The 57,671-nt window shown below is 69.9% G+C and carries 49 protein-coding genes (1 of these 49 running past the window's edge); 28 read left to right on the top strand and 21 right to left on the bottom strand.

All coding sequences use genetic code 11. The features are described from left to right. Positions 1-663: the 3' portion of a quinolinate synthase NadA gene (nadA, locus tag ABH925_RS24200; protein ID WP_370150955.1), read on the top strand. 531 nt of this gene lie to the left of the window's left edge; 663 of the gene's 1,194 nt are visible here — the last part of the coding sequence; its start codon lies off the left edge, out of view; its stop codon occupies positions 661-663. A gap of 89 nt (positions 664-752) precedes the next feature. Here nadA and ABH925_RS24195 read toward each other — a convergent pair whose 3' ends face one another. Beyond that, complete coding sequence (locus tag ABH925_RS24195) at positions 753-1,031, bottom strand: hypothetical protein (RefSeq protein WP_370150954.1); 279 nt, start codon at positions 1,029-1,031, stop codon at positions 753-755. A gap of 11 nt (positions 1,032-1,042) precedes the next feature. After that, on the bottom strand, positions 1,043-1,831 hold the full coding sequence (locus tag ABH925_RS24190) for a PspA/IM30 family protein (RefSeq protein WP_370150953.1): 789 nt from the start codon (positions 1,829-1,831) through the stop codon (positions 1,043-1,045). Positions 1,832-2,060: 229 nt separating this feature from the next. Here ABH925_RS24190 and ABH925_RS24185 point away from each other — a divergent pair, with 229 nt between their 5' ends. From ABH925_RS24185 to ABH925_RS24175, 3 genes are all read left to right on the top strand, one after another. Next, on the top strand, positions 2,061-2,657 hold the full coding sequence (locus ABH925_RS24185; RefSeq protein WP_370150952.1) for a DUF3043 domain-containing protein: 597 nt from the start codon (positions 2,061-2,063) through the stop codon (positions 2,655-2,657). Between the two features lie 101 nt (positions 2,658-2,758). Beyond that, positions 2,759-3,487 carry a class I SAM-dependent methyltransferase gene (locus ABH925_RS24180; RefSeq protein WP_370151040.1) on the top strand — a complete coding sequence of 243 codons (729 nt, stop codon included), beginning with the start codon at positions 2,759-2,761 and terminating at the stop codon, positions 3,485-3,487. A 77-nt stretch (positions 3,488-3,564) separates the two neighbouring features. Further along, on the top strand, positions 3,565-4,569 hold the full coding sequence (locus ABH925_RS24175; RefSeq protein ID WP_370150951.1) for an aldo/keto reductase family protein: 1,005 nt from the start codon (positions 3,565-3,567) through the stop codon (positions 4,567-4,569). A gap of 97 nt (positions 4,570-4,666) precedes the next feature. Here the strand turns inward: ABH925_RS24175 and ABH925_RS24170 are convergent, their stop codons facing one another. Together ABH925_RS24170 and ABH925_RS24165 are read right to left on the bottom strand one after the other, a co-directional pair. Next, positions 4,667-4,876, bottom strand: coding sequence for a hypothetical protein (locus ABH925_RS24170; RefSeq protein WP_370150950.1), 210 nt, complete (start codon positions 4,874-4,876; stop codon positions 4,667-4,669). A gap of 85 nt (positions 4,877-4,961) precedes the next feature. Next, positions 4,962-5,432: an Ig-like domain-containing protein gene (locus tag ABH925_RS24165; protein WP_370150949.1), complete on the bottom strand. Its 471-nt coding sequence runs from the start codon at positions 5,430-5,432 to the stop codon at positions 4,962-4,964. A gap of 123 nt (positions 5,433-5,555) precedes the next feature. Between ABH925_RS24165 and ABH925_RS24160 the strand changes: the two genes are divergently transcribed. The 7 genes from ABH925_RS24160 (at position 5,556) to ABH925_RS24130 (ending at position 14,195) form a co-directional block, all read left to right on the top strand. After that, positions 5,556-6,179, top strand: a complete 624-nt coding sequence (locus ABH925_RS24160) for a bifunctional adenosylcobinamide kinase/adenosylcobinamide-phosphate guanylyltransferase (RefSeq protein WP_370150948.1) — start codon at positions 5,556-5,558, stop codon at positions 6,177-6,179. A 10-nt stretch (positions 6,180-6,189) separates the two neighbouring features. Then, positions 6,190-7,389, top strand: a complete 1,200-nt coding sequence (cobT, locus tag ABH925_RS24155; RefSeq protein WP_370150947.1) for a nicotinate-nucleotide--dimethylbenzimidazole phosphoribosyltransferase — start codon at positions 6,190-6,192, stop codon at positions 7,387-7,389. A 2-nt stretch (positions 7,390-7,391) separates the two neighbouring features. Next, positions 7,392-8,228, top strand: a complete 837-nt coding sequence (locus tag ABH925_RS24150) for an adenosylcobinamide-GDP ribazoletransferase (protein WP_370150946.1) — start codon at positions 7,392-7,394, stop codon at positions 8,226-8,228. A 332-nt stretch (positions 8,229-8,560) separates the two neighbouring features. Next, complete coding sequence (locus ABH925_RS24145) at positions 8,561-10,075, top strand: leucyl aminopeptidase (RefSeq protein WP_370150945.1); 1,515 nt, start codon at positions 8,561-8,563, stop codon at positions 10,073-10,075. 285 nt (positions 10,076-10,360) lie between these two features. Continuing rightward, the gene (lpdA, locus tag ABH925_RS24140) at positions 10,361-11,749 is read left to right on the top strand and encodes a dihydrolipoyl dehydrogenase (RefSeq protein WP_370150944.1); all 1,389 of its coding nucleotides are present in this window, start codon (positions 10,361-10,363) and stop codon (positions 11,747-11,749) included. Between the two features lie 57 nt (positions 11,750-11,806). Then, entirely contained in the window at positions 11,807-13,564 is a 1,758-nt protein-coding gene (sucB, locus tag ABH925_RS24135) for a 2-oxoglutarate dehydrogenase, E2 component, dihydrolipoamide succinyltransferase (RefSeq protein WP_370150943.1), read from the top strand. Between the two features lie 112 nt (positions 13,565-13,676). Further along, positions 13,677-14,195 (top strand): DUF4240 domain-containing protein, encoded by a 519-nt coding sequence (locus ABH925_RS24130; protein ID WP_370150942.1) that lies wholly within the window; start codon positions 13,677-13,679, stop codon positions 14,193-14,195. Positions 14,196-14,345: 150 nt separating this feature from the next. Here the strand turns inward: ABH925_RS24130 and ABH925_RS24125 are convergent, their stop codons facing one another. Next, positions 14,346-14,975: an N-acetyltransferase family protein gene (locus ABH925_RS24125; RefSeq protein ID WP_370150941.1), complete on the bottom strand. Its 630-nt coding sequence runs from the start codon at positions 14,973-14,975 to the stop codon at positions 14,346-14,348. Positions 14,976-15,024: 49 nt separating this feature from the next. Here ABH925_RS24125 and ABH925_RS24120 point away from each other — a divergent pair, with 49 nt between their 5' ends. Together ABH925_RS24120 and ABH925_RS24115 are read left to right on the top strand one after the other, a co-directional pair. Continuing rightward, entirely contained in the window at positions 15,025-15,942 is a 918-nt protein-coding gene (locus ABH925_RS24120) for a TIGR01777 family oxidoreductase (protein WP_370150940.1), read from the top strand. Positions 15,943-16,223: 281 nt separating this feature from the next. Then, positions 16,224-17,579: an NAD(P)/FAD-dependent oxidoreductase gene (locus ABH925_RS24115; protein ID WP_370150938.1), complete on the top strand. Its 1,356-nt coding sequence runs from the start codon at positions 16,224-16,226 to the stop codon at positions 17,577-17,579. A 124-nt stretch (positions 17,580-17,703) separates the two neighbouring features. Here ABH925_RS24115 and ABH925_RS24110 read toward each other — a convergent pair whose 3' ends face one another. Continuing rightward, the gene (locus ABH925_RS24110) at positions 17,704-19,326 is read right to left on the bottom strand and encodes a regulator (RefSeq protein ID WP_370150937.1); all 1,623 of its coding nucleotides are present in this window, start codon (positions 19,324-19,326) and stop codon (positions 17,704-17,706) included. Positions 19,327-19,772: 446 nt separating this feature from the next. Between ABH925_RS24110 and ABH925_RS24105 the strand changes: the two genes are divergently transcribed. After that, a complete protein-coding gene (locus ABH925_RS24105; protein WP_370150936.1) occupies positions 19,773-21,953 on the top strand; it encodes a glycogen debranching N-terminal domain-containing protein in 2,181 nt (726 codons plus the stop codon). Here ABH925_RS24105 and ABH925_RS24100 read toward each other — a convergent pair. Beyond that, complete coding sequence (locus ABH925_RS24100) at positions 21,915-23,228, bottom strand: glycosyltransferase family 4 protein (protein WP_370150935.1); 1,314 nt, start codon at positions 23,226-23,228, stop codon at positions 21,915-21,917. The two genes, ABH925_RS24105 and ABH925_RS24100, sit on opposite strands and share 39 nt — an antisense overlap. Before the next feature lie 255 nt (positions 23,229-23,483). Here ABH925_RS24100 and ABH925_RS24095 point away from each other — a divergent pair, with 255 nt between their 5' ends. Next, the gene (locus ABH925_RS24095) at positions 23,484-26,279 is read left to right on the top strand and encodes a tetratricopeptide repeat protein (RefSeq protein ID WP_370150934.1); all 2,796 of its coding nucleotides are present in this window, start codon (positions 23,484-23,486) and stop codon (positions 26,277-26,279) included. Between the two features lie 156 nt (positions 26,280-26,435). Here ABH925_RS24095 and ABH925_RS24090 read toward each other — a convergent pair whose 3' ends face one another. Together ABH925_RS24090 and ABH925_RS24085 are read right to left on the bottom strand one after the other, a co-directional pair. Next, positions 26,436-27,026, bottom strand: a complete 591-nt coding sequence (locus ABH925_RS24090) for a TetR family transcriptional regulator (RefSeq protein WP_370150933.1) — start codon at positions 27,024-27,026, stop codon at positions 26,436-26,438. A gap of 17 nt (positions 27,027-27,043) precedes the next feature. Beyond that, a complete protein-coding gene (locus ABH925_RS24085) occupies positions 27,044-28,045 on the bottom strand; it encodes an aldo/keto reductase (RefSeq protein WP_370150932.1) in 1,002 nt (333 codons plus the stop codon). A gap of 215 nt (positions 28,046-28,260) precedes the next feature. Between ABH925_RS24085 and lipB the strand changes: the two genes are divergently transcribed. The 4 genes from lipB (at position 28,261) to ABH925_RS24065 (ending at position 31,446) form a co-directional block, all read left to right on the top strand. Continuing rightward, complete coding sequence (gene lipB / locus ABH925_RS24080) at positions 28,261-29,082, top strand: lipoyl(octanoyl) transferase LipB (RefSeq protein ID WP_370150931.1); 822 nt, start codon at positions 28,261-28,263, stop codon at positions 29,080-29,082. Positions 29,083-29,220: 138 nt separating this feature from the next. Continuing rightward, positions 29,221-30,171, top strand: a complete 951-nt coding sequence (gene lipA, locus ABH925_RS24075; RefSeq protein WP_370150930.1) for a lipoyl synthase — start codon at positions 29,221-29,223, stop codon at positions 30,169-30,171. Positions 30,172-30,360: 189 nt separating this feature from the next. Next, positions 30,361-30,642: a hypothetical protein gene (locus ABH925_RS24070; protein ID WP_370150929.1), complete on the top strand. Its 282-nt coding sequence runs from the start codon at positions 30,361-30,363 to the stop codon at positions 30,640-30,642. A gap of 108 nt (positions 30,643-30,750) precedes the next feature. Then, positions 30,751-31,446, top strand: coding sequence for a DUF4191 domain-containing protein (locus tag ABH925_RS24065; RefSeq protein ID WP_370150928.1), 696 nt, complete (start codon positions 30,751-30,753; stop codon positions 31,444-31,446). Between the two features lie 137 nt (positions 31,447-31,583). Here ABH925_RS24065 and ABH925_RS24060 read toward each other — a convergent pair whose 3' ends face one another. Further along, positions 31,584-31,991 (bottom strand): RDD family protein, encoded by a 408-nt coding sequence (locus ABH925_RS24060; RefSeq protein ID WP_370151039.1) that lies wholly within the window; start codon positions 31,989-31,991, stop codon positions 31,584-31,586. Between the two features lie 352 nt (positions 31,992-32,343). Here ABH925_RS24060 and glnA point away from each other — a divergent pair, with 352 nt between their 5' ends. After that, the gene (gene glnA / locus ABH925_RS24055; RefSeq protein WP_370150926.1) at positions 32,344-33,759 is read left to right on the top strand and encodes a type I glutamate--ammonia ligase; all 1,416 of its coding nucleotides are present in this window, start codon (positions 32,344-32,346) and stop codon (positions 33,757-33,759) included. A 259-nt stretch (positions 33,760-34,018) separates the two neighbouring features. Then, positions 34,019-35,008 (top strand): hypothetical protein, encoded by a 990-nt coding sequence (locus ABH925_RS24050; protein WP_370150925.1) that lies wholly within the window; start codon positions 34,019-34,021, stop codon positions 35,006-35,008. 105 nt (positions 35,009-35,113) lie between these two features. On the opposite strand, the gene ABH925_RS24045 is transcribed toward ABH925_RS24050, so the two are convergent. Together ABH925_RS24045 and ABH925_RS24040 are read right to left on the bottom strand one after the other, a co-directional pair. Then, the gene (locus ABH925_RS24045; protein WP_370150924.1) at positions 35,114-36,115 is read right to left on the bottom strand and encodes a DUF4238 domain-containing protein; all 1,002 of its coding nucleotides are present in this window, start codon (positions 36,113-36,115) and stop codon (positions 35,114-35,116) included. A gap of 230 nt (positions 36,116-36,345) precedes the next feature. Continuing rightward, complete coding sequence (locus ABH925_RS24040) at positions 36,346-36,600, bottom strand: hypothetical protein (protein ID WP_370150923.1); 255 nt, start codon at positions 36,598-36,600, stop codon at positions 36,346-36,348. Positions 36,601-37,146: 546 nt separating this feature from the next. On the opposite strand from ABH925_RS24040, the gene ABH925_RS24035 reads away from it, so the two are divergent. Then, positions 37,147-38,112, top strand: coding sequence for a hypothetical protein (locus tag ABH925_RS24035; RefSeq protein ID WP_370150922.1), 966 nt, complete (start codon positions 37,147-37,149; stop codon positions 38,110-38,112). A gap of 643 nt (positions 38,113-38,755) precedes the next feature. Here the strand turns inward: ABH925_RS24035 and ABH925_RS24030 are convergent. Beyond that, complete coding sequence (locus ABH925_RS24030; RefSeq protein ID WP_370150921.1) at positions 38,756-40,264, bottom strand: DHA2 family efflux MFS transporter permease subunit; 1,509 nt, start codon at positions 40,262-40,264, stop codon at positions 38,756-38,758. 88 nt (positions 40,265-40,352) lie between these two features. Between ABH925_RS24030 and ABH925_RS24025 the strand changes: the two genes are divergently transcribed. Then, complete coding sequence (locus ABH925_RS24025) at positions 40,353-40,883, top strand: MarR family winged helix-turn-helix transcriptional regulator (protein WP_370150920.1); 531 nt, start codon at positions 40,353-40,355, stop codon at positions 40,881-40,883. Positions 40,884-41,102: 219 nt separating this feature from the next. On the opposite strand, the gene ABH925_RS24020 is transcribed toward ABH925_RS24025, so the two are convergent. From ABH925_RS24020 to ABH925_RS24010, 3 genes are read right to left on the bottom strand one after another with little or no spacing between them, the layout of a single operon-like run. Next, a complete protein-coding gene (locus tag ABH925_RS24020; protein WP_370150919.1) occupies positions 41,103-42,098 on the bottom strand; it encodes a zinc-binding dehydrogenase in 996 nt (331 codons plus the stop codon). Next, the gene (locus tag ABH925_RS24015; protein ID WP_370150918.1) at positions 42,095-42,703 is read right to left on the bottom strand and encodes an NADPH-dependent F420 reductase; all 609 of its coding nucleotides are present in this window, start codon (positions 42,701-42,703) and stop codon (positions 42,095-42,097) included. Before ABH925_RS24015 ends, ABH925_RS24020 begins: the two co-directional genes overlap by 4 nt. 31 nt (positions 42,704-42,734) lie before the next feature. Beyond that, entirely contained in the window at positions 42,735-43,622 is an 888-nt protein-coding gene (locus ABH925_RS24010; RefSeq protein WP_370150917.1) for an SDR family oxidoreductase, read from the bottom strand. Between the two features lie 402 nt (positions 43,623-44,024). On the opposite strand from ABH925_RS24010, the gene ABH925_RS24005 reads away from it, so the two are divergent. Together ABH925_RS24005 and ABH925_RS24000 are read left to right on the top strand one after the other, a co-directional pair. Beyond that, the gene (locus ABH925_RS24005) at positions 44,025-44,786 is read left to right on the top strand and encodes an oxidoreductase (protein WP_370150916.1); all 762 of its coding nucleotides are present in this window, start codon (positions 44,025-44,027) and stop codon (positions 44,784-44,786) included. A gap of 70 nt (positions 44,787-44,856) precedes the next feature. Then, positions 44,857-45,324 (top strand): MarR family winged helix-turn-helix transcriptional regulator, encoded by a 468-nt coding sequence (locus ABH925_RS24000; protein WP_370150915.1) that lies wholly within the window; start codon positions 44,857-44,859, stop codon positions 45,322-45,324. Positions 45,325-45,831: 507 nt separating this feature from the next. Here the strand turns inward: ABH925_RS24000 and ABH925_RS23995 are convergent. After that, complete coding sequence (locus tag ABH925_RS23995; protein WP_370150914.1) at positions 45,832-46,881, bottom strand: restriction endonuclease; 1,050 nt, start codon at positions 46,879-46,881, stop codon at positions 45,832-45,834. Between the two features lie 852 nt (positions 46,882-47,733). Here ABH925_RS23995 and ABH925_RS23990 point away from each other — a divergent pair. Further along, positions 47,734-48,669 (top strand): hypothetical protein, encoded by a 936-nt coding sequence (locus ABH925_RS23990; protein WP_370150913.1) that lies wholly within the window; start codon positions 47,734-47,736, stop codon positions 48,667-48,669. An 11-nt stretch (positions 48,670-48,680) separates the two neighbouring features. On the opposite strand, the gene ABH925_RS23985 is transcribed toward ABH925_RS23990, so the two are convergent. Then, positions 48,681-49,622: a hypothetical protein gene (locus ABH925_RS23985; protein ID WP_370150911.1), complete on the bottom strand. Its 942-nt coding sequence runs from the start codon at positions 49,620-49,622 to the stop codon at positions 48,681-48,683. A gap of 142 nt (positions 49,623-49,764) precedes the next feature. On the opposite strand from ABH925_RS23985, the gene ABH925_RS23980 reads away from it, so the two are divergent. Together ABH925_RS23980 and ABH925_RS23975 are read left to right on the top strand one after the other, a co-directional pair. Then, positions 49,765-50,607, top strand: coding sequence for a hypothetical protein (locus ABH925_RS23980; RefSeq protein WP_370150910.1), 843 nt, complete (start codon positions 49,765-49,767; stop codon positions 50,605-50,607). A 234-nt stretch (positions 50,608-50,841) separates the two neighbouring features. Next, positions 50,842-52,281 (top strand): hypothetical protein, encoded by a 1,440-nt coding sequence (locus ABH925_RS23975; protein WP_370150909.1) that lies wholly within the window; start codon positions 50,842-50,844, stop codon positions 52,279-52,281. A gap of 298 nt (positions 52,282-52,579) precedes the next feature. On the opposite strand, the gene ABH925_RS23970 is transcribed toward ABH925_RS23975, so the two are convergent. The 3 genes from ABH925_RS23970 to ABH925_RS23960 form a co-directional block, all read right to left on the bottom strand. Further along, positions 52,580-53,473 (bottom strand): hypothetical protein, encoded by an 894-nt coding sequence (locus ABH925_RS23970; RefSeq protein WP_370150908.1) that lies wholly within the window; start codon positions 53,471-53,473, stop codon positions 52,580-52,582. 386 nt (positions 53,474-53,859) lie between these two features. After that, complete coding sequence (locus tag ABH925_RS23965; RefSeq protein WP_370150907.1) at positions 53,860-57,303, bottom strand: hypothetical protein; 3,444 nt, start codon at positions 57,301-57,303, stop codon at positions 53,860-53,862. 13 nt (positions 57,304-57,316) lie between these two features. Further along, positions 57,317-57,565: a hypothetical protein gene (locus tag ABH925_RS23960; protein ID WP_370150906.1), complete on the bottom strand. Its 249-nt coding sequence runs from the start codon at positions 57,563-57,565 to the stop codon at positions 57,317-57,319. Positions 57,566-57,671: the final 106 nt, after the last annotated feature.

Raw genomic sequence — 57,671 nt, 5'->3', positions numbered from 1 at the left:
TTCACCGGCAGGCACGGCGGCACCATCTGCACCTCGTCCAACGCCAAGCGGGCCCTGGAATGGGCGTTCGAGCAGGGCCAGCAGGTGCTGTTCCTGCCGGACCAGCACCTCGGCCGCAACACCGCCGTCCGCGAGCTGGGCCTGAGCCTGGACGACTGCGCCCTCTACAACCCGCACAAGCCCAACGGCGGCCTGACCGCCGAGCAGCTGCGCGACGCGAAGATGATCCTGTGGCGCGGCCACTGCTCGGTGCACGGCCGGTTCTCGCTGGACTCGGTGAACGAGGTCCGCGAGCGGGTCCCCGGCGTGTCCGTCCTGGTCCACCCGGAGTGCAGGAACGAGGTGGTCGAGGCCGCCGACCTGGTCGGCTCGACCGAGTACATCATCAAGGCCCTGGACGCCGCCGAGCCCGGCAGCAAGTGGGCCATCGGGACCGAGCTCAACCTGGTCCGCCGGCTGGCCAAGGCGCACCCGGACAAGGAGGTCGTCTTCCTGGACCGCACGGTGTGCTTCTGCTCCACCATGAACCGGATCGACCTGCCCCACCTGGTCTGGGCGCTGGAGTCGCTGGTCGAGGGCCGGGTGCCGAACGTGATCACCGTGGACCCGGAGACCGAGAAGTACGCCAGGGCGGCGCTGGACCAGATGCTGGCCCTGCCGTAGCGCGTCCGCGACAGTCCGACGCTACGACGAAGGGGCACCCCGCGGGGTGCCCCTTCGTCGTAGCGTGCTCGGCTCAACCGGAGTTCGGCTCAGCCGGGGATGAGGCCGTCCGGCTTCAGCAGCGCCCTCACCTCGTCGACGGTGGCCTCCTCGTACGGCAGGGTCGCCTCCGAGGGAACCAGCACGTCGTGCGCGACCGGCGTCCCGGCGGCGCGGACCGCCGCGAGGAGAGCGGCCAGGCTGACCCGGAAGTCGGCGTGGTCGCCCGCCTCCAGGTCCGCCAGCACCGCGTTGTCCAGCTCGTTCAGCCGGTCGACCAGGGTGTCCGGCACCTCGAACTGACCCTCCCCCATGATCCTGACGATCATGCGCGTCTCCCTTACTTGTCGAGACGGGGCTGGTCTTGAGGGTTCGCAGCCTGGGGGTGCTGCCCCGGCTCGATCGCCGGGGTCGGTGCCGCGCCGCCGGAGAGCTCGGCCTTCATCCTGGCCAGCTCCAGCTCCACGTCCGAGCCGCTGGACATGCGCTCCAGCTCGGCCGTGATGTCGTCCTTGCGCATCCCGGTCGGGTCGTCCAGCGCACCCGACGCGAGCAGCTCGTCGATGGCACCGGCACGCGCCTGCATCTGCGCGGTCTTGTCCTCGGCGCGCTGGATCGCCAGACCGACGTCGCCCATCTCCTCCGAGATACCGGAGAAGGACTCGGCGATCCTGGTCTGCGCCTGTGCGGCCGTGTAGGTGGCCTTGATGGTCTCCTTCTTGGTCCGGAAAGCGTCCACCTTGGCCTGCAGCCGCTGGGAGGCAAGCGTGAGCTTCTCCTCCTCGCCCTGCAGGGCCTGGTACTGCGTCTCCAGATCGGCGACCTGCTGCTGGATCCCGGAGCGGCGGGTGAGCGCCTCACGGGCCAGGTCCTCGCGGCCGAGGGAGAGCGCCTTGCGGCCCTGCTCCTCCAGCGTGGAGGACTGCTTCTGCAGCTGCTGGAGCTGGAGCTCCAGGCGCTTGCGCGATGTCGCCACATCCGCCACTCCACGACGCACCTTCTGCAGCAGTTCAAGCTGCTTCTGGTACGAGTAGTCGAGTGTCTCGCGCGGATCCTCCGCACGATCCAAGGCCTTGTTGGCCTTGGCGCGGAAGATCATCGACATCCGCTTCATGATTCCGTCGCTCATGGGCCTCGCGCGCCCCCTTCTCCGGCCTGCCGGTTCTCGTACCCAAGACTACGGGGCGCGGGGCGTTCACCGCAGCGCACCGGCCTGCAACAAGACTGCTACAGCGGACCGGCCCCGGCGTCATCCGTGCGACCGATTCGGTGACGCGCCGTCTCGACCACAGGACGGAGCCGGACCCCGGGGCCGACAGGGCTAGGGAATACACCTGCTGACCACGTAGTCTTTACCTGTGTTCCGACGAAGCCCCCAGGATGCCCCCGCCGACGCCGTCACGCTTGAGAAGGCTGACGCGCCCGAGCGCCCCGACGCAGAAGCGCCCAAGGGCCGCCCCACGCCCAAGCGCAGCGAGGCCGAGGCCAACCGCCGCGGCCGTGCCTACGTGCCCAAGGACCGCAAGGAGGCTGCCAAGGAGGCCCGTTCCCGGTCCCGTACCGACCGCGAGCGGCAGCGGAACGCGCTGCTGAACGGCGACGAGTCGGCGCTGCCCCCGCGCGACAAGGGCCCGGTGCGCCGCTTCGCCCGCGACTACGTGGACGCGCGGATGACCGCCGCCGAGTGGTTCCTGCCGTTCGCGGTGGTGATCCTGCTGCTGAGCGTGCTGCGCAACTCGCAGCTCCAGCTGATCTCGCTGCTGCTCTGGGTGATCATCATCGTGGCGATCGTGGGCCACTCCTTCGTGATCGCCTTCGGCCTGCGCAAGCAGCTGGCCCAGCGGTTCCCGGACAAGAACACCAAGGGCGCGGTGGCATACGCGCTGATGCGCACCCTGCAGATGCGTCGGCTGCGGCTGCCCAAGCCCCAGGTCAAGCGAGGGCAGAAGCCCTGATCGAGACGTTCGCGCATCGGGGTTGGCTGCCGGACCAACGGCAGGCCGACGGCGGCTCCGCCGCCGACAGCTGGCTGGCCAAGCTCGGCGGCCTGCGCAACCTGGTCCGCCAGGAGCTGGTCGCCCGGCAGCTGGCCGAGCAGATCACCGAACACTTCGACGGCGAGATGCTGCGGGTGCTGGACGTCGGCTGCGGCCAGGGCACCCAGGCGCTGCGGCTGGCCCGCGCCGGGCACCTGGTCACCGGGCTCGACCCGAACCCGGCCACCCTGGGCGCGGCCCAGGCCGCGCTGTCGGCCGAGGCCCCCGAGGTGCGGCAGCGGGTCGCCCTGCTCACCGGCGAGGGCGGCGACTGCGGGCGCTGGTTCGGTCCCGGCAGCTTCGACGTGGTGCTCTGCCACGGGGTGCTGATGTACATGCCGCAGGCCGAGCCGCTGCTGGCCTCGCTGGCGCGGGTGCTGGCCCCCGGCGGGATGCTGTCGGTGGTGGTCCGCAACGGTGACGCGCTGGCCATGCGCCCGGGCTGCGGCGGGGACTGGGGCGGCGCGCTGGAGGCCTTCGACGGCGACCGGTACACCAACCGCCTCGGCCTGCCCACCCGCGCGGACCGGCTGGAGCCGCTGACCCGGACCCTCGCCGAGCTCGACGTGCCGCTGCGCCGCTGGTACGGCGTGCGGGTCTTCACCGACCAGGCCCCGGACCACGCCGCGCCGCCGGTCGACGGGCGGCAGCTGGCCCAGCTGCTGGACGCCGAGGAGCGGGCCGGCCGGACCGACCCCTACCGCGCCGTCGCCGCCCTGCTCCACCTCGTCGGCACCCGCCGCGGCTGACCGCGCGGGCCGACCGTGGCCCGCGCTCCTCGTGGCTGGTGCCGGTGAGCAGCCGGAGCACCGTTAGGGTCGGTGCCATGGAGTTTCGTCATCTGGGCCGCAGCGGCCTGATCATCAGTGAGATCGCGTACGGCAACTGGCTCACCCACGGTTCCCAGGTGGAGGAGGACGCCGCGACCGCGTGCGTCCGGGCCGCCCTGGACGCCGGTATCACCACCTTCGACACCGCGGACGTCTACGCCGAGACCCGCGCCGAGGCGGTCCTCGGCCGCGCGCTGAAGGGCGAGCGCCGCGAGGGCCTGGAGATCTTCACCAAGGTCTACTGGCCCACCGGGCCCGGCCGCAACGACCGCGGCCTGTCCCGCAAGCACATCATGGAGTCCATCGACAACTCCCTGCGCCGGCTCCAGACCGACTATGTGGACCTCTACCAGGCCCACCGCTACGACGTCTCCACCCCGCTGGAGGAGACCATGACGGCCTTCGCCGACGTGGTGCGCTCCGGCAAGGCCCACTACATCGGCGTGTCCGAGTGGACCGCCGAGCAGATCCGCAACGCGCACGCGCTGGCGCACGAGCTGAAGGTGCCGCTGGTCTCCAGCCAGCCGCAGTACTCCGCGCTGTGGCGGGTCATCGAGGCCGAGGTCATCCCGGCCTGCGAGGAGCTGGGGCTGGGCCAGATCGTCTGGTCCCCCATCGCCCAGGGCGTGCTGACGGGCAAGTACCTGCCGGGCGCACCGGCGCCGGTCGGTTCCCGTGCCACCGACGAGAAGGGCGGCGCGAACTTCGTCACCCGCTTCCTGCGTGACGACGTGCTGGAGCGGGTGCAGCAGCTGCGGCCGCTCGCGGACGCGGCCGGGCTGACCCTGGCCCAGCTGGCGGTGGCCTGGGTGCTGCAGAACGGCAATGTCTCGGCGGCCATCATCGGGGCCTCCCGGCCCGAGCAGGTCACCGAGAACGTCAAGGCGGCGGGGGTCAGGCTCGACGCGGAACTGCTCAAGCAGATGGACGCGATCCTGGCGCCGGTGGCCGAGTTCGACCCGGAGCGGACCGCCCAGAACTCGCCCAAGGCGCGTCCCTGACGGGTGCCCGGTTGCCCGGTCTGGCGCGGTCGAACGCGGCCGGGCGGCGGTTGCGGGCGTCGGGGCGCGGGGATCGCTCCCCGCGCCCCCGGGTGCGCTACTCGCCGTCCGGGTGCAGGCTCATCGGGCCGTACACCTTCTCGCCGTCCTCCAGCAGCACGGCCTGGTCGATGCCGCCGGCGACGAGATCCTTCCAGGTCTCGCCGATCCATGACTCCGCGTCACCCTGGGTCGGGAACTCCTCCGTCCCGTCGGGCGCTGCCACCGTGGATCCGTCGGTCTTCTCGAATCGCCACGTCCACACCATGCCGGACCCCTTCCGCCGTACCTCGCTGTCGGATCGCAGGCTACCCAGTTCTTCGGGGTGTCCAGTCTCCGGGCCGTCCAGTCCTTCAGGCCGCGTACGCCGCCAGGCCGTGGCCGGACCCGGGCTCGGTGTCCGCGGAGACGGTGACCGCGACGGTGACCCGGGATCCGTGGCCCTGCTCGTCGCTGATCCGGTAGCCGAAGGAGTCGGTGCCGGTGAAGCCCGGCAGCGAGCGGTAGGTGGCGGTGCCGTCGTCGCCCAGCACCACATGGCCGTGCACCGCCTGCGCCGTCAGCGCCACGGTGGCCCGGGCGCCCGGCGCGGACACCGGCTCGTCGGCCAGCAGGTCGATGCCGACGGCGCGACCGGACACCGCGTCGGCGCGGTCGAAGGCGGCGGCCCCGGCCGAGTCGCCGGGGCGGGCCCGCAGTTCGGTCACCGTGCTCGCGTGCGCGGCCCCGCCGGACAGCACGACGACCGCCGCGGCCGCGGCGGTGCCTGCGGCGATCCTGCCCGAAGCGGCGATCCTGCGGGCGTTGGCACTGCGCTGGCGCATGACGGCATTCATCTGGTTCCCCTTCCCCAGCCCTCTGCAGGCTGGACCCAACATCTCAGAACGATAACAAAGCACCAAATCCCACTTTTACATTCCGCCAACACCGCCGGGAACAATGTCTCCATGCGGATCTTCTCGGAGCACTCCCCCAGCGGCACCCGGCGGTTCGGCCTGGAGTTCGGCCGACGGCCCGCTCCGCCCCGGCGGACCCTGGTCCTGGGCGGCGCGCGCTCCGGCAAGTCGGTCACCGCGGAGGCCATGATGACGGGCCGCCAGGACGTGCTGTACGTCGCCACCGGCGGCAGCAGGGACGGCGACGAGGACTGGGCGCAGCGCGTCGGCCTGCACCGGGACCGGCGCCCCGCCGCCTGGGGCACCGCCGAGACCTGCGCGCTGGAGCCGCTGCTCGCCGAGCCCGGCGGACCGCTGCTGATCGACTGCCTGGCACTGTGGCTCACCTCGGTCATGGACGACTGCGACGCCTGGGACGACGCGGCCTGGGCCGGGCACGGCCGGGACCGGCTGCGGACCCGCACCGCGGCGCTGGTCGAGGCCTGGCGTACCACCCCGCGCCGGGTGGTCGCGGTCAGCAACGAGGTCGGTAGCGGGGTGGTCCCGGCCACCGTGTCCGGGCGGCGGTTCCGGGACGAACTGGGGCGGCTGAACGCCGCGGTCGCCTCCGCCAGCGACGACGTGCTGCTGGTGGTGGCCGGTCAGGCGCTGCCTCTGAAAGGGCCGGGACGGTAACGTTCCGCCGGTGAGTACCTTCGACCTCGACGAGTTCTCCGCGCTGGTGGCGCGCCCCGACGACGAGTACCGGCAGGCCGCCGAGGAACGCTGGGCGGCGCTGGACCAGCCGCGCGGGTCGCTCGGTGCGCTGCAGGAGCTGGGCGGCTGGCTCGCCGCCGTGCAGGGCCAGTGCCCGCCGCGCCCGATCCGGCGGGCCAAGGTGCTGCTGTTCGCCGCCGACCACGGGATCGCCGGGCTGGGCGTGTCCGTCCTGCCGCCGGGGACGACCGAGCGCCGGGTGCGCTCGGTGCTGGACGGCACCGCCGCCGTCAGCCTGCTGGCCGACCGCTACGGGGCCCGGGTGCGGGTGGTGGACCTGGCCGTGGACGCCGAACCCGACGCGTTCCCGGCCGAGGTGAGCCGGCATCGGATCCGCCGCGGGTCCGGCCGGATCGACGTCGAGAACGCGCTGACCCGCGAGCAGGCCGAGGCCGCGCTGCGGGTCGGCATGGCGCTGGCGGACGAGGAGGCCGACGCGGGCACCGACCTGGTGGTCCTGGGCGACCTGGGCGTGGGCTCGACCACCGTGGCGGCGGTGCTGGTCGGCGCGCTGTGCGGGACCGACGCGGCGGCGGTGACCGGGCGCGGCTCCGGCATCGACGACCAGGTGTGGATGGTGAAGTGCGCGGCGATCCGCGACTCGCTGCGCCGCGCCCGCCCGGTCCTGGGCGACCAGGTGGAGCTGCTGGCCGCGACCGGCGGTGCGGACTTCGCCGCGATGGTCGGCTTCCTGCTGCAGAGCGCGGTGCGGCGCACCCCGGTGCTGCTGGACGGCGTGGTCTCGGCCGCCTGCGCGCTGGTGGCGCAGCGGATCGCGTTCCGGGCCCCGGAGTGGTGGCGCGCCGGCCAGTCCACCGGGGAGCCGGCGCAGGCGAAGGCGTACGAGCGGATGAGCATCGAACCGCTGCTGGACCAGAAGGTGGGTCTGGGCGCGGGCACCGGCGCGCTGCTGGCACTGCCACTGTTGCAGGCCGCGTCCACACTCCTGGCCGAACTCCCGCTGGCGCCCGTGGCGACACCTGAGCCCGCCGCCGAGCCCGACGCCGCCCCTCCCGCCGAGCCGGGTGCCGCACCGGCCGAGCCCAAGGCCGCCGCGAGCACCGAGCCCACCAAGCCCACCGCCGCCGAGCCGGACGCCGCGGCGGCGGCCGCGCCCGAGCAGGGCTGAGCGTGGCGCGCCTTCCGATACGCGTGACCGGGGGCGCCGCGGCGGTCGGGGCGGGGCTGCGCTTCGCCTTCGGCACGCTCTCGGTGCTGCCGGTGCGGGTGACCCGCTGGGACCGGCCGACGGCCGGCCGGGCGATGCTGGCCGCGCCGCTGGTCGGCCTGGTGCTGGGACTGCTGGCGGCCGGTCTCGGCGCCGGGCTGAGCGAGCTGGGCGCGGGGCCGCTGCTGGCCGCGGTGACGAGCGTGGCCGCGCTGGCCGCGCTGACCCGGGGCCTGCACCTGGACGGCCTGGCCGACGTGGCCGACGGGCTGGGCAGCAACAAGCCGCCCGCCGCCGCCCTGAAGATCATGAAGGCCTCGGACATCGGCCCGTTCGGGGTGCTGGTGCTGGTGCTGGTGCTGTTCGCCCAGGTGGCGGCGCTGGCACAGGCGTTCGCGGTCGGCCCGCACCTGGGCGGGTTCGGCGTGCTGGTCGCCGCCGTCACCGGCCGCGGCGCGCTGCTGCGCGGCTGCACCGCGGGCACCCCGTCGGCGCGGCCGGACGGGCTGGGCGCGACCGTCGCCGGAACGGTGCCGGCCTCCCGGGCGCTGTCGGCCGGCCTGGTCACCCTGACCGCCCTGGGCACCGGCGCGTGGTGTGTCGGCGGCGGGGGCGCCGGCGGGCTGCGGCTGGCCGTGGGCGCGCTGCTGGCACTGGCGTCCGGACTCATCTGCGCGGCCGTACTGCTCACGCACTGTGTCCGCCGGTTCGGCGGTATCACCGGGGACGTCCTTGGGGCCATGGTGGAGACGGCGTCGACGGCGGCGCTGGTGCTGTGGGTGCTCTTCGCCGGGTCGTGAGTGGGTGACGTCCCGCGCGATCCCGGGCGGGCGCCCGGCGTCCGGGGTACCGACGGGGCGCGAGGGGACGTCCTCCGAGCCCCCCGGACGAACCCCGCAGGAACGCCCGGAGACCGGAAAGGGGCCCTGGGGCAACCACCGGGGAGGTATCCCTGCGATGCTGTCACCACAAGCCGGGGTGACTATCTGCCATCGGAAGGGCGCGTGATCCCACCATGCGGACTACGATGCGGTACGGCACCCCCGAGTAGCCCCGAACTCCCCCTCGCCTTCCTCAGCGCGGTATTCCTGACCCGCGTGCCGAGGACCGCATGAAGAACAGGACGCATTACGTGACTTCAGTGTCTCTGAGCACCTCCGCGGCCCACGCGCTGCGCGCGGACGCCGTCGTCGTGGCCGTAGCCAAGGGCCCCAAGGGACTCGTGCTGGCCCCGGGCGCCGAGACGGTCGACGAGGCGTTCGACGGCAAGCTCGCCGACGTCCTCGGCGCCCTGGGCGCCACCGGCGCCGAGGGTGAGGCCGTGAAGCTCCCCTCCCCCGCCGGCGTCAAGGCCGGTTTCGTGCTGGCCGTCGGCCTGGGCGAGGCCCCCGCCGACGGTGACGGCTACCCCGGCGAGGCGCTGCGCCGCGCCGCCGGAACCGCCGCCCGCACCCTGCAGGGTGCCAAGAAGGCCGCGTTCGCGCTGCCCGCCGCCGAGGCCGCCGAGGTCGAGGCCGTCGTGCTGGGCGCGCTGCTGGGCGCCTACTCCTTCACCGCCTGCCGCGGCGAGGCCGACAGGGCCGCCGCCAAGGCCCCGCTGGGCGAGATCGCCGTCGTCGGCACCAAGCGCGGCGACAAGGCCGCCAAGGCCGCCGCCGAGCGCGCCACCGTGGTCGGCGAGGAGATGAACCGCACCCGCGACCTCGTCAACCTGCCCCCGAACGACCTGTTCCCCAAGTCCTTCGGCGACATCGTCACCGCCGCCGGCAAGGAGCACGGCCTCAAGGTCGAGGTGCTCGACGAGAAGGCGCTCACCAAGGGCGGCTTCGGCGGCATCATGGGCGTCGGCATGGGCTCCTCCCGTCCGCCGCGCCTGGTCAAGGTGGCCTACACGCACCCCAGGGCGAAGGCCTCGCTGGCCTTCGTCGGCAAGGGCATCACCTACGACTCGGGCGGCATCTCGCTCAAGCCGGCCGGCCACAACGAGACCATGAAGTGCGACATGGCCGGCGCCGCCGCCGTGTTCGCCGCCGTGGTCGCCGCCTCCCGGCTGGGCCTGCAGGTCAACGTCACCGGCTGGCTGGCGCTCGCCGAGAACATGCCCTCCGGCACCGCCACCCGCCCCGGCGACGTGCTGCGGATGTACGGCGGCAAGACCGTCGAGGTGCTCAACACCGACGCCGAGGGCCGGCTGGTGCTGGCCGACGCGATCGTCCGGGCCGGCGAGGAGAAGCCCGACGCGATCATCGACGTGGCGACCCTGACCGGCGCGATGGTGATGGCGCTGGGCGACCGCACCTTCGGCATCATGTCCAACGAGGACGACTTCCGCGCGAAGGTCCACGCCGCCGCGACCGCGGCCGGCGAGCAGTCCTGGCCGATGCCGCTGCCCGCCGAGCTGCGCAAGGGCATGGACTCCCCGATCGCCGACATCGCCAACATGGGCGAGCGGATGGGCGGCGGCCTGGTGGCCGGACTCTTCCTGAAGGAGTTCGTCGCCGAGGACATCACCTGGGCCCACATCGACATCGCCGGGCCCGCGTTCCACGAGGCCGCGCCCTTCGGCTACATCCACAAGGGCGGCACCGGCGCCGGCGTCCGCACCCTGGTGCAGCTCGCCGAACTCGCCGCCGACGGCGCCCTGTAACAGCGCCCGCCACAGGCACCGGTAACGTGACGCCGGGGTGCCCTCCCCCGTTGACGGGGTGGGCGCCCCGGCGTTCGCCATGAGCGCAACCGCACTGTTCGACGAGTCGTCACCGGATCACCACAGGTGCCCGGAGTGTCCGCAGGGCGGCCCCGGACGTCAGCTGTCCGGAACAGGTGCGAAGATGTATATCCGGCACGACTGGTCTCCTCACGAGGGAGAACCGCTCCCCGGCCGGCGACCGACCGGGACGATCCGCAGCACATATTGCATGGAGGACGTGACGTGGCGAACGACGCCAGCACCGTTTTCGACGTAGTCATTCTCGGAGGCGGAAGCGGCGGATACGCCGCAGCGCTGCGGGCGGCCCAGCTGGGCCTCCAGGTCGCGCTCATCGAGAAGAACAAGCTCGGTGGCACCTGCCTCCACCAGGGTTGCATCCCCACCAAGGCGCTGCTGCACGCCGGCGAGGTCGCCGACCAGACCCGCGAGAGCGCGGGCTTCGGCGTGAAGGCCACCTTCGAGGGCATCGACATCAACGGCGTCCACGCCTACAAGGACGGCGTCGTCAGCGGCCTGTACAAGGGCCTGCAGGGCCTGGTGGCCAGCCGCAAGATCACCTACGTGACCGGTGAGGGCCGTCTCTCCTCGCCGACCACGGTGGACGTGAACGGCGAGCGCTACACCGGCCGGCACATCGTGCTGGCGACCGGCTCCGTGCCGAAGTCGCTGCCGGGCCTGGCCATCGACGGCAACCGGGTGATCTCCTCGGACCACGCGCTGACCCTGGACCGGGTCCCGAAGTCCGTGATCGTCCTCGGCGGCGGCGTCATCGGCGTCGAGTTCGCCTCCGTCTGGAAGTCCTTCGGGGCCGAGGTCACCATCATCGAGGCGCTGCCGCACCTGGCCCCGCTGGAGGACGAGAACTCCTCCAAGCTGCTGGAGCGCGCGTTCCGCAAGCGCGGCATCAAGTTCGAGCTGGGCGCCCGCTTCGCCGGCGTGGAGTACACCGAGACCGGTGTCCGCGCCTCGCTGGAGAACGGCAAGCAGGTCGAGGCCGAGCTGATGCTCGTCGCCGTCGGCCGCGGCCCGGTCTCGCAGGGTCTCGGCTACGAGGAGGCCGGGGTCGCGACGGACCGCGGCTACGTCCTGGTCGACGAGTACATGCAGACCAACGTCCCCACCATCTCCGCCGTGGGCGACCTGGTGCCGACCCTGCAGCTGGCGCACGTCGGCTTCGCCGAGGGCATCCTGGTCGCGGAGCGGCTGGCCGGCCTCAAGGCCGTGCCGATCGACTACGACGGTGTCCCCCGGGTCACCTACTGCAACCCCGAGGTCGCCTCGGTCGGCATCACCGAGGCCAAGGCCGTGGAGCTCTACGGCGCGGACAAGGTGGTCACCGCCAAGTTCAACCTGGCCGGCAACGGCAAGAGCAAGATCCTCAAGACCGCCGGCGAGATCAAGCTGGTCCAGGTCAAGGACGGCGCCGTGGTCGGCGTGCACATGGTCGGCGAGCGCATGGGCGAGCAGGTCGGCGAAGCCCAGCTGATCTACAACTGGGAGGCCCTCCCCGCCGAGGTCGCCCAGCTGATCCACGCGCACCCGACCCAGTCCGAGGCCCTCGGCGAGGCGCACCTGGCGCTGGCCGGCAAGCCGCTGCACAATCACGACTGACCTCCCCACGGGCACGCCGCATCCATCCGCACGCACACAGTAGGAGTACCTGAACTCATGGCAGTCTCAGTAACACTGCCCGCTCTCGGCGAGAGCGTGACCGAGGGCACCGTCACCCGTTGGCTCAAGGCCGAGGGTGAGCGCGTCGAGGTCGACGAACCGCTGCTCGAGGTCTCCACCGACAAGGTCGACACCGAGATCCCGGCGCCCGCCTCCGGCATCCTGGCCTCGATCAAGGTCGGCGAGGACGAGACCGTCGAGGTCGGCGCCGAGCTCGCGATCATCGACGACGGCACCGGCGCTCCCGTCCCGGTCGCCGCCGCCCCGGTGGTCGAGGCTCCGGCCCCGGTCGCCGCCCCGGCCCCCGCCCCCGTCGTCGCCGCGGCCCCTGCGGCCCCCGCCGCGCCCGCGGCCCCGGCCGGTGCGGTCTCCGGCACCCCGGTGCTGCTGCCCGCGCTGGGCGAGAGCGTCACCGAGGGCACCGTCACCCGCTGGCTCAAGGCCGAGGGCGACACCGTCGAGGCCGACGAGCCGCTGCTCGAGGTCTCCACCGACAAGGTCGACACCGAGATCCCCGCCCCGGTGGGCGGTGTGCTGCTGCGGATCAGCGTCGCCGAGGACGAGACCGTCGAGGTCGGCGCCGAGCTCGCGGTGATCGGCGCCCCCGGTGCCGCCGCCCCGGCTCCGGTCGCGCCCGCGGCCCCGGCCCCGGTCGCCGCCCCCGTGGCCGCCCCGGCTCCGGTCGTTGCGCCCGCTCCGGTCGCCGCCCCGGCGCCCGTGGTCGCGGCCCCGGCCCCCGTGGTCGCCGCTCCGGTCGCGGCCCCGGCCCCCGTCGCCGCGGCGCCGGTCGCCCCGGTGGCTCCGGCCGACCGGGTCGCCGCCGTGGCCGACGGCTCGGACGCCTACGTCACCCCGCTGGTCCGCAAGCTCGCGTCCGAGCGCGGCGTCAACCTGGACCTGGTCCAGGGCACCGGCGTCGGCGGCCGGATCCGCAAGCAGGACGTCGTCGCCGCGGCCGACGCCGCGCAGGCGGCGGCCACCGTGGCCCCCGCCGCGGCGAAGGCTCCGGCGACCATCGCCGCGGCCTCCCCGCTGCGCGGCCAGACGGTCAAGCTGACCCGCATGCGCAAGGTCATCGCCGACAACATGCTCAAGGCGATGCAGACCACGGCCCAGCTGACCACGGTCGTCGAGGTCGACGTCACCCGGATCATGCGGCTGCGCAACCAGGCGAAGTCCGGCTTCCAGGCCCGCGAGGGCGTCAAGCTCTCGCCGATGCCGTTCTTCGTCAAGGCCGCCACCGAGGCCCTCAAGGCCCACCCGGTGGTCAACTCGACCCTGAACGAGGCCGAGGGCACCATCACCTACCACGCCGCCGAGCACGTCGGCATCGCGGTGGACACCGAGAAGGGCCTGATGGTCCCGGTCATCCACGACGCGGGCGACCTCAACATCGCCGGTATCGCCAAGAAGACCGCCGACCTGGCCGCCCGTACCCGGGACAACAAGGTCAAGCCGGACGAGCTGTCCGGTGGCACCTTCACCATCACCAACACCGGGTCGCGCGGCGCGCTGTTCGACACCCCGATCTTCACGCCGCCGCAGGTCGCGATCCTCGGCATCGGCGCGACGGTCAAGCGGGCCGTGGTCGTCACCACGCCGGAGCTGGGCGAGACCATCGCGGTCCGCGACATGGTCTACCTGGCCCTGTCGTACGACCACCGGATCGTGGACGGCGCCGACGCCGCCCGCTTCCTGGGCACCGTCAAGGCCCGCCTTGAGGAAGGCGCGTTCGAGGGCGACCTCGGGCTGTAGGCCTCCGACCGCACCGAACGCGACTGCCCCCGACCCGCTCCAGCGGGCCGGGGGCAGTCGGCTGTTGTGGCGGTGGACGGCAGCGGCCCTCAATACCTGCGAGGATCAGGGCATGGACGAGACGGACTTCTGGCAGCTGATCGACGAGAGCCGAGAGGGTGCCCAGGGCGACCCGGTCGAGCAGGCCGACCTGATGGTCGAACGGCTGGTGGAGCGCACCCCGGACGAGGTGGTCGACTTCGCCCGGCTGTTCGAGGCCCGGATGACCCGCGCCTGGCGCCAGGACCTGTGGGGTGCCGCGGACCTGCTGCTGGGCGGCGCGAGCGATGACGCCTTCGACTACTTCTGCTGCTGGCTGATCAGCCAGGGCCGCGAGGTGTTCGAGGGTGCGCTGGCCGACCCGGACGAGCTGGCCGAACTGGTCCCCGACTTCGACGAGGAGGAGGACGGCGACGCCGAGGAGCTGGGGGACGCCGCCGACCGCGCCCACGAGCAGCTCACCGGCCTGTCGCTGCCGCCCCTGGGCATCCGTCCCCGGCCTGCCGACCCGGTCGGTTCACGCTTCGACTTCGACGACGCAGGGATCATGGCGGAACGTTTCCCCCGTCTCTGGGCCCGTTTCGGCGGCTGACCGCCCGCGGCCGGGAGCGCAGCTCACCGCCGGCCGCCCGCAGCTCGCGGGTGGCCGGCGGGTCGGCACCGGGCCGGGAGACGGGGCGGCGGCCGTCCGGTAGCGGAGCGCGGCGCGGTGCCGGTCGTCGGTCAGAGGGCCAGGCCCAGGTCAGAGGGCCAGGCCCATGGAGATGTCGTCGACGTACCGGCCGTGCAGGTAGAACTCTTCCGGTGCGACGCCCTCGACCACGAACCCGGCCGAGGCGTAGAGCGCCTGGGCCGGGGCGTTGGTTCCGAGCACGTGCAGGGTCACCCGCCGGGCGCCGATCCGGCGGGACTCGGCGATCGCGGCGTCCAGCAGCACCCGGGCTATGCCCATGCGGCGCGCGGAGGGGTCCACGGTCAGACCCTGGATCAACCGGACGTGGGCGCTGCAGGGCAGCGGCGTCGCCGGGATCAGGCGGATGTAGCCCACCAGCGCGCCGTCCAGCACCGCGAGCTGGTAGTCACCCGGCAGGTGCCGCTCGTTGAAGACCGTGCTGTCGGGGGTGGGCGGCTCGGAAAGCTCCTGGACGTCGCCGATCGGCGACCAGGAGCGGTGGTTCAGCGCGTAGAGGGCGTTGCCGTCCTGCGGCTCCGCGCGGCGGATGACGAGGCCTGCGACCGGGGCGGCCGGGACCGCGGTCGGGGCGGCAGCGGTGGCGGCTGTGGCCGGAGCGGGGGCGGTCGGAGCAGCGGCGGCCGGATCAGCGGCGGCCGGGGCCGGGGCGGCGGGCTGGGTGGGGTGGGCTGCGGACATGGCGTCAAGCTTACGATCTCCAGCAGCCGCTACCTGAGAGGATGCCCCCATGCGCATCGCAGTCACGGGATCGACCGGCCTCATCGGCTCCGCCCTCGTCCGCTCGCTGCTCGACGACGGCCACGCGGTGGTGCGTCTGGTGCGCCGCGCCCCCGAGGCGCGGTCGGACGGCAGCACCGAGGTGCGCTGGAATCCCACGCTGCGTCAGATCGACCACAAGGGGCTGGCGGCGGGACCGGACGGGTCGGGGCTGGACGCGGTGGTGCACCTGGCCGGCGCGGGGGTCGCCGACCGGCGCTGGTCGGCGGCGTACAAGCGGCAGATCCACGACAGCCGGGTGCTGGGCACCACCACCATCGCGGAGGCGGTGGCCGGGCTGAAGCAGCCGCCCCGGGTGCTGGTCAGCGGCTCGGCGGTGGGGTACTACGGCCAGACCGGCGACCGCCTGATCGACGAGACCGAGCCGGCCGGCGGCGACTTCCTGGCCCGGGTCTGCACCGCCTGGGAGGAGGCCACCGAACCGGCCTCGGCGGCGGGCGTCCGGGTGGCCCACGCCCGCACCGGGCTGGTGGTGGCCGCCGGCGGCGGCGCCTGGGGCCGGTTGTTCCCGCTGTTCCGGCTGGGTCTCGGCGGACGGCTCGGCAACGGCCGGCAGTACTGGAGCTTCATCTCGCTGCGGGACGAGGTCGCGGCGCTGCGGTACCTGATCGACGACGAGACGCTGAGCGGGCCGGTGAACCTGACCGCTCCGGTGCCGGTGACCAACGCCGAGGTGACCGAGGCGATGGGCCGGGTGCTGCACCGGCCGACCGTGTTCTCGGTGCCGGAGCCGGCCATCAAGGTGGCCCTGGGCGAGTTCGCCGTGGAGGTCGTCGGCAGCCACCGGGTGGTCCCGGCCCGCCTGCTGGACGCCGGGTTCCGTTTCGCCCATCCCACCGTGGACCAGGCGATCCAGGCCGCGCGCTGACCCCTCCCCGGGGGCGCGGGGGCGCACTGGAGGGGCGCGGGTGGCACGCTGTGGGCGCGCGGCGCCGCCGTGCTGGCGCATGAGCGCACGGGAGGGGCGCACGCTCACTCTCCGCTGCCCCGCCCGTCCCGGGCGCACGCCGGCGTCACACCAGGCTCCCCACCGGTCGCTTTCTGCAAACGCGGCCGGAACTGGCTGTCTGAGTCGCGGCATGACGGGGCATCACCTGGGGACCGGTCAGCCCGGAAGAGGACGGACCGGGCCACGGAGGGAGCTGCCTCGTGCCCGCAACACCGCTCTACCGCACCCACTCCGCCGCCGGGTCCGCGCGCGCCGCGCGCAGAGTCGACGTGGTCGTCGTGGGCGCGGGCCCCGCCGGTCTCTCGGCGGCCCGGCGACTGCACGCCGCGGGCCTCACCGTCACCGTCCTGGAGGGCTCGGACCGGATCGGCGGGCGGATGGCCGGGTACCAGCTGGACGGGTTCCGGCTGGACCACGGCTCTCATCTGCTGAACCCCTCCTTCCCGGAGCTGGGCCGGGTGCTCGACCTGGACCGTCTTGAGCTGCGCCCGCTGGCGCCGGACGTGCTGGTGCACCACCGCGGCCGGCGTACCCGGCTGGGCGCCCCGGCGGCCGCCGCGCCCTCGGCCGCCGCCCGGGCGGCGCTCGCCACGGTCCGTGCGCCCATCGGTGCCCCCTGGGACCAGGCCCGGCTGGGCGCGGCCCTGGCCCGGCTGGCCGCCGTGCCGACCTCCGAGCTGCTCGCCCGGCCGGAACGGACCGCGGCCGAGGCCCTGGTCGTCCGCGGGATCCCGGCCAGGACCATCGCCGTGTTCCTGCGCCCGCTGCTGTCCGCGTTGCTGAGCGACCCTCAGCTGGTCACCAGCAGCCGGGTCGCCGACCTGGTGCTGCGCGGATACGCCCGGGCCCGGCTGAGTCTGCCGGCCGACGGCCTCGCCTCGGTCCCCGCGCAGCTGGCGGAGGGCCTCCCGGCCGGGACGGTGCAACTCGGCGTGCGGGTCCGGGTGGTGTCGGTGGACGGCGTGGACACCGAGCGGCACGGCCGGATCCCCTGCCGGGCCGTGGTGGTGGCCACCGACGCCCGGAGCGCCGGCGAGCTGCTGCCGGGGCTGCACCAGCCCGCGTACCTCCCGGTCACCACCTACTACCACGCCTCCGCCGAGGCTCCGGCGCAGGGACCGCAGCTGGTGCTGGAGGCGGACCGCTCCGGTGGACCGGTCACGCACGCGCTGGTGCTCAGCGAGGTGGACCGCTCGTACGCCCCGTCCGGCGCGGCCCTGATCGCCTCGACGGTACTGGGCCACCCCGGCATCGACGCGGACGGGCCGGAGGCGCTGGAACCGGCCGTCCGCCGCCAGTTGGGCCGGCTCTACGGCGCGGACCCCTCCCGCTGGCAGTTCCTGACGGTACGCCACAGCCCGGACGCCCTGCCGGCGATGACGCCACCGCACCACTTCACCCGCCCGGTGCGACTGCTGCACGGCCTCTACGTGTGCGGCGACCACCGGGCGACCAGCACCACGCACGGCGCGCTGGCCTCCGGCCGCCGCGTGGCCCACGCCGTCCTGCGCGATCTCGGCCTCCCCACCACCCACCCCGAGGAACTCGCCGCCTGACCGGTGCCCGCCGTCGTGGCGGCGCTGGACACCGCCGTCGCCGCGGCGGCGGGCGGCCTGCCACGACGACGACGGTCCATCCGCCGTCGTCGTGGCAGGCCCGGTGGGCGGGTCGGTGGGCGGGTCAGATGACGCCGGCGGCGTGGGCCGCCTCCTCGAACGCGCGGACCGCGGGGTTACCGCGGTACGGGGTGAGCCGCCGGGTGAAGTCACGGAGGTACTCCACCGCGCGCAGCGACCGCATGTCGGCCGCGCCCCGAAGTGCCTCGGCGGCGGCCGCGCAGGCCTCGTCCACCTCGCCCATCCCCAGCCGCGCGGTCGCCAGCACCGTCCGGCAGAACACCCGGCTGCGCGCGTACGCCGCGCCCCGCAGCCGCAGCGACCGTTCCGCGTGCTGGGCACAGGGCCGCCACTGCTGCAGGTCGCGGTAGCAGTGCCCGAACTCGTCGGCCAGCTGCGCCTCGTCGAAGAAGCGGGCCCAGCCGGGCAGGTCGTCGCCGGGACGGGCCGCCTGCAGCGCGCGCTCCGCGCGGACCAGGGCGGTGGTGCAGGAGCGGGCGTCGCCGATCAGCCCGTGCCCCCGGGCCTCGGCGGCGTGCAGCAGCGCCAGCACCGTGGTCGGGGCGGCGGTGCCGACCCCCTGCTGGGCGACCCGCGCGAGCTGCACCGCCTCCCGGCCGTGGCCCAGGTAGACGGCCTGACGGCTCATCGTGACCAGGACGTACGCCCCGTACTGCCGGTCGTTGGCGGCCTGGGCCAGCCGCAGCGACTGGACGAAGTAGCGCTGCGCCAGCCCGTGCGCGCCGATGTCGTACGAGGTCCAGCCGGCCAGCCGGGTGAGGTCGGCGACCGCCCCGAAGAGCGATCGGCCGATGGCCTCGCTGTAGCGGCCGCGCAGCATCGGCTCGGCCTCGCTCTCCAGGTAGCGGATCAGCGCCTGCCGGGCATGGCCGCCGCCGTAGGCGTTGTCGAGCGAGCGGAACAGGTCGCCGACCGCGCGGACCGCGGCGACGTCCCCACGGCCCACCCGCTGCAGCCCGCGCGGGGCCGGCGCCGGCGGCAGCGCGGGCTCGGGGAGGGCCGGACCGGGGCGGCGGCTCTGCGCCGGGATGCCGGGGAGCCCCCCGCTGCCGGGCAGGCCGGGGCGCTGCGCGGACCGGGGCGGGGTGCCGACGCCCAGGTCCTGCGGGGTCTCCCGGGCCACCCGGTCGTCACTGCGGCCGATCAGCCAGTCCCGGCTGGGAACCACCAGACCGGCCGGGGTGAAGGCGATCCGGCGCAGCTCGGAATGCGCGCCGGTGTCCTTGCGCCACATGCTGCTGACGATGTCGACGGCCTCGGCCGGGGTCTCGGCGAACTCCAGCCCGGCGTAGACCGGGGCGCAGGCGTCCAGGCCGAGGTCCTGTGCGCTGAGGCGGCGGCCGAGCCGGCGGGTGAAGACCTCGGCGATCAGCGCCGGGGTCGCTCCCCTGGGCTGCTGGCCGCGCAGCCAGCGGGTCACCGAGGTCTTGTCGTAGCGCAGGTCGAGACCGTGTTCGAGGCCGAGCTGGTCCACCCGGCGGGCCAGCCCGGCGTGCGAGAAGCCGGCCTCCTCGATCAGCGCGGCCAGCCGCTGGTTCTGCGAGCGCTCGACATGCGAACGCGCCCCCTGGGAGCGCACGAGCGGGGCGCGCACCGAGGACGAGCGCTGCTCCTTGGGACGCTCGGCTCCGGAGCGGGACGGGCCATGATTCACGGGCTGGCTCATGGGCGACTCCAAAGCCCGTGGCGGGCTCATCCGTTGGTCGATCAGCCGGGATCGGTCCGGGACGACGGATCGGTCCGGGACAACGGGGCGGTCCGGACGGGGGTCGATCGTCGGCCGGTCGGTTACTGGCCGTTGGGCCATGTGCCACACACCTTCCGGGGCTCCCGCCGCACGGAGGTTCCGCCCCCCGGATCACGCCGCGAGCTCCCTACAGGGAACGGCGTGAATGTAGCGAGCATTTGCCCCGGATGGTCGGTTCCGACCTCGCGTTCGTCCGAATGAGTGACGCCACGGACACGAGGTGTAGCGACGCCCGGCCCGAGCAGGGGCGGCCTCCCGCCCGGCCTGCGGACCCGGTGCGCGGACCGGGGCCTGCCGGACGCGACCGCGAGGGCGCGGAGGGGAGTGCGGGGTTCCGTCGCACTCACGATGGGGAGGACGGAACTGTGTTCGCATCCGACGGCCCGTCAGGACGCTATCTGCTGCAGCCGCTGCTGCACGACGCCGCGATCTGCGTCTCCGCGCCGGCCTTCGCCGTCTCCGCCCGCGACGGGCAGCTGCGCGGCGCGGGTGCCGACGGCTTCTACGACCGGGACCGGCGGCTGCTGCACACGCTCCACCTCGCCGTCGACGAACGCGAGCCCGAGGCCATCGGCTGCCATCCGCTGGGCCCGGACCGGATGCGCTTCACCGCCGTGCACCGCTACCCCGGCGACCCCACCGACGACCCGACGGTGCTGATCGAGCGGGTCCGGGGCGCCGACGGCACCGAGACCATCACGGTCCGCAACGACGGCGCACGCGACCGCCGGCTGCGGATCGACGTGGCCGCGGCCACCGACCTCACCGACATCGCCACGGTCAAGAGCGGCCGGGGCGCCACGCCGCTGCCGGCGGTGGCCACGCCGACCGGGCTGAGCTGGAGTCTGGTCGGCCCGGAGGGCGAGTCGCACAGCACCCTGACCGTCGAACCGGCCCCCGGCGCGGCAGCGACCCGCCCGAACGCGTTCGGCCCGGTGACGTCCCAGCCGGAGATATCCGACGGCCCGGAGGGCGGCACCCTGACCTGGCCGGTGCTGCTGCTCAGGCCGGGGGCCCGCTGGCAGGTCACGCTGCGGGTGCGCGGCCGCAGCAGCCCGCTGCCGCCGGGGCAGCCGGACGCGCCGACCCTGGAGGCGCCCTGGTCGGTGCCGACGGTCGAGGGCGACCGGCGGCTGGTCGCCCTGGTCCGCCGGGGCCTGGCCGACCTGCGGGCGCTGCGGCTGGCCGACCCGATGAGCCGGGACGGCGACGGCCACGAGGACCAGTTCGTCGCGGCGGGCTGCCCCTGGTACCTGGCGCTGTTCGGGCGGGACAGCATCTGGGCCGCCCGGATGCTGCTGCCGCTGGGCACCGGGCTCGCCCTGGGCACCCTGCGGACGCTGGCCCGGCGCCAGGGCCGCAGCCATGACCGCTTCAGGGAGGAGGCGCCCGGCCGGATCCTGCACGAGCTGCGCCCCGGCGAGGCCCGGCACGGCCGGGGCCTGCGGCTGCCCGCCCACTACTACGGCAGCGTGGACGCCACCCCGCTCTTCGTCACGCTGCTGGTCGAGGCCTGGCACTGGGGGCTGCCGACGGCCGAGGTGGAGCGGCTGCTCCCGCACGCCGAGCTGGCCATGGACTGGGTGCAGCGCAGCTGCGGCCAGGACCAGGACGGCCTGCTGCGGTACCGGCCCCGTCCGGGCGGGCTGGTCCACCAGAGCTGGAAGGACTCGACCGACGCGGTGCGGGACGCCCTGGGCCGGCACATCCCGCCGCCGCTGGCGCTCTGCGAGGTGCAGGGTTACGCCTATCAGGCCGCGGTGGGGCTGGCCGGGCTGGTGGCCGCGCTGGGCCGGGCCGACCGGGCCGCCGAGCTGCGGGCCTGGGCGCTGGGCCTGCGGAAGAGCTTCCGCGACGCGTTCTGGGTGGACGCCGGGGACGCGGACGCCCCGGCGTCGCGCTATGTCGCCATCGCGGTCGGCCGGGCGCTGTCGCCGGTGACCGGACCGGCGTCCAACATGGGCCAGTTGCCGGACACCGGCATCCTGGACCCGGCGGACTGCCGGGACGTGGCCGCCTGGCTGTGTTCGGCCGAACTGAACTCGGGCTGGGGTCTGCGCAGCCGATCGGCCCTGGTCCCCGGCTTCAACCCGCTGAGCTACCACGGCGGTTCGGTCTGGACGCACGACACCGCGATCGCCGTCCAGGGACTGTGCGCGGCGGGCCGCCACGCGGAGGCGGCCCGGCTCACCGACGGCCTGCTGGACGCGGCGACGCACTTCCAGTACCGGATGCCGGAGCTGTACGGCGGCGACGAGCGCACCCCGGACACCCCGGGGCCGCTGGACTACCCCGCCGCCTGCCGGCCCCAGGGCTGGTCGGCGGCGGCCGGGGTGGCACTGCTCGGCGCCCTGCTCGGGCTGCGCCCGGACGCCGCGGCCCGGGTGCTGACGGTCCGTCCGATGCCGCCGGAGTTCCTCGGCCCGCTGTCGGCGACCGGCCTGCGACTGGCCGGTGCCCGGCTGGACGTGGCGGTGGACCGGACCGGTGCGGTGTGCGTGGACGGCCTACCGGAGGGCTGGCACCTGCGCACCGAGGGTCCGTGACGCCGGTTCGGCCCCGACGCGCCCGCCGGCCCGGCCCGCGTCGGCGTCCGCCAGCCGGGCCCGGTACTCGGCGACCATCGGCGCAAGGTAGCGGTCTTTCATGTCGAAGCGCCGCAGCACGTGCCGGCGACCAGCCAGCCCCATCGCCCGGGCCCGGGCGGGTTGGTTGAGCAGGGCGGCGATGCGGTCGGCGAGGGCCTCGGGGTCGCGGGGCGGGACCACGTAGCCCACCTCGCTGTCCCGGCTGAGCCCCTCGTCGAGCCCGCCCACCCGGGTCACCACCACCGGCCGTGCCGCGCACATCGCCTCCAGCGGGGCCAGCCCCATCGGCTCGCGGAACACCGACGGATAGATCACCACCCGGGCCCGGCGATAGAGTCCGGGCATCTGTGCGACGCCTGCCTTCTCATCCGTGAAAGCGACCCGGCCGGCCAGCAGCGGCGTTTTGATCAGCTTTTCGACGGTGTCCCGGAATCCGATCTTCTCACCGTGGAAATCCACCGAGTCGGGCGTGTCGGTGAGCAGCAGCCGGGCGTCCACGTCCGGGCAGAGCCGCTTCCCGAGGATGGCCTCGAACGCCTTGATCGCGCACTGAGCGCCCTTGTCCGGGATCAGCCGGGCGGGCAGCAGTACCGTCGCCGGACCCTGCGGCGGGTCCGCCGGCAACGGCTCCAGCGGCAGAAAGGGTGCGGTGTCGATGCCCAGGTAGGTGCGGCCGGCGCTGACCCCGAGTACCTCCGCGCAGTCCCGCACCAGGAACTCGGACACCGCGTAGTGGCCGTCCCAGCGCTCCACGGCCCGGGCCGCCTCGCCCCTGGGCTCGTGCCAGACGCTGTGGTAGGTGTGCAGCAGCACCAGCCGCAGGGCTGCCCGCAGTTCCAGCAGCGCCGCGGCCGGGGCGGCGTTGAAGTGGTGCAGGTTGTGCGCGTGCACCACCCGGATCCGATGCCGCGTCAGCGTGCTGCGGAACCAGGCCCGGAGGTCGTCGCGCTCCTCGGGGCCGCCGGTCGCGGCGGTCAGGTCCAGACCGGGGTGGCGCAGCACGGTCACCCCCGGCACCCCGGTCGGCCGGTCCGGGTGCGCCGTCCCGGTCAGCACCAGCACCCGGTGCCCCTGCGCGGCCAGCAGCCGGGAGTAGTCCCACAGATGGGTCTCCACACCGCCGACCGTGGGCGGGAACGCCCAGTGCACCAGAGCGACGTCCGGGGTGGCGCCGGCGGGACCCTGAGGATCGGCAGGACTCCCCGGATCGGCGGGGTCCTGGGGGTCGCTCACTGTGCCTCCGACGGGTACGGATACGCACCCTCGCTCGGACAGCCCCAGGGAAGGCGACGGAAGTACCAATTCCGCATTCGCGGATCCTAGCCATTTCCCGGGACGTTCCGCAGCGCTCCGGAAAAACGTGGAGTCGAACGGCATTGCGTCAGGGAAACTGTCGCGCTGAAATACTGACAGAACGCTACTTCACGCAGCAGCGAGCAGGTCCGCCCTTTCAGCCTATCCATCGGCGGCGGACCGAAGGGCGGTTTCATGACAGTGCCGCGGCAGCGGGGCGGAGTACCCGGTCGGAGCCGTGCGCTACTGGTCTGCGGGGTTGTCGCGGCCATCGCCGTACTGGAGACGTTCTCCCAGATCATCGCGCAGACCCTGCATCCCGGTGAACTTCTGTTCTGGGTGCTCACGGGTGGGGCCGCCCTGTTGACGGGTGGCGCCGCCGTGCTCGCGCTGTTCCCGGTACGGACCCGCGACGCGGACGGGCCGGTCGGGGCCGACTTGTCCGTCGCCGGGCTCCCGCTCACGCAGTCGGGGCCGCAACTGGGCGCGCCGGCGCACAACCTGCCCCCGCTCTCGGTCTACTTCACCGGCCGGGACGACGAACTGCACCGCATCGAGGAGCTGCTGCTCCCGGCCGCCACGCCGCCGCGCGCCCTGCTCGCCCACACCCACGGTTCGGAGACGCCGCGGGTCTGCGCCATCCACGGCCTGGGCGGCGTCGGCAAGTCCCAGCTGGCGCTCGCCTACGCCCGCAAGCACGTCGGCGAGCACCTGCTGAGCCGCTGGCTCAACGCCTCCCGCCCCAATACCCTGCGCGGGGAGCTGCTGGAACTGGCCGCCTGCGTCGGCATCCCCTACGACGAGAGCCACACCGTCATGCTCAGCAAGCTGTGGACCTGGCTGCGGGACCAGCCGGGATGGCTGCTGGTCTACGACGACGTCCAGGACTTCCCGACCGGGGACAACCCGCGCGAGACCGGCCCGCTGGCGCTGAGCCGCTACCTTCCCCCGGAGGGCAACGGCGAGATCATCATCACCAGCCAGCGACGTGAGAACTGGAACGGCCTCGCCTACGGCGACATCGCGCTGGCCCCGCTGGGCCCGGCCGACGGGCTGCGCTTCCTGCGCAAGCGATCCGGGGCCGACCAGGCCGGACTGGCCGAACTCGGCAGCAGGCTCGGCTGGCTGCCGCTCGCGCTGGAGCAGGCCGGCGCCTACCTCGACCTGGCCAAGATGTCCGCCGAGGACTACCTGGGCCATCTGCCCGCGCTGGTGGCCACCGGCGCCGCCGACGAGAAGACCTTCCAGCTGGCCATCGACCGGGTCACCCGGCAGGTGCCCGGGGCCGAGGACCTGCTGCGCCTCTGTGCCTACCTGGCGTCGGAGGACGTGCCGCACAGCACCCTCTACCGGCACCGCGCGGTGCTCCCGCCCCGGCTGCGCCGGATGCTGGGTCAGCAACCGACCATCGACCGGGTGGTGATCCTGCTGGTCAGCCACTCCCTGCTGACGAGCACCGGGGACGGACGGAACGTCCCGGTCGCCTACGGCCTGCACCCGCGGGTGCAGTTGTTCATCCGCAGCCGGCTGGACCAGCTGGGGCGGCTGGAGTGGTCCCAGGCCGCGGTGCGGCTGGTCGAGGCCGCCTTCCCGCACAGCTTCCTGCAGCCGGACCTGCGGGCGATGTGCGAACGGCTGATGCCCCATGTCGAGGCCAGCACCAACGAGTTCTCCTGGGGCTCGGACGCCGTCGCGGACGAGGTCGAGTCCGAGGCCGGGGACCCGGAGGCGATCGTGCGGCTGCTGCACCGGGCCGGCAGCTACCAGGAGCACCGCTGCGACTGGCCCCGGGCGCTGCTGCTGTTCGAGCGGGAGGCGCAGTTGCGGGACCTCGGCATCGGCGACCCGCTCAGCCGGGCCAGGGCCCGGCTGGCGGTGGCCCGGCAGTACTTCCTGCTGGCCCGGCTGGCGGAGGCGGAGACCGCCTGCCGGGAGGCGCTGGCGCACTGTGCCGCGCACCGGGCCGAGCCGGAGTTCCTGCCGGTCCGGGCCGAGTGCCTGCGCGAACTCGGCGGCATCCTGCGCGAGCAGACCCGCTTCGACGAGGCACTGGACGCGGTCCGGCAGGCCGTGACCATCTATCAGGCACACGGTTCCGAGTGGCAGAGCCTGGACTGGGCCATCGCCGAGCAGCAGGCCGGCCTGATCCACCGCAACGCCGGCCGCCCCTCCCGGGCGGCGGCCTGCTTCCGGCGGGCCGAGCGGCTGGTGCCGGCCCGGGGCAGCCAGGAACTGCCGCAGCACCTGCTGTTCCGCGCCACGATCCGCCGCGACCTGGGCATCCTGGCCCAGGACCGGGACGACCTGGACGAGGCCGAGCGCGAGCTGCGGGCGGCGCTGGCGGTGTTCCACGAGCAGCCCGGCGCGACGGACTTCGACACCGTGCAGATCGCCAAGTTCCTGGCCGACGTGCTGCGCCGGCAGGGCGAGCAGGACCGGGACCGGGCCAGGGCCACCCGGCATCCGCTGCGCCGCAGGCAGCTGCGGCGGGCCGCGGCGCGCCAACTGCAGGAGGCGTGGCTACTGCTGGAACCGGTGGTGGCGCTGCACTACAAGCGCCGCGACACCGACGAGCACAAGTACGCGTCCACGCTGAACAAGCGCGGTTCGCTGGAGTTCGCCCAGGGCCGGGCGCACGACGCCCGCGCGACGCTGGAGGAGGCCGAGCGGATCTACCGGACCCGCTACGGCGAGCGGCACCACTACCGCGCCAAGACGCTGTCCCGGCTGGGCCCGGTGCTGCGCGCGACCGGCGACCGGGACCGCGCCGAGGCGGTGCTACGGGAGGCCGCGTCGATCTTCCAGGAGACCCTGGGCGACGAGCACCCCGCCCTGATCGCGGTCTACCTGCGACTGGCCGACTGCCTGGACGACCGCTCCGCCGAGGCCCCGCTGCTGCGGGCGCTGGCCGCCGGGATCAGCACCCGGCTCCGGGCCGGCCCGGACACCGACGAACCGCCCCAGCTCGCCACCGCCCTGGAGACCGCCTGAGCCCGCCGCCACGCAGACCGACGCGGACACCGACGCGGATCGCTGCCGCGCGGACCACCGTAGGCCGCACCCGCCGCACCGCCGGCCACACCGCAGGGCAGGACCGTGGGCGCCAGCTTGCGGCCCGCCGCCGACAGGCGTCACCGGCCGGCGGCCTCAGCCGCCGACGCGCAGGCCGCGGAGCAGCAGGTCGGTCAGCACCGAGAGGTCCTCGGCCGCCCTGGGGTCGGACCAGCCGGGGGCGTAGACGGGGTCGTGGAAGTGGGCGGTGGCCTGGAATACGGCGTGGGCGAGGGTCAGCGGGTCGGCGTCCAGGGCGAAGACGCCCTCGTGCTGGCCCTCGCCGATGATCAGTCCGAGCTGCGCTTCCAGCCCGCTCAGGTGCTCGCCGATCAGGGCGCTGCTCTCCTCGACCAGCACGGTGTAGGTGGCGAACAGCTCGGGGTCGTCCAGCGCCTTGTGCTGCTTGGCCTCGAACAGGGTCCGCAGCCACAGCCGCAGTCTGACGTCCGGGGCCTGGGGGCCGGTGGCCACCGCGGGCAGGGCCGCGTGCGCGCGATTGAGCCAGCGTTCGGTGACCGCCTCGCGCAGCGCGGCCTTGCTCGGGAAGTGGCGGTAGACCGTCCCGTGGCTCACGCCGAGCGCGCGGGCCACGTCCACCACGGTCGCCTTGGCGGGACCGAAGCGGCGCAGGACGTCCTCCGCCGCCTCCAGGATCTGCTCGGTGCTGAGCGCTGTGTCCGCCATCGCTGGGTCGTCCGGCCTTACTTCTCGCTGTCCAGGTGTGCCATCTGGGCAGCAATGTACCGGTCGCCGAGCGCGGCACCGGCCGGAACGGCCGCCTCGACGGCCCGAAGGTCCTCGCTGCCGAGCTTCAGGTCGACCGCGCCCAGCGCCTCGCTCAGCCGGTCCCGGCGGCGGGCGCCGACCAGCGGCACGATGTCCTCGCCCTGCGCCAGCACCCAGGCGATCGCGACCTGGGCCACCGACGCGCCCTTGGCCTCGGCCACCGTGCGCAGCGCCTCGACCAGCGCCAGGTTGGCGTCCAGGTTGCCGGCGCCGAAGCGGGGGCTGATGCTGCGGAAGTCGCCGGGGGCCATCGCCCGGTCGGCCGTCCAGTGGCCGCTGATCAGGCCGCGGGACAGCACGCCGTAGGCGGTGACGCCGATGCCCAGCTCACGGGCGGTGGGCAGGATCTCGGCCTCGATCCCGCGCGAGATCAGCGAGTACTCGATCTGCAGGTCGGAGATGGGGTGCACGGCGTGGGCGCGGCGCAGCGTGTCGGCGCCCACCTCGGACAGCCCGATGTGCCGCACATGGCCGGCCTGGACCTGCTCGGCGATGGCGCCGACGGTCTCCTCGATCGGGACGTTCGGGTCGAGCCGGGCCGGGCGGTAGATGTCGACGTGGTCGGTGCCGAGCCGGCGCAGCGTGTAGGCGAGGAAGTTCTTGACGGCCGCGGGGCGGGTGTCATTGCCCCACCAACCGCCGTCGGCGTCCCGCAGCGCGCCGAACTTGACGCTGATGGCGACCTCGCCGCGGTCCCGGCCGCTGCTGCGCAGGGCGTCGCGGATGAGCAGTTCGTTGTGGCCCATGCCGTAGAAGTCGCCGGTGTCGATGAGGGTGACGCCGGCGTCCATGGCGGCATGCAGGGTGGCGATGGACTCGGCCTCGTCGGCCGGGCCGTAGAGGTCGGACATGCCCATGGCGCCGAGGCCGAGGGCGGAGACGCGGGGGCCGGTGCTGCCGAGCTGGCGGAGCTTCATGAGGGGTCCTTCGGGTTCTGGGAAACGACGGGTGTCGATCACGGGATGGGCGGCGGACCGCCCGATGACAACTATGCATGATGCGCTGACAGATTTCAATATCTGTCAGCACATCTCTCATCCTCCATCCCCCACCCACGCCCTGCGGTCGTACGGTCGGACAGCCGTGCGGTCGTACAGTTGCCAGCAGGCATCCGAGGGAAGGGACGGCAAGGGTGAGCGGCGAACTGCGCTTCGTACACCTGGGCATCGGCGAGCGGGCGGTTCCGTACCCGGAGGCCCTGGCGGAGCAGCAGCGGCTGCACGCGCTGCGGGTCGCGGACGAGATCCCGGACACCGTCCTGCTGCTGGAGCACCCTCCCGTCTACACGGCCGGCCGCCGCACCCGTCCCGAGGACTACCCCCTCAACGGGACACCCGTCGTCCAGGTCACCCGCGGGGGCGAGATCACCTGGCACGGCCCCGGCCAGCTCATCGGCTACCCGATCGTCAAACTGCCGGAGCCGATGGACGTGGTGGCCTACGTCCGCCGTCTGGAGGAGGCGCTGATCCGAGCCTGCGCCGACTTCGGGGTCGGCACCAGCCGGGTCGAGGGCCGCAGCGGCGTCTGGGTGCTCGGCGAGGAACTGCCCGGCGCGGTGGTGGACGCGGACCGGGTGGTGAACATCGGGGCGCTGACCCTGCGGATGGGCGCCAAGCTCGGCATCGACCCCCGGCTGGCCGGTCCCGAGTACGCCGCGTCCAACGCCGGCCAGCGCGGCGACGACCGCAAGCTCACCGCGATCGGCGTACGGGTGGCGCGCGGGGTGACCATGCACGGCTTCGCGCTCAACTGCGACCCCGACATGACCTGGTTCGACCAGATCATCCCCTGCGGGATCCGCGACGCCGGAGTCGGTTCGCTCAGCACCGAGCTGGGCCGGGACGTCAGCGTGGCCGAGGCGCTGCCGGTGGTCGAGCACCACCTCGCGGAGGTACTCGGCGAGCTGACCGGCACGGCCCGGAATGGCGCGCCCGGCGCGGCTGTTGGCGTGTAGACGGCCCCCGGCCCGCGCGAATGTCGGTACCCGTACCGGCGGTCCCCTTCGATACGGGGCCCACCGCCCGGCACGACCCATGGAAGCAGAGGCGTACCCTTGGGGGATCGCCCGAAAACTAGATTGAGGGAGCCGCACGTGTCCGCTGTCGCACCCGACGGCCGGAAGATGCTGCGTCTGGAGGTCCGCAACAGCGAGACCCCCATCGAGCGCAAGCCGGAGTGGATCAAGACCCGGGCGAAGATGGGCCCCGAGTACACCGCCCTGCAGTCGCTGGTGAAGCGCGAGGGTCTGCACACGGTGTGCCAGGAGGCCGGCTGTCCCAACATCTTCGAATGCTGGGAGGACCGCGAGGCCACCTTCCTCATCGGCGGCGACCAGTGCACGAGGCGCTGCGACTTCTGCCAGATCGACACCGGCAAGCCCGCGGACTTCGACCGCGACGAGCCGCGCCGGGTGGCCGAGTCCGTGCTCACCATGGACCTCAACTACGCCACCATCACCGGCGTCGCCCGCGACGACCTGGAGGACGGCGGCGCCTGGCTCTACGCCGAGACGGTCCGGCAGATCCACGCCGTGACCGCCGACCGGGCCACCGGGCAGACCGGCGTGGAGCTGCTGATTCCGGACTTCAACGCGGTCCCGGAGCAGCTCGCCGAGGTCTTCTCCTCACGCCCGCAGGTGCTCGCGCACAACGTCGAGACGGTGCCGCGGATCTTCAAGCGGATCCGCCCCGGCTTCCGCTACGAGCGCTCGCTCTCGGTGATCACCGAGGCCCGCGCGGTGGGCCTGGTCACCAAGTCCAACCTGATCCTGGGCATGGGCGAGACCCGTGAGGAGGTCAGCGAGGCACTGCGGGACCTGCACGAGGCCGGCTGCGAGCTGATCACCATCACCCAGTACCTGCGCCCCTCCCCCAGGCACCACCCCGTGGAGCGCTGGGTCAAGCCGCACGAGTTCGTGGAGCTGCAGCAGGAGGCCGAGGAGCTCGGCTTCGCCGGCGTCATGTCCGGCCCGCTGGTCCGTTCCTCCTACCGCGCCGGCCGCCTCTACCGCCAGGCACTGGAGCACCGCAGCGCCGCGGTCTGAACGCGTACGACCGAAACCGATCATCTTTTGGTGTCCAGGTTTCATGCATGTTTGACCCGGGGGTCATCACGCGGTAACACGGCGTGGTGACGATGGGGTGGCAGCCGCGCAGGGAGTACCGGGGAGTACCCGCTCCCGGCGCGGGCCGCACCCCGACACGCAGCGCAACCACAAGGGGAGTGGTTCATCATGCAGTCCGTCACATCCACGCGCGGCCAGACCGACCGGCAGCCGCGCCCGCAGTCGCACCGCCCGATCACCGGGAGTCTCAGCACCGGGAACCTCAGCAGCGGCCTGCTCAGCGGCGGGCTGCGGTCCATGGGCGGTGCCCTGCGCCGGGCCGAGTCGGTGCTCCTCGGCGGCGGTCAGCAGACCGCACGCCGCAACGCCTGGGACGCCGTCTGCGAGAACCGCCGCTACGCCCAGGACCGCGAGGACGTCGAGCCGGTCCGGCTCCGACCCGCACGCTGAGGCGTCGCCGAGCCGCCAGGGCCGTCGAGGCTGTCGAGATCAACCCGAGACGGGATTAACACCCCCGGGCTTGGGCATCGGGGGTGGTCGCCCCGTACGATGAGCCCCATGGCGAGGCAGGAAACCACCGACGAAAACCCCGGACGAATCAAGCAGATCCGTCTGGCGTACACCATGACCAAGCGGGTCGACCCGAAAATCGGTCTCATCATCGCCGGTATCGGGCTCGGCACCTTCGCGGTGCTCCTCGTTATCGGCTTCCTGATCGGACACCCGATCTACCTGGGCATCCTCGGCCTCTTCGCCGGCGTGCTCGGCGCGGTCGTGGTCTTCGGCCGCAGGGCCGAGAAGGCAGCCTTCGGGCAGATGGACGGACAGCCCGGCGCGGCTGCCGCCGTGCTCAACAACATCCGGCGCGGCGGCTGGACGGTGACCCCCGTGGTCGCGGCCACCCGGCAGCAGGACGCGGTGCACCGCGCGGTCAGCCGTCAGGGCATCGTGCTGGTCGGCGAGGGCAACATCAACCGGCTGCGGCCGCTGATGGCCGCCGAGAAGCGGAAGATGAGCCGGGTCGTCGGCGACGTGCCGGTGACCGACATCATCGTCGGCGAGGACGAGGGCCAGATCCCGCTCAAGAAGCTGCAGCTGCACCTCACCCGGATGCCGCGGACGCTGCCCGCGTCGCAGGTCACGCAGATCAACGACCGGCTCCGGGCGATGGGCGACCTGATGGCGAACGCACCGATCCCGAAGGGCCCGCTGCCCAAGGGCGCGCGGATGCCCAAGGGCGGCAAGGGGCGCTGACCGCGCCCCCGCCCCCACTGCAACGCGAGGCCCCGGCCGCTCCCCCGCAAGGGAGCGACCGGGGCCTCTTCACGCTCCCACGGCACGGTTCACACCCGCGGCACCGGTCGGATCCGGTCGGATCCGGCCCGCAGGGGTCAGATCCGGACCTCCACCGTGCCCACGGCCTTGTCGTGCAGCCCTCGGCCGTCGCGGTCCCAGATCAGCGCCGGCACGGCGAGCAGCAGCAGGAAGGTGCGCAGCAGCACCTGCCCCACCGAGGCCCGGCCGCCGCTCACGCTGACCAGCCGCAGACCCAGCAGCCGCTTGCCCGGGGTGCTGCCGACCGTGCCGAGGGTGAGCACGCTGAGCACGAAGAAGACGAACATGGCCCAGTAGTTGGCCACCACGGTGTTGCCGTGGGAGATCAGGCCGTAGGCGATGAGCGCGCACATCCACCAGTCGATGACGACCGCGGCCAGCCGCCGCCCGGTGCCGGCAATGGAGCCCGGCCCCTCCTCGGGCAGGCCGAGGCGGCGGCCCCGGTAGCCGAAATCCGCGCCCATCTGCTCGGCGCCGGCCCGCGGGCCCTCGATCCACGATCCGATGACTTTTCTGCTGTCGTCCACACGCCCACAGTAGCCGTCCGCGTTCTCCCGATTCGCGCCCGGGGGGCGGTTCGGGATATTGGTCCAGACCTCTCACGCAGGAGTGAACCCTGCCGACCCGATGACGTGCCCGCAGGCCAGGAACGACAAGGGTCGACCTCTCGTTGACCTGGTGTGGTTAACATCCGTGAAACATATGGGTCACGAGCGAGAAACGGCCAGTTCCTATCGTTGCCACACCGGTGTACCGCCGGCGGGACCGGCGGTCCGCACCCGCAATCCTGGCGCTCCGCCGGGCCGAGGAGGATGGATGTTCAACAACGCCGACGAGGTGTCCAGGTACATCTCGGAGAACGACGTCAAGTTCATCGACGTCAGGTTCTGTGACCTTCCAGGCGTCATGCAGCACTTCACGGTTCCCGCCGCGACTTTCGATCCGGCTGAGACCCTGATGTTCGACGGGTCGTCGATCCGCGGCTTCCAGGCGATCCACGAGTCCGACATGGCGCTGGTCCCGGACCTGGGTACGGCACGGCTCGACGCCTTCCGCAAGGACTCCACCCTCAACATCAACTTCTTCATCCACGACCCGATCACCGGCGAGCAGTACAGCCGCGATCCGCGCAACGTGGCCAAGAAGGCCGAGGCCTACCTCGCCTCCTCCGGCATCGCCGACACCGCGTACTTCGGCCCCGAGGCGGAGTTCTACGTCTTCGACGACGTCCGCTTCGAGACCAAGCAGAACAAGTCCTTCTACGAGATCGACTCCGTGGCCGGCGCCTGGAACACCGGCCGGGTCGAGGAGGGCGGCAACCGCGGCTACAAGGTCCGCTACAAGGGTGGCTACTTCCCGGTGCCGCCGCTGGACCACTTCGCCGACCTGCGCGCGGAGATGTCCCTGGAGCTGACCAGGGCCGGGCTGCAGATCGAGCGCCAGCACCACGAGGTCGGCACGGCCGGCCAGGCCGAGATCAACTACAGGTTCAACACGCTGCTCGCGGCCGCCGACGACCTGATGCTGTTCAAGTACATCATCAAGAACGTCGCCTGGCGGAACGGCAAGACGGCCACCTTCATGCCCAAGCCGATCTTCGGCGACAACGGCTCCGGTATGCACTGCCACCAGTCGCTGTGGACCGACGGCTCCCCGCTGTTCTACGACGAGCAGGGCTACGCGGGCCTGTCCGACACGGCCCGCTACTACATCGGCGGCCTGCTCAAGCACGCCCCGTCGCTGCTGGCCTTCACCAACCCGACGGTGAACTCCTACCACCGCCTGGTCCCCGGCTTCGAGGCCCCGGTGAACCTGGTGTACTCGCAGCGCAACCGCTCCGCGGCGATCCGCATCCCGATCACCGGCGCCAACGCCAAGGCCAAGCGCATCGAGTTCCGCGCCCCGGACCCGTCCTCCAACCCGTACCTCGCCTTCTCGGCGATGCTGATGGCGGGCCTCGACGGCATCAAGAACAAGATCGAGCCGCTGGAGCCGGTCGACAAGGACCTCTACGAGCTCGCCCCCGACGAGCACGCCTCCGTCCCCCAGGTCCCGGCCACCCTCCCGGCCGTCCTCGAAGCCCTCGAAGCCGACCACGACTACCTCCTGGCCGGCGGCGTCTTCACCCCCGACCTGATCGAGACCTGGGTCGACTACAAGCGCACCAACGAGGTCGCCCCCATCGCCCTCCGCCCCCACCCCCACGAGTTCGAGCTCTACTTCGACCTCTAAATCGCACAGTTGGCCTACCAGCACGAACTCCTGAATAACCGCACCTGACCTGCGAAAACGTCTCTCATCGTCTCTCGTTGGTTTGCGTCAGATCTCGTCCTCTTGTGCACCCGATGTGCACCGGACACGAGAATTCCTGATGGATCGTCAGTTTCAGGAGGCTCACTCGGACCCCCTTGCTCTCGTCACAGAGAGCAAGGGGGTCCGAGTTCTTACCTTGTCGCCGCACGCAGGGAGCCGACGGAACTACAGTCAGCGGGTGACTTCGACAGACGAGATCCTGGCCCTCGTGCGCAGCGCGCTGGACGAATTCGATGACCGCCCCCTGCCCGTTTCAGTCCGGCGGGCATGCCGCATCGCCAGCCTGGCCGGGGACTCGCAAACCGCGGTGCGGCTCTCGTTGGAGCTGACGGGCATCGGGAACGGCGACCCGGTTGCCAACCGCGAGGCCGTGAAGCGATTTCTGCCCGACCCGGAGATGTGGGACAGCGAAGAGGACAGCCCAGGCCGAGTAGCCACCCGGGAATTCCTAAGAGATCGCATGGTCGACCGGGACAATCCGGAATCGCTCACCGACTCCACGTCCGTGCCCGCTCTGGAGTGGTTCACCGCAACCTTCAGCCGACAGGAGGACACCCCCGACAGTCTTGCCGCCGCGCTCCGGACTACGAATCTGCTCGAACTGATCAGGCACCGCACCTTCACGTACTTGTGCGAGTGGGAACGGCGCTTCGGCTACAGCTCAATCAACGACTCGATCTTCGGCGGCTACAAAGCGACAGTGGACCGACTCCTCAACACCGGTGTCCCTGGCCTTGTCGAACAGTTCACCGCCGTCTATCGACGGCTGAACGAAGCTGCCTCGAATGATCCGGACAAGCCAGCGGCCGAGGAGCTGGCACAAGCGACCACTACATGCCGACGCATCCTGGAGGCAGTGGTCGATCATGCCCTGCCAGCCCAGCAGGAGCCCAGCGCGACGGGGAACAAGCTGGACCAACCCGCCTACCGCAACCGGCTCTTCGAGTTCATCAAAATGGCAAACGCGAGCGCTAGTTCCGCCGAAATGATGGTCGCCCTGACCGAGGGCCTCCACAGCCGGTACACCGCCGTCAGTAAGCTGACCAACAAGGGCGTCCACGCCTCCATTGCCTTGCGCACGGCGAACCTGGTTGCACTCAACACCTACATCATCTGCGGCGAGATCCTCCAGCTAAAGGAGCAGGCCGAGACACCTCAGAGTTCCTGACAGCCACCTATGAGCCGCCGGCTGACGGCACCGCCCAGTAGCCGACGGAGTGCCCGAATCATCTGGTACGCCCGGGCCCTCTCCGCAGGCTGTCGCGGCGTCGACTCAACTGGCGTCGGCCTCCTGCTCGGCGAGCTCACGCTTGCGGTGGCAGACCCTGCGGACCAAGTCTTGCAGGCCGCTGCTTGGCCGCATGAAGACTCGGTCGTGAGCGGTAAGCACCTGGAGGATGTTGACCTCCATGACCGCCTCCCGGGGAACCGCGATCTGCTCGTGCTTGCGGGCGAGTGCGAGCAGGTACCGCGGGCCGATCGGCAGAATGGCGGTGCTGGCGTCGCCGAGGGCCACGCGGATGGTCGGCCCCTGGGGGCCGATGCCGCGGGTGAAGGCGGGGTTGTCGCCGATCAGGAACTCGCTGTCGCCGTGCTGCGGGGTGATGATCTGCAGGCCGGCGTTGCCCACCTCGCGGCGGGTCTCGGCGTAGATCTCTTCGATGCGAGCCCGCAGCAACGCCTCGGTGCGGAACAGTTCGACGGAGGGTTCCATGTACCGGTGGGCGAAGTACTCCAGCCCTCCCGGACCGACGATGTGCAGGCCGTGTTCGCGCAGTACCGCGCCTCGCAGATCCTCACGCATCTCGCCGGTGAGCCGGGTCAGCGACCACCGGTACGCCTTCAGGAACGAATCGGCGTGAACCTGCCGATAGGTGCGCGAGCGAGTGAGGTGGAGCGCAAGGAGGTCTTGGAGGAGACGGACGTACGCCGGGTCCTCTAGAGCGGTCCCGGCATCGACGGCGTCGAAGACCGGCGGCATCAGCATCTCGGTCTCGTGCCACAGCTCCTCCAACGAGCCGGAGGCGAAGGCGACGAAGTTCTCCATGTGACCAACACCCTTCACACCCTTGGCGGGGTGGCGGCCGTCTGGCTTGTCCAGGTTGAAGGGGTAGAGCGCGAGGCCCGCGGGGGTCGGCTCGGTGAACCGCTCCAGGAGGACGCAGGAGACAAGGTGCTGCTTGTGAATCGGCTTCAGCGTCTCGGCCCGCAGATCACTGATACGAGCGAGCGTGGTGTCCACCGCCGCGCGGGGGACAGCCCGGTCAACGTTCATGGCTCGATGGTGGCACTGGGCGCTAACGCCGGGCACATGGATTTCCCGGACTGTCCAAGGACTAAGGCCATCAGGCGCAAGTTGAAGAGGATCCGGTACCGCTCGCATCGGATCGACGGCTCCCTCACCGGAACCCTCACCACGGAGCGTGATCAAATCTGGGCATGCGAGCACCCCGCGAGCCAGCTGCGAACGCCGGGCACCGCCGGGTGCCCGCTCGCCCGCCAAGATCACTCCTCTGGCGAGACGAGACGATGAACAGCAAGAAGGAGGCCGCGCGGCGAGGTCGCTGACCCTTCAGTCGTGACAAAGCTCGCGGCGGCGGCCAATTCGTCCGCCGCTGTCGAGAGCGCCCCTGCGAAATCGGAAAGCGCCGGGTAGTCGCCAGACTCCGCCGCCTGAGCAACCTGTGCGACCAGGCCGAGCGTGCGGGCATAGTGAAGCGCAAGTCGCTGTCCGCCGGGCGTCAGACCGTCCGTGGACATCAGCGGCCGGGCGTGGTCGGGCGGATCACGCGATCGTCGTGGACGTACCAACTGATGTGGCCTCCGACCTCTATCTGACAGCGCCACTGAACAGGTCGCCCGCTCCCATTCCACGTCCAGGCCCAGACCACCGCTTCCTCCCAGCTCCCATCGTCCATGGCGACCAACACCTCGCGCCGGCGAGTGGAGCACGGATCGGTTGGACCCGGAGGCTCGGCGCGTACGAGGAGCAGAGGCCAGTCCGGCGGTACTTCCTGGTGAAGCGTGTGCACAGGCGGCGGGTATGTATCGAACATGCGTTCTAGTCTAAGCGGTCGAGACGGCTCCGCATAGGCGAACCGCCTTGTGCCGGATCAGTTGATTTGGCGGATGAGCATCCGGATTGGCGGATACTCTGCTCAGCGCCTGGGTGTCGGCGGGCTCGTCGCTCGCGTGCCGATCCAGCGTCGCTGAGCGACCTTGCCACGACCCCCGGCTCTCCCAGCGAGACAACTGGTTGGATCACACCGAACTGCCGCCCCACCCGCCTCGCCCTATGTTGGTTCTATGTCCTCTGACCCGTGGGCGGATCTGGCGAACGCGATCTTCCGTCTTTCCGACAGGTTTGCTGCGGACCGCGAGACCTACGAAGGCTTCCTTCCTGGTTCCCCGGCTGCCCAGGACGCGAAGGACGAGCCACACGCCGGAGACTGGGGGAAGGCGCCGTGCCGGGATGCCAACATTGCCGGGCTTCATCTGGCGATCATGGCGGTAGACCATCTGACCTGCCTAGCTGGCATCTTCCAGTCAACGAGGCCGTTTGTGTTCGGGCCATCGGCTGTCGCGCGCAGCGCAACGGAGGTCGCAGCCCGTGGCTACTACCTGCTTGAACCTGACCTCCCCTCCCTGGAGCGCATTCGCCGCCACCAGAACGACCGTCTGTCATCCCTTTGGGACCAGCGGATCTTGGTCAAGGACCTGAATGACGAAGTCGCTGCTAACGCGTGCGACACCCAGATCAGCCAGATTCTCCAAGGAGCGACTCAATCCCGTCTGTCCCCGCACCCGGGGAGGAACTACAAGCCGCCACGGATCGGCGACTGCCAGCCGTCCGCGACAACGCTCGTGGACCAAGCCGTCAGCAAGGAGAGCCGGCTCGGCCGGACCTCATACCGCGCGCTGTCGGCAGTCGCCCACGGCAGTCGACACGGCCTCCGTCTGTTCTTCACGGAGATGGGCGCGCTGCTGGACCAGGAGCACGGAGACGTCTTTGGCGTGCTGGAGGCATCACCGCAGAAGATGGCGCTGCTTTTGATTGGGGCACCAATTACCGTGTCCAACCTGCTGAATCGGCTATATACCCGGTTCGGTTGGCCAGAGGCCGACGCCGACTCTGCGAAATACTCGATGCTCGAAACCTGGGGCAGGGTGGCAGAGGTGCCGATTCCCACGGGCAGCGTCAAGGGCTCTCCACCGCAGCCCTCAGTGCCCTCCTCATTCCTGCCTGACCACCCGCCCGACGGGCGGGGGTGACGCGCAAAGGAGGGGCGGACGCCAGCCGAGTAGTTATCTCGCGCCCGCCGTTCTGGGTGTCATCATGAGGCCGCCTCCTGTCGGCACTTGAGTTGGCGAGATCCGCCAACTCAAGTGCGCAGTCACAGCCGTTGTGACAACGCAGCGTAGTTGGCAGATCAGATGTAGCCCCGGCGGGGGCTCCCATCCCCGTTCGGAAACCAGCGTTCAGTGATGAAGTACTGCACGCTCGGCCACTACTGAGCCCGGGTCGGTCTCCGGCCCGAGTTCATCTGGTCGTGGCGGGTGTCAGGGATGGTACTGGGTGGCTGAGGTTCCCAGGACAGCTCTGTCAGGTCAACTGGCCCAGAGGCGGCCCGAACTCGGGATCGAGCCGCAGAGGCGCAGTCAACGTCTCCGCGACGGCTTGGGCTAGGCGGTGTGGGTGCCCCGGGCTCCCGCGGCCACCGAACGGAGCCGGCGGCGGGGGCCGGAGATCGCCGCTCGGTGTCTGACGTTGGCCGTGACGGTGCCCGAGGGCGGAATAGTGTCGGACAAGGCACTGCCGGTGGCAAGCTCGATCAAGCCCTCCCCTTGGCTCTGGCGATCACGGGCGCGCCAAATCTGTGACGCGATGTGATGCCAGAGTGGAAGCCGGTCTGCGTCATCGTGCCGCGCTCATGCTCAGTTCGCCGGCGGACGCTTCTGCGGCTTCTAGCGCCTGCTTGTCGGGGGGCGTGAAGGCGACCTTCTCGAACAGGGTCGCCACGACGATGGCGCCCACGATCATGGCAGCGGCGGCGAGCCTGAGGGCCCAAACGTAGCCGTCGGTGGCGGCGACGGGCGGGGAGACCCCGTCGCTGATGCGGGATGTGGTGTGGCGCAGGGCGATGGTGACCAGGATGGCGAGTCCGAGGCTGCCTCCGAGTTGCTGGGAGGTGTTCGACATCGCGCTGCCCAGTCCCGCATCGGCCGGGCCAAGCTTGTGGAGTGCGGAGTTCTGCAGTCCGATGAAGCTGATGGACTGGCCGAAGGCCATGACGAGCATCCCGGGCAGGACGTGGCTGGCGTAGTGGGCCTCGGGTGTGATTGAGGTCAGCAGGTACAGACCGAGTCCGCTGATGACGAAGGATGCGGTCAGGGCCGCTTTGACGCCGATCCGGGGCAGCAGGGGCATGCTCACGGCCATGCCGACGAAAAGCATCAGACCGAAGGGCCCCCAGGCCAGTCCGGCTTTGAGCGGGGAGTAGTGCAGTACGTCCTGCATGTAGAGGGTGACGGTGAAGAACATCGTGAAGAAGCCGGCACCGGCGAAGACGGTGGCGAGGTTGGCGGTGATCCGGGTCCGGTTGCGGAAGAAGCGCAGCGGCACGAGCGGGGCCTTGGACGCGGCTTGGGAGAGTCCGAAGCCGATGAGCAGAGCGGTGCCGATCAGCAGCGGGATCAGCACGTTGTCGCTGCCCCAGCCGTGGTCGCTGGCGTTGAGGAGTCCGTCGACGACCAGGGTCAGGCCGCCGGTGACGAACACCGCGCCCATGAAGTCGATCTTGCGGTCGCCCTCCATGCGGCTCTCGGTGACCATGCGGGGAAGTATGAACACCACGATCGCGGCGACCGGCAGGTTGACCAGGAAGATCCAGCGCCAGCTGATCTCGTTGACGATGATCCCGGAGATCACCACGCCCAGGGTCGCTCCCAGGCCGGCGATGCCGCCCCATGCGCCGATGGCCTTGGCGCGCTCCTTCGGGTCGTGGAAGAGCAGGACGACCAGCGAGAGCGCGGCGGGCGCGGCCAGGGCCTCGCCGAGGCCCTGGCCGAAGCGGGCGCCGATGAGCGTCGCGGGGTTCTGGGCGAGGCCGCTGACGGCCGAGGAGATGGCGAAGACGATGGTGCCGGCGACGAACATCCGGCGTCGGCCGAACAGGTCGGCGACCCGGCCGCCGAGGATCAGGAAGCCGCCGGCCATCAGGGTGTAGCCGTTGACGACCCACGCCAGGCCGCTCGCGCTGAAGCCCAGGTCGTTCTGGATGGTGGGCAGCGCCGGGTTCACGATCGTCCCGTCGAGGGCGAACATGAACTGGACGAGGGCGAGCAGGACCAGCGCCTTCCAGCGCCGTGGGTCGGAGGCGGCCCCGGTCGCGCTGGGGGGCGCGGGAGTTGAGAGCGATGACATGGGAGGTACCCCTAGCGGTGGTGATGGCTAGAATTGGCGGTATCCACTATTTAGTGGCGGGGTCCATCAAATGCTAGCGGGGTACAGCATGTCAAGCGCGGGCGTGTGCTCCCGGACGACCGACCTGGTTGAGGCGTTCACGGAAATGGGTCCCGTTTGGGCTCGTTGGGTTCACGCCTGCCTTCCTGACGACACCGTCAGCTACGCCCGCCTGCGTGTGCTGACCGTGCTCGAATGCGATGGCGACCGGACGATGACGCAGATCGCCGAGGCGCTGGAAGTCACTCCTCGGCGGGTGACCGTCCTGGTCGAGGCCCTTGAGGCGGAGGGCATGATCGAGCGCTTCGCGCACCCGACCGACGGCCGCAGCACGGTGGTGGCGATCACTGAGACCGGCCTGCGTCATCAGCGCCTGGGCTGGAAGCAGCACCAGGACAAGGCCGCCGTCGCCTTCGGAGACCTGTCGACGGAGGACCAGGAGCGCCTGCTCGACATCTCACTCAAACTCACCAAGGCGTTCCGCAGCAGGCTCGCCGCCCACCCCGCGACGGCGGACAGCCCACCCGCGCGAGGGGCGCGCAGGGCGCCGCGACGCAGCATCCAGGAACGGCAGAGCTGAGCGCGGCGACCCAACTCCCTCCGCGGGCCGGAGGCACCCTTCACCTGATGGCACACGGGATCGCCCTGTCCGGTCGAGCGTCCGAGATCGGCCAGAGCTTTTGCCGGTGACGCCTGGAACCGGCGGGCCGGCGCTCCTCTCCTCAAGTACGACGGCCCGGCATCGCAAGGATGCCGGACCGTCGTCTCTGAATCTTGTCGGGACGGGCACGGCGGCCGCTCAGACTGCGATCACGATCTTCCCGGTCGTGCGGCCTGTCTCGATGAGCCCGTGAGCCGTCCGCATCGTCTCGGAGGTCAGTCCGGCGAGTCGTCGCGTGACGATCGGACGAATGCGACCGGCAGCGGCGAGGTCTGCCACGGAGGCAAGGATCTGCCCTTGAATCTGCGGCGCGCTCGCGTGGATGATTCTGCTGAACACCATCTCCGTGTGCAGGGAGATGGACTTGCCCGCCAGCACGCCCGCATCCAGGGACGAGACGCCGTCCACGGTGGCGAGGTGGCCGAAGGGCCTCAGCAGCCCGCCGATCCAGCCGATGTTCTCCGCGGTCCTGGCCGTGGACAGCACCATATCGACCTGGTCAATGCCGCTGGCGCTCAACTGCGCCGGGACGTCCGCGGCATGGTCCACCACGAGGTCGGCGCCCATGCTCGTGCACCACTCCTTTGAGTCGGCACGCGATGCGGTACTGATGACGAAGGCGCCGGTCAGGCTTTTCAGCAACTGGGTGGCCATGGAGCCGACGCCTCCCGCCCCGCCCAGGACCAGGACCCGTCCAACGCCCGCCGGTAGCGCGTCCTGGTCCCGGAAGAGAGCCTCGTAGGCCGTGAGCGTGCCGATGGGAAGGCTCGCGGCATCGTCGAGGGCGAGACTGTCCGGGACCTTGGCGATGACCCGGTGGTCGACGGCCAGCCGTTCGGCCCAGCCACCGTCCCGTGTCGGGTCACCGGTGCCGAAGACACGGTCGCCGACGTCGAAGCCGCGGACTTCATCCCCGCGGGCGAGGACGACGCCGGCGAACTCCAAGCCCAGCAAGACCCGGCCGCCGGGCTCGGCGCTGCGGGTGCGGCGCATGAACGCCTCCCCGGGGTTGATCCCGATCGCGCGGACCTCGACCAGGACATCGTTCGCGCGGACAGCGGGCTCGGCCACCTCGGCCAGTTCCACCGCGAAGTCCTCGATCGGGTGGGCCCGTTCATAGACGAGGGCTTTCATGACGTGAACCTCTCACCGGCCGTGAGCCGGATTCCCGCCAGGGGTCCTCCGAGCTGCTGGAGTCCGCCACCGGTCCTCAGACTTCCGAGGTCGATGCCGCACAGCCCGCTCTCCTGGACCAGGTCCAGGACCGGCTGCTTGGCGTGCTGGTCGTCACCCGAGACGAACAGCACCGTGTTCGGCTTGGACGAGGAGGTGTCGGCGATCCACGCCATCGGAACCGAGTTGAACGCCTTGACGACCCTCGCGCCGGGGGCCAGGTCGGCGACAATCTCACTGGACGTGCGTTCCGGTAGGTCCCCCGGGGAGAGCGTGTTCGAGCGGGGGAGCCTGTTGGTGGCGTCGACCAGGATGCGCCCCGACCAGTCGGGCACAGAAGACAGCGCCGCCTGCACGGCCGGCCACATCACCGCGAGGACGACGATGTCCTGCTCGGCCGCCTGCTGCGGTGTACCTGCGGATGTACCGGCTCCCAGTTCCTTCACCAGGACTTGCAGGGACTGTGGCCCGCGCGTGTTGCTCAGCACGACTTCGTGCCCGAGCGGCAGCACGTGTCTGGCGATGGTCTGGGCGACCTGGCCGGCGCCAAGGAAACCAATCTTCATGATCGTCCTCGCTTGCTGTCGTCCGGCGTCGTCAGACGCCGAGGAGTTCCGCGCGCAGGTACTCCGACGCGGTCTGGGGCTTGTGGCCGATCAGCTTCTCCAGGTCGTCCGACTGCGTGTCCCAGACGCCGTCGGCCATCCCCTTGACCCAGCCGTAGATGAACTCGCCGATGTCCATGCCGGTCTCCTCGTGGACGATCGCGCAGTACTCCTCCCTGGAGACGGCGATGTGGGGCACCTCGTGTCCGTAGATGTCGGAGAGGATCGCGGCGACATCCCGGAAGGAGACGGCTGCGCTGCCGGTGAGGATGTACTCCTTGTTCTCGTGCCCGTCCTCGGCAAGGACGGCGGCGTGCGCCTGGGCGAGGTCATCGCGGGAGGCACCCGCGAACTTGCCCTCACCCGCCGGCACGCGCACCCCGGTCCCGCGCGCGTTGCGCCCGACGTAGCCGGTCAGCGTCTCCAGGAAGAGCGGGTGCCGCACGAAGGTGTAGGTGAGCGGCGAGGAAAGGATCTTCTCCTCGGTGAAGATGTCCTCGTCGGCGATCACCTGGAACTTCGTGGCCTCCTCCGGGCTACCGGAGGCGTTCGCGCCCCGGATGATCGGCATGTAGACCAGGTGACGCACACCTGCCTCCACCGCGGCGTCGACCACGTTCGCGTGCGCCGCCTTGCGGTCGCCACCGGCAGGCGCGGAGACGAGCATCACCTTCTCCACACCGCGAAGGGCCGTGGTGAGGGAGTCGCGGTCCGCGTAGTCGCCCTGGCGGACCTCGATACCCAGCTCCGCCAGATCCGCGGCCTTCGACGGATCGCGCACCAGCGCGACGAGCCGCTCCGCGGGGACCTTCTCCAGCAGGTGCAGCAGGGTCTTACGCCCCACGAGACCGCTCGCGCCCGTCACCAAGATCTTGCCCATTCTGGTCTTCCTTCCGGTTCATTGAGGAATGCGGCTTGCCGCCGCTCCGGGCCGCCGCGCGAGACTGCCGGTCGGCCCTGCTGGGCGGCCGGGCTCCGAGCACGAGGCGGGAAGTCCCACGGAGGGGAACCCGTCTCGCACGCGGCCCAAAGGCCACCCGCGGTCACGGCCACACTCCGTCCCACATTTACTAGCGGCATTCAGTAACGCCGATAGACCCACAGTACATCGTCGTCTCGCCAACGCAAATGACCGGCTCACGCAGGCTGGCGACACAGTTATTTGCATGACTTGTCATGGTTTGCCCCCCAACCGATGCGACCGTCGCCCTCGACGGAAACAATAAGGGCGGGGGTAAGTAGTTGCTGGCGGACTTCAGTACTTTGTGGTACGACTGAAGGCATGTACACACCTAGCAAGCCCATCCCCGGCGAGTTCGCCGGCCGTCGTGCCCTGGTCACCGGAGGCACCCGCGGCATCGGTGCCGCGATCGCCCAGCAGCTCCTGGACGAGGGCGCCAGCGTGGTGACCACCGCCCGCACCCGCGCGGAGTCCACGCCCGAGGGCTCGACGTTCATCGCCGCCGACCTGCGCTCGCCCGAAGCGATCACCGACCTGGTCACGCAGGCCGTGGAAGTCCTCGGCGGGCTCGACCTGCTCGTCCACAACGCCGGCGCGGCCCGCGTCTACCTCGAAGGCTCCGAGGCCATCCCGGACCAGGAGTGGCAGGACTCCCTGGACATCCACTTCCTGTCCGCGGTCCGCCTGGTCAACGCCGCCCTTCCCGCACTGCGGGAGGCCGAGAACGCGTCCGTCGTCAACATCTCCACCAACGGCACCGAGACCCCGTCCGGGCCGCTCCTGCACTACGTCGCCGCGAAGTCCGCGCTCGACACCTACACCAAGGGCATCGCCAAGGACCTCGCCAAGGAGGGAATCAGGGTCAACCTCGTCACCCCCGGCCCCGTCGACACACCCGGCGGCACCGCCATCCTGGAGACCATCGCCGAGGGCATCGGCGCCACCCGCGAGGCCCTTCTCTCCGGAGTGCCCTTGGGACGCGCCGGTGAACCCGGTGACATCGCCGAGGCCGTCACCTTCCTGCTGTCCCCCCGCGCACAATGGATCACCGGAGCCAACATCAGCGTCACCGGCGGCTCCTGACCCGCTCCCCGGTGCCCGGCCGCACCTGGCCGGGCACCACTTCCCTCTATCCGCGAGATAAGGTCTCGACATGGCCCCTCAGACCAGCCAAGCGAGGTCCGCGGAACTCGTCGCGCTCTTCACCGAACTCGGCCCCGCCTGGGGCGCCTGGACCAACGCCTGCACACCGGCCACCTCCGTCAGCTACATCCGGATGCGCCTGCTCCACGCACTGGACGCCAACGGCGCGCAGACCATGACCCAGCTCGCCAACGCCCTCGGCGTGACCCAGCGACGCATCACCGCCCTGGTCGACGCCCTGGACGAGGACGGCTTGGTCGAACGCCGCCCCAACCCCGCCGACGGCCGCAGCACCGTCGTCTCCCTCACCAAAGGCGGCGCCGCCCTGCAGAAACTGACCTGGGACGAATACCGGGCCGACATCAGCAGAGCCTTCGAGGACCTCACCCCCGAACAGCAGAAACAGCTCATCGACATCACCCCCGTCCTCACCCAGGCGCTCCGCCGCCACACAGCGTCCCGTCCCAGCACGCCCTGAGATAAGCACAGGCGACTCGGCGAGGCGCACGTAATGCAGTGCGCTTGCCACCAGAGCCGCCTCATCCATGCCAACTACAGAGCGTCACAACGCACTGGCCAGGAGCTTAGCCAGAGGCTTCTTGCCATCTACGATGCGTTGTCACACCCGCTGTGACCACGCAGCACAGTTGGCCAAGAAGCACTGCTGTTGGCAACCGAGGCCATCAGCGAAGATCAGCGACACCCCGGCGTCGTGCTGCCGGGGCGCGGTGAGCTGCGGAAACTGCCGCTGGTCAGTTCTCCAGGCGGCGGTTGGCATCGCCCATTAATGCCCACCCGCTGCCCGCGTCGGAAAGCGTCGTCACCATCCTTCGCATGGTCGCGCCCGATCCCGGTGCCGCTGGCAGCAGCAGCTGTGGGTGGCCGGGCCTTCGATGTCGCAACGGCAATCGGGTGCCATCCGTTCGACAGCTCACCACGGATCAGATCCTGAATCGGTCGAACGATCTGCGAGGCGTTGACCCCGTTACCCGGCCAGCCAAGGGCCGCGGCCAGCTTTCCGCATATCTTCCAGCCAATTGCGAAGAATTGGCGGGTTAACCTCGTGCACAGGGTACTTGCGAGTCACTACCACCTCGCGCGCACCAGGTGACCAATCCGCTGTCGCAACAAGCATGCCGGCCTGCGCACCTTCCCAGCGGACATCAGCTGCCAGGGCTTTTACCACTACCTTTGCGATCTTCCTGCGCTCACGCTTGCACTGCACGATCAGCGTTGGAGCGCCGGACTGGCCCTGGCCGCTCTCCCAGACGCGAATGTCCACGCCATTATCGTTGCCCCCCGGGCCAAGTTCTACCTGAAAACCACTGCGGTGGAAATACTCTGCCACTAGCGCCTCGAATTTACGCCAGTGAATTGACCCAATCACCTCAAAGTTATTAGCAAGGAAATTGATAAATCGCTGATCGAAGAATCTGCCATACTCTGCTACGGCAGAGTCCGACTTGAATAGCTCCGCAAGCTGTACTGCATCTACCCACTCACTCTGCTGTGGGAATGTCCAATTCGAATGCTTCTCTCGAAGTAGGGACTCTTCCAGCACAATCTTCGCTGCCATGGCAAGTTCAGGGTCATTTACTATCTCTACAGCAGCCACCACGGCAGCCTCCAGTTCACTTCCGCAGCCCACTGGCCGATGCGGGAAGCGATCCCAGACTGATTCCATAATCGTTCCGAGACCCTGATCTCGCAGGCACAGCTTCACAAAGGCGATGGCCCGCTCCGCCAGCTCGTGGTTGCCGTCCAACCGTTGAGGCACAGCATGGCCGAGAGCAGAAATAAGCCTGAGCGCGCCAGGCTCGCAAAATACTTCCAGCGCACCGAAATAGAGCACCTGGACAGCTTCCGCCCGAATTCGTTGCGGCTCCAATGACATTCCTGGATAGAATGCTATGCAGTGAACCTTTTCAAGCGCTCGGATCAAATCCCGCTCCGTGATGGCCAGCCCGGATTTCGCTCCGACTAACTCGATTACCGCTTCGACTACCGCACGGCCGCTGCTGCGAATCCCTCCCATCCCTAGATTCTGGCGGTCTGCTAAGCCTGTGTCAGCAGATCCCACCGACTACTGGCACTGTCCCGCCGTGGATGAGGTCTGGACAGGAGGCACCGGAGCGTTCCGGATGACGCAGTGGATCAGGCGTTGTCCGTGGCATAGACCCACTTGAACACCGTCCTACCTGCCGCTCCCTTCTGAGCTGGGGGGGCGGCCCGGGTTCCGGCCCGCCACTCCAGTTTGCCGTGACCGGCGGGGCCCTTCACGCTGAGGAACGGCAGGCTCGGTCCGTCGTCGGGGTGATCTTGGTTGTGCGCGGTACCGACCCGCGCGTCGGTCGGGTCGGAGAAGGGCTTCGAGGGTACGCAGGGCTGCCCAACGAATGGCGCTGTTCCGCGCGAAGGCGGAGCCGAGAACTACCGCCACGAATGTCAGTAGCAGCACACTGCCAGTCGCCGTGAGCAGCACCCGGCATACCGCCCCCTCTGGGCCCCGTGGCACAAGTGCTGCCGCAGCCGCAACCGTTGGGGTCCAAGGAAAGCGCCCGCCTGACCTCGATCTGCGCCACGACATGTTTGCTCCGCGTAGTGTCGTCCGGTTCTGACACACCTATCTCGCCAGAGGATGCGGGGCGGATTCAGTGAACTTCGCGGGGTTCTATTGCGTAGCCTTGGCAGCGTGACACGTTCCGGTCCAAGTCCTGCCGACGCAGCTGTACTTGCGGCACTGGCAGAGCATGACCTCCATGCGTCAGCAGCGCGTCTGGAGCGTTGGCGAGCAGCGGGACTGCTGCCGCCCTACCCCCGGCGCTGGCTAGGCCGTGGGAAAGGGTCAATAGCCGAGCCCACGAGAGAGCATGTCGAGATCACCGCGATGCTGACCCGCCACACTGCTCAGGGACGCGACCTGCGATGGTCCGTACTGAGCTGGTTCCGCGGCGCCGCAATGGAGCACGCGACGGACGGGGAGCCCGCACCTCAGCCGCCGATGGAAGCGGTGAAAGAAGCACTGGCCTGGGCACTTCCGCAGCTGGCAGCAGTGCGATTTCTGTCGATGGCAGCGCAGGCGCACACCGAAGAACAGGCGGACGACTTCTACGTCTACGCCGAGAATCAGCGACACCAGTGGGGCCGTCCACATCTCCTTGACCCCGAGGGTCTACGCGGACATATCCTCGCTGGCGAGGATGCTCCTTCCGACGCTGCCAACCGCGGCACCGGGACGGCGCTGATCCATCTCAGTGCCGCGGCGGGGCTCGGCGGGCAAGGTATCGGCGCAGACCTTCTAGCCGAAGCGCTGGCCGGCAGCGGGCTCCTGCCCCAGGTCTCACGCGAGATGTGGGAGGAGGTGCTGACCCAAGCGGAGCTGGAAGGCAGACCCCTAGTGCCCGAGAACCTGATAGTCGATCCACTTGAACGGGCACTCCTGGCAAGTGGCGAAGATCTACTGAAAGCCCGCGATACGGCCGTCCAGCTCTCTGGGTATGGGAGTTTGCTCGTGATGCACGGGTTGCTACTGCCCAGGACACCGGGCCTGGGCTTACTTTTCAGACTCATCAACGACCTGGGCGTCGGCCAGGCTCTCATTGGCATGGCCGCCGGGTGTTGGAAGCCCCAGAGCTTCACGCAAACTCTTGTGGTGTGTCTCGACCCCTATTACGCATGGTTGTGCGATCAACTCGCGGCGCAGGTAGCAGCTGGCCCTCCGCTCTTCCGCAGAGCCGGTGAGGACACCGCCGAAGCGTTCATGCAGGACTGGCTGGCGAGCATCAAGAACCTTTCATCGCGCGATGCCAGCGATTGCCATTGACGGCGACCACGTCAGTGCTGATAACGGTTGGCAAGCCGAACGAAGAAGTCGTCTAGCAAGGCCGCAGCAGCATCCCGGTCTTCCATCTCTGCGCCCCCGAAGCGGTAAACCTCGTAGCCGCGCAGCCTCAGCTGCCGATCCTCCGCAACCATGCCCGCGTAACGGCGAGAGTCAGCGATGTGGGTCTTCTCGTCGGCGTAGTGCTGCTTTCCATCGAGTTCGATGACCACGCGGATGCGATTGGGGAAGAGCAGAAGAAAGTCCATACGCTGACGCGGTAACGCCGAACCGCGCGGCCCGAGCTCTCGGCGTGTGTACGGGTCGTAGTGCAGGTAGACCTGGGGTATCAGCGCAGGGATGTCAGCGCCAACATCGACGTACCGTTGACTGTAACGACGCAGAATCACCATCTCCGCATCGTTGAGGGACTGCCCCAGCCGGGCGTACAGGCTCTGCGAGACATTGTCATCGGTCCAGCCCGACAGACCCTCTCGGTCGGCCCACCACTCCGTGAGCTGACGCCACGTGAGTCCGCCAGCATCGAGTGGCCGATCATAGACCAGGCAAAAGTCAGCGTTTGCGACGACTTGAACGTCATTGTTGATCGCGTCGCTGAGGACCATCCGGTGCTTCGGGCCATCCGCAGCGAAGATGAGGTTCTTCGGCTGGCCAGCCACCCCTACCGGGCTGACCTGAGCGATCAGGTCCCGCAGTTCCGGGGCGTCATGCTGCTCGTCCAGTTGCATGGCGAAGGTGACCAGTTCCGCGAGCGACCTCCCTTGTAGGCGGGAGACTACATAAGCGCGCTTGCTGTGGAAGGCAACATCATCGGGGGGCGCCGGCGGTTGTAGCCCCATCTCGACACAGATCTCCTCGACCGTGTCGGAGTTGAACCGCTCTTTGAAGAAGACACCGATCGCTTCGCGCAGCACGCGCACGGTCACCAGCGGCACGGTCCGCCCTCCCTCGAACACCAGGCTTGCATGCTACGGGCGATGGCAGCGTCTCGCACCACTGCGGCATCCTGCCGCCGTCCTCCGGAGTGCTAACGAAAATCCACCCCTCGCACAGGCCGAAGCCCGTAATGTCCCTTACATGGCGATGGAAGCGAGCAAGGATCACGCTGAAGAGTTCGTACGTACTTGCATCTCCCGAACTCTCGGTGTTCCAGTACATGCCCACGACGACGGCAGTCGTCAGAGCATGTACGACCTGGAGATCCGCTACCCCGATCGGCGGGCGGCCCCGGTAGAAGTGACCTCAGACGTAGACCAGCGGGTCGCCAGTACTCTCGGCACGCTCCACAAGATGTACGACCAGAACGCCTGGGTCGCCCTGTCCTTGCAGCTCAACTGGTCGCTCCAGGCCATACAGAACCCGAACCTCAAGCAGTTGAAGCGGCACGCGGAGACGCAGCTGCGGGCTCTGGAATTGGCAGGTCTAACTGAGTTCGAGAGTCAGCAGTACGGATGGCCGGGCGACAGCGAGGAAGTTACCGTCGCAGTGCAGACCCTGGCTCGGTGCGGTGTCGAGCGGGCGCATTCGGCGCGCGCCCCAGAAGTTGCGCAGATCTGGGTGCACACGACGCTGGGCGGCGGGGCGTGGGACGGTTCGGCAGAATGCATCGTCCAATGGATCAACGACTTCACTGCCGATCCGCACTGCGCCGACAACCTCGGCAAACTTGCTGTTCCGGGAGCCACGGAAGGGCACCTTGCGGTCTACGCGCACATGAGCGCGGTGCCGTGGGGGGTGTGGAGGGCGTTGATCGACCACCATGGGAGCGGCGTTGTACCGCAAGGCCCACCCACACTGCCCCTACCGATCACGCATCTGTGGCTATTCCCGGCACCTGGCGACTCCACAGGAATGGCTTACGACCCGGTAGTGGGATGGTACAGGTTCGAGACCCCAGAAATTGAACAAGTGGGGAGCTAGTACATCCGGCCTCTCAGGAGTCTGGTACTCGCTGGCGAGTATCCGCTCAGTCCGGAGTGACTGGTACGGCTGATTCTTGCCGCGATGTCACCGCGCGGTCGCAAGCAAAGATATTTCCGAGCGGCACAGAAACGGTCAAGCTGGTAACAGTAGGCCGGATTTTCGCCGTCTGATTAGGTGCGTAAGGCGCGCACGGAAAGCGGGACTTGGGTGAGCCAGCAGCGAGGAGCGCGGTTGGGTGCAGCGATCGGCACTTGGTTTACAGCAGTGACAGCCGGCCCGATCGGCCATCCAAATTCAAGCGAGACTTTGAAACACCTCGCCGAGAACCCGATGTGGGAAGAGGTCCGGCAGGAAGTGGCCTCCCTTGCTTCCTACGAGCGACGCCCGGACCTGTACCAGCGGGCCTTCACCAAACGCCGGGGCGAACTGATCCAAAGGCAGCCGACGCTCTCGAACCACTGGCTGCTGCACACCTCGGGTCTGGCCGCGGCAGCCCAAGCCGCGTCCCGGGAGGAGGACGGGAACAGGATCGGCATAGAAGAAGTCGCCGCAGAGTTCGCCCGGTTCGTCACCGATCCAGCCCCGGTGTGTGAGGACTGGTTGCTGCTAGATGCAGAGCTCCCCGACGACTGTCGCGTCCCCATAGGCGAGTGGACGCTGGAGCGGGTGACGCAAGAGCGACTGGAGACACTGCGGCCGACGGGCGTGCTGGGCCAGTTCCGGCCCTTCGAGCTGGGTTCCGAACACTTGCAGGGAGCTGCGTTCCTGCACCGGAAGACTGACAGGCACCCGTCGCGGTCCTTCTTCCGGCTACCGCTGATGCATGCCCGCCCGCATGTGCAATACGCGGACCCACAGGTCGTTATGGCGCTGTGGTCCCCTGAACCAGTCCATCTGGACGCTATCTACTCCAGGGAGGGCAGCCAACAGACCGTCAATCTGCATGGTGGCGTCCCGGTGGAGGAGCAATCAAGCGATGGTGAGACCTTTTGGCAACAGCGCACCATCGGCCCGTTCGAAGTAGAGGACGGCCTCGCCTTCTCAATCTTCTGCGACCGAGTAGGAATGCTGATGGCCGCGGCGAGAAACGAGCTGACGAAGGGAAAGAAGGCAACTGCTCGCGCACAGCGACTGGGCCTCGCAGCAGAGCATCTGGTGCAAGCAACACACGCCACCTACGGCAACCACACGGTGATGGACGGCATGGTCGAAGAGTTGGTCACGCACTACGTGATCGCTCTGGAGGCGCTTCTGTCCGACGGAGACTCAGGCGACTTGGCCCGCAAGGTCATCCAACGCACCGCAGCCCTGCATCTGTCGGACGCCAGTCGCGTGGGGGTGGCCGAACTCGCGGGAAGGGCCTACCGGGCCCGATCTCACTACGCCCACGGCTCACCGCCCCCTAAGGACAATCCATTCGGGGAGCGGGATCTCGTCCTGTTGCGGAAGCTCACGCTCCAAGTCATGCTCCGGTGGCTCATCCTATGGAAGTCCGATGAGACCCACGGTGCGATGCTGGACCAGTCTCTGCTTTCTCGTCAGCTTCACCAACTGCACGTGGAGAAACCGCTGCGGGACTTCTACGCGGCTACCCCGCCGTCGAGCATCCCGGCCGACATCCGTCGAACGGGGCCTGGGTCAGGCGTGACTGACCCCGGTACCGAATCCTGAACCAGCGATCGGGGCCACCGGTATGGGAGTGTCGCGGCAACGGTGGATCAACTCGCCCCCGCCACCCCTTGACCACAGGGGATGGCGCCCCCAGAAATCCGCGCTGACCAGGCGAGATCTCCAGTGATCTTCCAGAAGGCCGATGAAGATCTTGTCGAGGGGCTGTCCGACTGCTGGCCGGGCGCCCCCTTTGTCAATCTGGTGGCTGGTGGTGAGTTGCCAGTTGTGCCCTCCCGGCTGGCAGGCCGTCACGACCTGCCAGCCGCCCGGGAGGTCGTCCCGGCTAGCGCGGCCCTGCTCAGTTCAGGTGGATCTGAGAGGAGCAGTTGTCGAGGACAAGTTCCTCCAGAAGACACTCGGATGCTTCGAAGCCAGCGAACGTCCAGTGCACATCGCAATGGAAGGGGCCACTGAGCGTTGCGCCCTCCTGAAGCTGTTCCGCGCCATCCTTGGGATTGCTAAGCAGCAGGGACGTAGGCATGCCGGCGGAGAAGCTGCCACGAAGGAGGAAGCGGATCGACTTGTCCGTCCGCTCAAAGTCGACCGTGTCAACGTTGATCGTCAGGTATTCGCGTCCATCCCCAGCACGGACCGGAGCGTCGGAGTCCATGTACTGGAAGTCACTCTGGATGGACTCGTCAAGGTCCTCGATCAACTGCGCTATAGGTTGTCCCAGGAGGCTACCAAGATCGCTGCCGCATGCTTCCTCGACCAGCGCCTTCGTCGCTCTCCCGCGCCTGTCGAGAGAGACATCGACAGCCTGGCACCTTTCGGACTGGTTGAGCGCAACGTCTACCAACGCGAAGGACTGGTAGTCCACGAGCGAAAGAATCCTTGCGAGCAAAGGGGCGTGCTCCTCGAACTCTTCCCTGATGGCCTGGTCGCTATGACCGGCCGCGCGAGCGATCAGCAGGCGCTCGGCGACCTTGCCTGAGGCGCCGAAGCTCAGCACCCGCGAGATGACGGCGGCACGGCGGTTGTCGGCGCAGTCCAGCACGGTCTTCAGGAAGGGTGCCTCGTAATCCGTGTCGCTCTTGCGGGGATTGCATCTAACGCAGATCGGGGCCAGGTTCTGCGGATCATGAAGGTCGAAGTCGTCCGCCAGCCCGAACCTGACCTTCAACTCCTGCAGACGAGCGTGCCTAACCGTCTTGGGAATGATGTGGTCGATCTGCGCATTGCGGTACTCCACCGGCTCACCGCACCAGCAACACTTCGAGTCCCAGACCTGCCAAAGTACCAACCGCAGAACAGCATTGTCGCCGTTGCCGTACCGAACACCGCGCTCCCTGCCTTGAACCACTGCGCCCCCGGCCATAGTCGGACCTCAATGGAGTCGTTCTACCGCACCGAGACGGCGACCGACAGCACGGCTTGATCGAAGGACCTGCAGTCAGCTGAAGCCTCCCCCCTCGCGGCCGACAGGTCGCAACGGCCCGCCAGCTGACCAGCGGTCGCGACTTCAACGCATCCGGTGGCGACAGGTGGTCCCCCCGAACACGTTATGGCGACCGCCGGGGCCGACCTCCCAGAGGACCGCCCAGGCGGCACACCCCCAGTTCCCGTCCCGCCGAACGGTCATCGCCATGCCGGGCCAGCTCCAGAGCCGTCTTCTGCGCCAACTCCGCGTTGCTGACGATCGTTGATCCGCCGGATAGCGTCCGACGCCGCCCCGCCCAGGCTCGGGTGGCTGCGATAGGCGGTCAAGCTACTGAGCGAGGAGTGATCACCCACCTGGCTCAGGAGGCTGATCACGGTATCGGTGCGGCCGAGCGCATCGGGGTACGGAAACAGCGAACCAAGGCGCTCAGGGAAGGCCAGTGCGTGGTGCAGAATCCCGCGGACCTGTGCGGGGAACGTAGTCACCAGCCGCCCGATCGCGCTCTCGCGGATGTCGAACATGCTCCGGGCGGCGAGGTCGAACATGTGCAGGGGGTCGACCGCCAGGTCGAGAAGTGGTCCGGTGAGCTGCTCCCACTCCGGCGCACATCGCTCGTATAGCACGTCCGAGCTGGCCCCGGCACGGTGGAGCCAAAAGCGGATCCGGCCGTAGCAGCGCCATGCCTCGGCAACCGGTCCCTCGTGCCCGGTCAGCATCTGCGGCGGGCTGCTCAGGTGGGTGGCGCAGCCCTCGATACCGCGGTCGAAGCAAGCGATGGCGCCTTGGCGGTATGGCTCCCGCGGATCCAGGTGAGAGGCCCAGTACTCGAAGGCCGGGACAGCAGCAGGGTCCTTGTCCCGGATGAGGTCGACAAGGTGGCTCTGAGTGAAGAGGCCGACATCGCCCCCGCTCACCGCGAGGATGGTCAGTGCCGTGCGTTCTGCCGGGCCAAGGGTAGCGATCGCCTCAGTGAACGGAGCGGCGATCACGTCCTCGAACTGGGCCTCCACGATCCTGGCAGCATGCGCACGTGCCTCAGGCTGCTCGGGGTGTGCGATCAGCGAGGTGATCTCGTCCCTGATATCAGCCACGTCGTAGGGCGACGAGATCTGGCCGTAGGCATGGAGCGCGTCCACGAGCATGGTGGACACCCACACGTCATCGGTGTGTACATCATTCAGCAGCGAGTTGATCTGGGCCACCGTCGCCTCGTCAGCGATCATGCGGACACTGGTGAGCACGTCGAGCGCAGCGAACTGGACATGGTGGGCCCCCGTGGCCCAAGCCCCCGCGAAGAGCGCCGGAGCGACCGCAGCACTCTCCGGGTCATCGGTGCTACGCAGCAGCAGGCACAGAAGCATGCGCAAGCCGACGTCTTGCGCTTCCAGCGACTCGGTCCACCGGCGAAGTTCCGATGCCCCGATTGGTGGATGCCCACTGTCCCTCCTGCGCACCCACCCAAGGCGAGCCGCGTCCATGAGCAGGTCGGCCGGTAGCCGGTCCGCGGCGGCCAAGGCCACTGGTCCCGCCAGCAGGGCCGCCATCAGCGATGGCAGGTGCAACCGGTCAAGTGCCGCGTCGTCCTCCGCGCCCCGGTAGGACGCTTGATCGGTCGCGCGCAGAAGACGCGCGAGCGGTTCCAGGAGGCGCCCGTCGCTCGCGGTGGTGCCGACGGCTACGAACACGCCCTGCTCGTAGCGTGTCCACGACTGCTGCGGTCGCAGCGTGTACTGGTCGTCGTCGCGGTACACGATTCGGCTGGCAGCCATCGCTTCGCCGGCGGTCTGCAAGCACCGCCGGGCTTCGGCGAGCACCACCTGATCCGCTATTGGTCCCAGCCGGCCCTGCAATGCCTCTGTCAGCAGGCCGGAGTCCTGCAACCCCTCCAGGATGCGTCGAATCGCCTCGGGATCATGGAGGAGAGGTACTGCCCAGGTACCGAGCGCGCGGCGGTGCGAGTGCCCCAGTTCAAGAGTCAGGTCATCGACTTCCGTGTGCTCCCACAGCAGCGCCTCGGCTGTCATGAAGTGGCCGTACCACTCGTGGCGGAATCCCACCCGTTGGCCTTGGACCCGGACCAGTGCGGACGTCAGTGCCTCCTCCACTACGCCGGCTGGAACACCGTTGGACGCGAGCAGTTGAGCGGCGCTACGCTGGGCCTGTGTGAGCGGAAGCCACCCAGTCAGGTGTTCGTCCATCAGCAGCGCCCAGCAGTGCAGCACACGGCGTACCGCGGTGGGCTGCGAAGCCTTTTCCAGTTGGTCGCGCACATAGGCGTCCACAAGGACGCCGCGGCCGGTCGGCTCGGGCAGCTGGCTGAGCAGGCGGGCCGCCAGTGCCAGTTCGAAGGCTGTCCGGAACGCGGCGCAGCGGTCCTCGAACGAACCCGACGCTCCCGGGTCTGCCCCGTGCGAGCGCAGCAACGCCGCACGCTGCTCCGAATCAGGATCTCTCAACAAGAACCTGGTGCCGCTGACCGATGCGGGGACCTTCAGGAAGTCGTGGCTGCTGGACACCAAGGTCGCGCCGTTACGCCGGCACCATGCACCCAACTGTTGGACGAGCCGGTTCCGCAGGTTGCCCGGACACTCGTTGATCGCGTCCACGAGCAGCAGGACCTGGCGCCCGTGCTGGACCGCACCGTGGACCAGTGCCTGGACGCCGTGCAGCGAGAATGGCGCCACGGATTCGTCGAGGCTGTCCTGCAAGTTGCCCTCGAACAGTCCGGCTTGCAACTGTATTGGCAGCCACCCAAGGCGGGCCGCTTCCAACGCGGTGTGGGCGATCAAGTGGCTCTTGCCGGTGCCCGCCGCCCCGGCAAGCTGCACGTGGCCGGTGGGTCGAAGCCACTGGGGCAGCTCGTCTGCTCGCAGTTCCTGCACGCCTTCGTGCTCCCGAAGGAGTAGCGGCACCAGCTCGTGCAGGTCCTCCGCGAGATACGAGGTCAGGTGCTCCACATACTCCTGCAGGTCGACACCGGCGACCGCCGGCACCATTGGATCACCGGCCTCGATGGTCGAGCCCGGCCGGCAGAACTGCCGCATGGTGTCTTCGCCGAAGAACCGGGAGACCAGGGTGGGAAGTCTGTAGAGCATGTCCGACAGCTGCTGGCGTCCCCACAGGTCGATCTGCAAGGGGTGATGTGACTCGCGCAGTTGCCCAAGCATCAGATCGATCTGCGTGTCCTGGACGTCCGCCGTGGTTACGACTACCAGACGTCGGGCTCCGAATGGCCGATGGCCCTGAGCGTAGGCTTCGACGGCCTTGCCGAGATCGGCGGCGGTGAAGGTCTTGTACCGCTTGGCCTGATACACCACCGCCGAGTCCGCCCCGAAGAACGCCACTACATCGATTCCGCCCTGAGCCTGCCCACGACGGCCGAACGGACGCGCCTCCCTGGCGTGATCGGACTGGACGGCAAGCTCCACTACAAGGTGTTCCAGCGCCTCCCACGACAGATCCTGCGTGTGGAGGAGCAGAGGTGCCGTCGACGTCAGTGGCCGCGGCAGCTCGGGCCCCTCCCAGGAGCTGACAGGCCGAAAGACCACATCGTCCTCATCACCGACTCGACCAGTCACCACGCCCCACAGCATCCGCGCGTCTTCGATCCACCGTTCGTTCTGAAGGAGCGGTGACGGCACCGTCGCCCGCGTCTTATGCGAGGTCAGCCGATCGGCCCTTCGCCCACCACAGGAACTCCGCAGAGTGCTGCTGATTGGCGAAACCGTCCCCGACCAGCCCGTGCAAAAGATCATTGCTCCACAGGATCAGGCGCCCCAGAGTCCAGTTCACCGACTCGGGCACAGGCAGGTCCAGGCCGTAAACCAGCTTCGCGATCTCGCGCTTGCCGCCTGCCTCCGTCGAGTACTTCAGGATCGACAGGAACCGATCGGGCTCGACCACGCACAGCACCTGGGGCTTCCCCCCAATCGGTGGACATCACGGACACTGGATCTCGTGGATTCAGAGGAAGAGATGGCACCGATGGTGCACAAGTACTACTCAGCGG

Origin of the sequence: Streptacidiphilus sp. EB129 (genome assembly GCF_041262645.1) — a bacterium.
Classification (GTDB): domain Bacteria; phylum Actinomycetota; class Actinomycetes; order Streptomycetales; family Streptomycetaceae; genus Streptacidiphilus.
This window is presented reverse-complemented; position numbering and strand designations above follow the sequence as displayed.

Coding starts and splice junctions, on each gene's coding strand:
- ABH925_RS24085 (WP_370150932.1), bottom strand. CDS start 28,045: ATGAAGCTCCGCCAGCTCGGCAGCACCGGCCCCCGCGTCTCCGCCCTC.
- ABH925_RS23980 (WP_370150910.1), top strand. CDS start 49,765: ATGGCGATGGAAGCGAGCAAGGATCACGCTGAAGAGTTCGTACGTACT.
- ABH925_RS24045 (WP_370150924.1), bottom strand. CDS start 36,115: ATGAACGTTGACCGGGCTGTCCCCCGCGCGGCGGTGGACACCACGCTC.
- ABH925_RS24125 (WP_370150941.1), bottom strand. CDS start 14,975: ATGTCCGCAGCCCACCCCACCCAGCCCGCCGCCCCGGCCCCGGCCGCC.
- ABH925_RS24035 (WP_370150922.1), top strand. CDS start 37,147: ATGTCCTCTGACCCGTGGGCGGATCTGGCGAACGCGATCTTCCGTCTT.
- ABH925_RS24170 (WP_370150950.1), bottom strand. CDS start 4,876: ATGGTGTGGACGTGGCGATTCGAGAAGACCGACGGATCCACGGTGGCA.
- ABH925_RS24130 (WP_370150942.1), top strand. CDS start 13,677: ATGGACGAGACGGACTTCTGGCAGCTGATCGACGAGAGCCGAGAGGGT.
- ABH925_RS24190 (WP_370150953.1), bottom strand. CDS start 1,831: ATGAGCGACGGAATCATGAAGCGGATGTCGATGATCTTCCGCGCCAAG.
- ABH925_RS24110 (WP_370150937.1), bottom strand. CDS start 19,326: ATGAGCCAGCCCGTGAATCATGGCCCGTCCCGCTCCGGAGCCGAGCGT.
- ABH925_RS24060 (WP_370151039.1), bottom strand. CDS start 31,991: ATGGGCGCGGATTTCGGCTACCGGGGCCGCCGCCTCGGCCTGCCCGAG.
- ABH925_RS24030 (WP_370150921.1), bottom strand. CDS start 40,264: ATGTCATCGCTCTCAACTCCCGCGCCCCCCAGCGCGACCGGGGCCGCC.
- ABH925_RS24070 (WP_370150929.1), top strand. CDS start 30,361: ATGCAGTCCGTCACATCCACGCGCGGCCAGACCGACCGGCAGCCGCGC.
- ABH925_RS24000 (WP_370150915.1), top strand. CDS start 44,857: ATGGCCCCTCAGACCAGCCAAGCGAGGTCCGCGGAACTCGTCGCGCTC.
- ABH925_RS24165 (WP_370150949.1), bottom strand. CDS start 5,432: ATGCGCCAGCGCAGTGCCAACGCCCGCAGGATCGCCGCTTCGGGCAGG.
- ABH925_RS24175 (WP_370150951.1), top strand. CDS start 3,565: ATGGAGTTTCGTCATCTGGGCCGCAGCGGCCTGATCATCAGTGAGATC.
- ABH925_RS24160 (WP_370150948.1), top strand. CDS start 5,556: ATGCGGATCTTCTCGGAGCACTCCCCCAGCGGCACCCGGCGGTTCGGC.
- ABH925_RS24195 (WP_370150954.1), bottom strand. CDS start 1,031: ATGATCGTCAGGATCATGGGGGAGGGTCAGTTCGAGGTGCCGGACACC.
- ABH925_RS24120 (WP_370150940.1), top strand. CDS start 15,025: ATGCGCATCGCAGTCACGGGATCGACCGGCCTCATCGGCTCCGCCCTC.
- ABH925_RS23990 (WP_370150913.1), top strand. CDS start 47,734: ATGCTGACCCGCCACACTGCTCAGGGACGCGACCTGCGATGGTCCGTA.
- sucB (WP_370150943.1), top strand. CDS start 11,807: ATGGCAGTCTCAGTAACACTGCCCGCTCTCGGCGAGAGCGTGACCGAG.
- ABH925_RS24005 (WP_370150916.1), top strand. CDS start 44,025: ATGTACACACCTAGCAAGCCCATCCCCGGCGAGTTCGCCGGCCGTCGT.
- ABH925_RS24095 (WP_370150934.1), top strand. CDS start 23,484: ATGACAGTGCCGCGGCAGCGGGGCGGAGTACCCGGTCGGAGCCGTGCG.
- ABH925_RS24090 (WP_370150933.1), bottom strand. CDS start 27,026: ATGGCGGACACAGCGCTCAGCACCGAGCAGATCCTGGAGGCGGCGGAG.
- ABH925_RS24040 (WP_370150923.1), bottom strand. CDS start 36,600: ATGTCCACGGACGGTCTGACGCCCGGCGGACAGCGACTTGCGCTTCAC.
- glnA (WP_370150926.1), top strand. CDS start 32,344: ATGTTCAACAACGCCGACGAGGTGTCCAGGTACATCTCGGAGAACGAC.
- ABH925_RS23995 (WP_370150914.1), bottom strand. CDS start 46,881: ATGGGAGGGATTCGCAGCAGCGGCCGTGCGGTAGTCGAAGCGGTAATC.
- ABH925_RS24025 (WP_370150920.1), top strand. CDS start 40,353: ATGTCAAGCGCGGGCGTGTGCTCCCGGACGACCGACCTGGTTGAGGCG.
- ABH925_RS24015 (WP_370150918.1), bottom strand. CDS start 42,703: ATGAAGATTGGTTTCCTTGGCGCCGGCCAGGTCGCCCAGACCATCGCC.
- ABH925_RS24020 (WP_370150919.1), bottom strand. CDS start 42,098: ATGAAAGCCCTCGTCTATGAACGGGCCCACCCGATCGAGGACTTCGCG.
- ABH925_RS24010 (WP_370150917.1), bottom strand. CDS start 43,622: ATGGGCAAGATCTTGGTGACGGGCGCGAGCGGTCTCGTGGGGCGTAAG.
- ABH925_RS24065 (WP_370150928.1), top strand. CDS start 30,751: ATGGCGAGGCAGGAAACCACCGACGAAAACCCCGGACGAATCAAGCAG.